48 protein-coding genes and 5 tRNA genes (1 of these 53 only partly in view) are annotated in these 57,671 nt (G+C 59.4%); 34 read left to right on the top strand and 19 right to left on the bottom strand.

Translation table 11 applies throughout. The features are described 5' to 3' along the window. The 5 genes from I6L49_RS00560 to I6L49_RS00540 form a co-directional block, all read left to right on the top strand. Positions 1-409, top strand: the 3' portion of a protein-coding gene (locus tag I6L49_RS00560) for an ABC transporter permease (RefSeq protein ID WP_019446238.1). 293 nt of this gene lie to the left of the window's left edge; the window shows 409 of its 702 coding nt (coding positions 294-702); the start codon falls outside the window, past its left edge; it ends in the stop codon at positions 407-409. A 34-nt stretch (positions 410-443) separates the two neighbouring features. After that, the gene (locus I6L49_RS00555) at positions 444-1,139 is read left to right on the top strand and encodes an energy-coupling factor ABC transporter ATP-binding protein (protein WP_005362120.1); all 696 of its coding nucleotides are present in this window, start codon (positions 444-446) and stop codon (positions 1,137-1,139) included. Next, a complete protein-coding gene (gene mobA / locus I6L49_RS00550) occupies positions 1,111-1,755 on the top strand; it encodes a molybdenum cofactor guanylyltransferase MobA (protein WP_021229854.1) in 645 nt (214 codons plus the stop codon). The genes I6L49_RS00555 and mobA overlap by 29 nt, the downstream gene beginning before the upstream one ends. Then, positions 1,752-3,497: a bifunctional molybdopterin-guanine dinucleotide biosynthesis adaptor protein MobB/molybdopterin molybdotransferase MoeA gene (locus tag I6L49_RS00545; protein WP_216950350.1), complete on the top strand. Its 1,746-nt coding sequence runs from the start codon at positions 1,752-1,754 to the stop codon at positions 3,495-3,497. Before mobA ends, I6L49_RS00545 begins: the two co-directional genes overlap by 4 nt. 62 nt (positions 3,498-3,559) lie before the next feature. Further along, positions 3,560-4,618, top strand: a complete 1,059-nt coding sequence (locus I6L49_RS00540; protein ID WP_021229852.1) for an FUSC family protein — start codon at positions 3,560-3,562, stop codon at positions 4,616-4,618. A 77-nt stretch (positions 4,619-4,695) separates the two neighbouring features. On the opposite strand, the gene I6L49_RS00535 is transcribed toward I6L49_RS00540, so the two are convergent. From I6L49_RS00535 to I6L49_RS00515, 5 genes are all read right to left on the bottom strand, one after another. Then, positions 4,696-6,069 (bottom strand): HD-GYP domain-containing protein, encoded by a 1,374-nt coding sequence (locus tag I6L49_RS00535; RefSeq protein WP_216950349.1) that lies wholly within the window; start codon positions 6,067-6,069, stop codon positions 4,696-4,698. 88 nt (positions 6,070-6,157) lie between these two features. Next, a complete protein-coding gene (locus I6L49_RS00530; protein WP_216950348.1) occupies positions 6,158-6,712 on the bottom strand; it encodes a DUF3332 domain-containing protein in 555 nt (184 codons plus the stop codon). A 180-nt stretch (positions 6,713-6,892) separates the two neighbouring features. Beyond that, positions 6,893-8,194, bottom strand: coding sequence for a PAS domain-containing methyl-accepting chemotaxis protein (locus I6L49_RS00525; RefSeq protein ID WP_216950347.1), 1,302 nt, complete (start codon positions 8,192-8,194; stop codon positions 6,893-6,895). 90 nt (positions 8,195-8,284) lie between these two features. Beyond that, positions 8,285-8,764 carry a GNAT family N-acetyltransferase gene (locus I6L49_RS00520; RefSeq protein WP_216950346.1) on the bottom strand — a complete coding sequence of 160 codons (480 nt, stop codon included), beginning with the start codon at positions 8,762-8,764 and terminating at the stop codon, positions 8,285-8,287. Positions 8,765-8,973: 209 nt separating this feature from the next. After that, the gene (locus tag I6L49_RS00515; protein WP_005334863.1) at positions 8,974-9,174 is read right to left on the bottom strand and encodes a YbfA family protein; all 201 of its coding nucleotides are present in this window, start codon (positions 9,172-9,174) and stop codon (positions 8,974-8,976) included. A 212-nt stretch (positions 9,175-9,386) separates the two neighbouring features. Here I6L49_RS00515 and I6L49_RS00510 point away from each other — a divergent pair, with 212 nt between their 5' ends. Further along, positions 9,387-9,680 carry a hypothetical protein gene (locus I6L49_RS00510; protein WP_005347702.1) on the top strand — a complete coding sequence of 98 codons (294 nt, stop codon included), beginning with the start codon at positions 9,387-9,389 and terminating at the stop codon, positions 9,678-9,680. A 48-nt stretch (positions 9,681-9,728) separates the two neighbouring features. On the opposite strand, the gene I6L49_RS00505 is transcribed toward I6L49_RS00510, so the two are convergent. Continuing rightward, positions 9,729-9,802 (bottom strand) — tRNA-Cys (locus I6L49_RS00505). 57 nt (positions 9,803-9,859) lie between these two features. After that, positions 9,860-9,935: transfer RNA gene (locus I6L49_RS00500), tRNA-Gly, on the bottom strand. A gap of 249 nt (positions 9,936-10,184) precedes the next feature. Between I6L49_RS00500 and I6L49_RS00495 the strand changes: the two genes are divergently transcribed. From I6L49_RS00495 to I6L49_RS00445, 11 genes are all read left to right on the top strand, one after another. Continuing rightward, positions 10,185-13,622, top strand: a complete 3,438-nt coding sequence (locus tag I6L49_RS00495; protein WP_216950345.1) for an ATP-binding protein — start codon at positions 10,185-10,187, stop codon at positions 13,620-13,622. Between the two features lie 415 nt (positions 13,623-14,037). Beyond that, positions 14,038-15,723, top strand: coding sequence for an ABC transporter substrate-binding protein (locus I6L49_RS00490; RefSeq protein WP_005347706.1), 1,686 nt, complete (start codon positions 14,038-14,040; stop codon positions 15,721-15,723). 118 nt (positions 15,724-15,841) lie between these two features. Next, complete coding sequence (locus I6L49_RS00485) at positions 15,842-16,825, top strand: ABC transporter permease (RefSeq protein WP_005353818.1); 984 nt, start codon at positions 15,842-15,844, stop codon at positions 16,823-16,825. A gap of 1 nt (position 16,826) precedes the next feature. Continuing rightward, a complete protein-coding gene (locus tag I6L49_RS00480; RefSeq protein ID WP_005347708.1) occupies positions 16,827-17,747 on the top strand; it encodes an ABC transporter permease in 921 nt (306 codons plus the stop codon). Then, a complete protein-coding gene (locus I6L49_RS00475) occupies positions 17,744-18,763 on the top strand; it encodes an ABC transporter ATP-binding protein (RefSeq protein ID WP_019446723.1) in 1,020 nt (339 codons plus the stop codon). Before I6L49_RS00480 ends, I6L49_RS00475 begins: the two co-directional genes overlap by 4 nt. Positions 18,764-18,774: 11 nt before the next feature. Further along, a complete protein-coding gene (locus tag I6L49_RS00470; protein WP_005353824.1) occupies positions 18,775-19,767 on the top strand; it encodes an ABC transporter ATP-binding protein in 993 nt (330 codons plus the stop codon). A 114-nt stretch (positions 19,768-19,881) separates the two neighbouring features. Further along, on the top strand, positions 19,882-21,603 hold the full coding sequence (locus I6L49_RS00465) for a glycoside hydrolase family 9 protein (RefSeq protein WP_216950344.1): 1,722 nt from the start codon (positions 19,882-19,884) through the stop codon (positions 21,601-21,603). Continuing rightward, positions 21,596-22,468, top strand: coding sequence for a BadF/BadG/BcrA/BcrD ATPase family protein (locus I6L49_RS00460; RefSeq protein WP_005362149.1), 873 nt, complete (start codon positions 21,596-21,598; stop codon positions 22,466-22,468). The genes I6L49_RS00465 and I6L49_RS00460 overlap by 8 nt, the downstream gene beginning before the upstream one ends. Further along, positions 22,453-24,318 (top strand): beta-N-acetylhexosaminidase, encoded by a 1,866-nt coding sequence (locus tag I6L49_RS00455; RefSeq protein ID WP_216950343.1) that lies wholly within the window; start codon positions 22,453-22,455, stop codon positions 24,316-24,318. The genes I6L49_RS00460 and I6L49_RS00455 overlap by 16 nt, the downstream gene beginning before the upstream one ends. Before the next feature lie 212 nt (positions 24,319-24,530). Further along, the gene (locus I6L49_RS00450) at positions 24,531-26,084 is read left to right on the top strand and encodes a PAS domain-containing methyl-accepting chemotaxis protein (RefSeq protein WP_216950342.1); all 1,554 of its coding nucleotides are present in this window, start codon (positions 24,531-24,533) and stop codon (positions 26,082-26,084) included. Positions 26,085-26,150: 66 nt separating this feature from the next. Next, positions 26,151-26,507, top strand: a complete 357-nt coding sequence (locus I6L49_RS00445) for an MGMT family protein (protein WP_128815249.1) — start codon at positions 26,151-26,153, stop codon at positions 26,505-26,507. Between the two features lie 16 nt (positions 26,508-26,523). Here the strand turns inward: I6L49_RS00445 and I6L49_RS00440 are convergent, their stop codons facing one another. After that, entirely contained in the window at positions 26,524-26,688 is a 165-nt protein-coding gene (locus tag I6L49_RS00440) for a hypothetical protein (protein WP_005362157.1), read from the bottom strand. Between the two features lie 108 nt (positions 26,689-26,796). Continuing rightward, complete coding sequence (topA, locus tag I6L49_RS00435) at positions 26,797-29,418, bottom strand: type I DNA topoisomerase (protein ID WP_216950341.1); 2,622 nt, start codon at positions 29,416-29,418, stop codon at positions 26,797-26,799. 355 nt (positions 29,419-29,773) lie between these two features. Here topA and astB point away from each other — a divergent pair, with 355 nt between their 5' ends. The 5 genes from astB (at position 29,774) to I6L49_RS00410 (ending at position 32,122) form a co-directional block, all read left to right on the top strand. Further along, positions 29,774-31,111, top strand: coding sequence for an N-succinylarginine dihydrolase (gene astB / locus I6L49_RS00430; protein WP_113740423.1), 1,338 nt, complete (start codon positions 29,774-29,776; stop codon positions 31,109-31,111). A gap of 241 nt (positions 31,112-31,352) precedes the next feature. Further along, positions 31,353-31,437: transfer RNA gene (locus I6L49_RS00425), tRNA-Tyr, on the top strand. Positions 31,438-31,475: 38 nt separating this feature from the next. Further along, positions 31,476-31,560 (top strand) — tRNA-Tyr (locus I6L49_RS00420). 44 nt (positions 31,561-31,604) lie between these two features. Then, positions 31,605-31,689, top strand: a tRNA-Tyr gene (locus I6L49_RS00415). 142 nt (positions 31,690-31,831) lie between these two features. After that, the gene (locus I6L49_RS00410; protein WP_005353834.1) at positions 31,832-32,122 is read left to right on the top strand and encodes a hypothetical protein; all 291 of its coding nucleotides are present in this window, start codon (positions 31,832-31,834) and stop codon (positions 32,120-32,122) included. Here the strand turns inward: I6L49_RS00410 and I6L49_RS00405 are convergent. Continuing rightward, positions 32,096-35,344: a transporter substrate-binding domain-containing protein gene (locus I6L49_RS00405; RefSeq protein ID WP_367947726.1), complete on the bottom strand. Its 3,249-nt coding sequence runs from the start codon at positions 35,342-35,344 to the stop codon at positions 32,096-32,098. The genes I6L49_RS00410 and I6L49_RS00405 overlap by 27 nt on opposite strands. 316 nt (positions 35,345-35,660) lie before the next feature. On the opposite strand from I6L49_RS00405, the gene I6L49_RS00400 reads away from it, so the two are divergent. Continuing rightward, on the top strand, positions 35,661-36,299 hold the full coding sequence (locus tag I6L49_RS00400) for a response regulator (RefSeq protein ID WP_216950339.1): 639 nt from the start codon (positions 35,661-35,663) through the stop codon (positions 36,297-36,299). 26 nt (positions 36,300-36,325) lie between these two features. Here the strand turns inward: I6L49_RS00400 and I6L49_RS00395 are convergent, their stop codons facing one another. The 4 genes from I6L49_RS00395 to I6L49_RS00380 all read right to left on the bottom strand — a co-directional run bounded on the left by I6L49_RS00395 (position 36,326) and on the right by I6L49_RS00380 (position 41,257). Continuing rightward, the gene (locus I6L49_RS00395) at positions 36,326-37,531 is read right to left on the bottom strand and encodes a hypothetical protein (protein ID WP_216950338.1); all 1,206 of its coding nucleotides are present in this window, start codon (positions 37,529-37,531) and stop codon (positions 36,326-36,328) included. Between the two features lie 14 nt (positions 37,532-37,545). Beyond that, complete coding sequence (locus I6L49_RS00390; RefSeq protein WP_254127513.1) at positions 37,546-39,924, bottom strand: CS1-pili formation C-terminal domain-containing protein; 2,379 nt, start codon at positions 39,922-39,924, stop codon at positions 37,546-37,548. A gap of 91 nt (positions 39,925-40,015) precedes the next feature. Continuing rightward, complete coding sequence (locus I6L49_RS00385) at positions 40,016-40,507, bottom strand: CS1 type fimbrial major subunit (protein WP_216950336.1); 492 nt, start codon at positions 40,505-40,507, stop codon at positions 40,016-40,018. Between the two features lie 45 nt (positions 40,508-40,552). Beyond that, entirely contained in the window at positions 40,553-41,257 is a 705-nt protein-coding gene (locus tag I6L49_RS00380; RefSeq protein ID WP_216950335.1) for a hypothetical protein, read from the bottom strand. Between the two features lie 274 nt (positions 41,258-41,531). Here I6L49_RS00380 and I6L49_RS00375 point away from each other — a divergent pair, with 274 nt between their 5' ends. The 3 genes from I6L49_RS00375 to I6L49_RS00365 all read left to right on the top strand — a co-directional run bounded on the left by I6L49_RS00375 (position 41,532) and on the right by I6L49_RS00365 (position 44,137). After that, positions 41,532-42,269, top strand: coding sequence for an EAL domain-containing protein (locus I6L49_RS00375; RefSeq protein ID WP_216950334.1), 738 nt, complete (start codon positions 41,532-41,534; stop codon positions 42,267-42,269). Between the two features lie 256 nt (positions 42,270-42,525). Further along, on the top strand, positions 42,526-43,887 hold the full coding sequence (gene yegQ, locus I6L49_RS00370) for a tRNA 5-hydroxyuridine modification protein YegQ (protein ID WP_021229833.1): 1,362 nt from the start codon (positions 42,526-42,528) through the stop codon (positions 43,885-43,887). A gap of 1 nt (position 43,888) precedes the next feature. Then, complete coding sequence (locus I6L49_RS00365; RefSeq protein ID WP_005334896.1) at positions 43,889-44,137, top strand: YfhL family 4Fe-4S dicluster ferredoxin; 249 nt, start codon at positions 43,889-43,891, stop codon at positions 44,135-44,137. Between the two features lie 56 nt (positions 44,138-44,193). Here I6L49_RS00365 and I6L49_RS00360 read toward each other — a convergent pair whose 3' ends face one another. After that, positions 44,194-44,586, bottom strand: a complete 393-nt coding sequence (locus I6L49_RS00360; RefSeq protein WP_216950333.1) for a DUF1090 domain-containing protein — start codon at positions 44,584-44,586, stop codon at positions 44,194-44,196. 158 nt (positions 44,587-44,744) lie between these two features. On the opposite strand from I6L49_RS00360, the gene I6L49_RS00355 reads away from it, so the two are divergent. Further along, positions 44,745-45,098, top strand: a complete 354-nt coding sequence (locus I6L49_RS00355) for a DsrE/DsrF/TusD sulfur relay family protein (protein ID WP_043822380.1) — start codon at positions 44,745-44,747, stop codon at positions 45,096-45,098. Positions 45,099-45,134: 36 nt separating this feature from the next. On the opposite strand, the gene I6L49_RS00350 is transcribed toward I6L49_RS00355, so the two are convergent. Both I6L49_RS00350 and sohB read right to left on the bottom strand, forming a co-directional pair. Next, the gene (locus I6L49_RS00350) at positions 45,135-46,358 is read right to left on the bottom strand and encodes an MFS transporter (protein WP_216950332.1); all 1,224 of its coding nucleotides are present in this window, start codon (positions 46,356-46,358) and stop codon (positions 45,135-45,137) included. Between the two features lie 187 nt (positions 46,359-46,545). Then, entirely contained in the window at positions 46,546-47,553 is a 1,008-nt protein-coding gene (sohB, locus tag I6L49_RS00345; RefSeq protein WP_216950331.1) for a protease SohB, read from the bottom strand. Positions 47,554-47,775: 222 nt separating this feature from the next. Between sohB and I6L49_RS00340 the strand changes: the two genes are divergently transcribed. Both I6L49_RS00340 and I6L49_RS00335 read left to right on the top strand, forming a co-directional pair. Continuing rightward, positions 47,776-48,531, top strand: coding sequence for a YciK family oxidoreductase (locus I6L49_RS00340; protein ID WP_005334909.1), 756 nt, complete (start codon positions 47,776-47,778; stop codon positions 48,529-48,531). Between the two features lie 132 nt (positions 48,532-48,663). Next, a complete protein-coding gene (locus I6L49_RS00335; RefSeq protein WP_179902313.1) occupies positions 48,664-49,578 on the top strand; it encodes a LysR family transcriptional regulator in 915 nt (304 codons plus the stop codon). 15 nt (positions 49,579-49,593) lie between these two features. Here the strand turns inward: I6L49_RS00335 and I6L49_RS00330 are convergent, their stop codons facing one another. Further along, a complete protein-coding gene (locus I6L49_RS00330; protein WP_216950330.1) occupies positions 49,594-50,766 on the bottom strand; it encodes an MFS transporter in 1,173 nt (390 codons plus the stop codon). Positions 50,767-50,947: 181 nt separating this feature from the next. Between I6L49_RS00330 and I6L49_RS00325 the strand changes: the two genes are divergently transcribed. Both I6L49_RS00325 and I6L49_RS00320 read left to right on the top strand, forming a co-directional pair. After that, positions 50,948-52,093, top strand: a complete 1,146-nt coding sequence (locus I6L49_RS00325; protein ID WP_216950329.1) for a MalY/PatB family protein — start codon at positions 50,948-50,950, stop codon at positions 52,091-52,093. Between the two features lie 81 nt (positions 52,094-52,174). Beyond that, on the top strand, positions 52,175-53,491 hold the full coding sequence (locus tag I6L49_RS00320) for a TAXI family TRAP transporter solute-binding subunit (protein WP_254127511.1): 1,317 nt from the start codon (positions 52,175-52,177) through the stop codon (positions 53,489-53,491). A 104-nt stretch (positions 53,492-53,595) separates the two neighbouring features. Here I6L49_RS00320 and I6L49_RS00315 read toward each other — a convergent pair whose 3' ends face one another. Further along, complete coding sequence (locus I6L49_RS00315; protein WP_005353868.1) at positions 53,596-54,510, bottom strand: LysR family transcriptional regulator; 915 nt, start codon at positions 54,508-54,510, stop codon at positions 53,596-53,598. A 170-nt stretch (positions 54,511-54,680) separates the two neighbouring features. Here I6L49_RS00315 and I6L49_RS00310 point away from each other — a divergent pair, with 170 nt between their 5' ends. The 3 genes from I6L49_RS00310 (at position 54,681) to I6L49_RS00300 (ending at position 57,482) form a co-directional block, all read left to right on the top strand. After that, positions 54,681-55,937: an adenylosuccinate synthetase gene (locus tag I6L49_RS00310; protein WP_005347796.1), complete on the top strand. Its 1,257-nt coding sequence runs from the start codon at positions 54,681-54,683 to the stop codon at positions 55,935-55,937. Between the two features lie 196 nt (positions 55,938-56,133). Next, the gene (locus I6L49_RS00305; protein WP_005347798.1) at positions 56,134-56,670 is read left to right on the top strand and encodes a YbhB/YbcL family Raf kinase inhibitor-like protein; all 537 of its coding nucleotides are present in this window, start codon (positions 56,134-56,136) and stop codon (positions 56,668-56,670) included. 11 nt (positions 56,671-56,681) lie between these two features. Next, a complete protein-coding gene (locus I6L49_RS00300) occupies positions 56,682-57,482 on the top strand; it encodes an AraC family transcriptional regulator (RefSeq protein WP_042082583.1) in 801 nt (266 codons plus the stop codon). Positions 57,483-57,671 lie beyond the last annotated feature (189 nt).

Below are 57,671 nucleotides of genomic sequence, written 5' to 3'. Positions count from 1 at the left end.
TACCCAGCAGGCGATGGTGGTGGGGCAGATGCTGATCGCCTTTCCGGTGATCGCCACCATGGCCCACGCGGCGTTTGTCCAGAGCGATCGGCGCGCCTGGGAGACCGCCCTGACCCTCGGGGTCTCCTGGCCCAAGGCGCTGATCGGCCTGATGCACGAGTGCCGCTTTGGCCTGCTGGCCGCCATCATCGGCGCCTTCAGCCGCATCGTCACCGAGGTGGGCTGCTCCATGATGGTGGGGGGCAATATCCTGCACTTTACCCGCAATATCCCCACCGCCATCGCGCTGGAGACCCAGAAAGGGGCCTTCACCCAAGGGGTGGCACTCGGCATAGTGCTGCTCACCCTCGCCCTCTTGCTCAACCTGCTGCTGACGGCCTGTCGCGGCCACAGCTATCTGAAGAACTGACCATGCCCCCACTGTGTACCAACAGGAGTACCCCATGGCCCTGACCGCCCACCAGCTAACGATGCGCTTTGGCGAGCGCCAGCTGTTCGAGATTGACCGGCTCGCCATCGCACCGGGGGATGCCATCTGGCTGCATGGAGCCAACGGGGTGGGCAAGACCACCTTGCTCAAAATCCTGGCGGGGCTTCTGGCACCCACCCGCGGCCACACCAATCTGCCGGGGCGCTGGCAACAGCGGCTCAACCGGCTGCTCAAGCGGGATCTGGGGCCGGGCCGGGTCACCTATCTGCACCAGACCCCCTATCTGTTCGATCGCACGGTGCACGACAACGTGGCCTGGGCGCTCGATAAACAGCTCGGCAGCGAGATCCGGGTGTTCGAAGCGCTGCGCCGGGTCGAGTTGGAGGGGCTGGCGCGGGAGCACATCAGCATTTTGTCCGGTGGCGAACGGCAACGGCTGGCGATGGCCCGTGCCTGGGCGCTGCAACCGGCCTTTCTGCTGATGGATGAACCCACCGCCAATCTCGACACACATTCGGTTGCCCTGATGGCCGCATTGGCGCAAGATCTGCGGGAACATGGCAGCGGCCTGGTCGTCATCAGCCACCAGAGCAACGCCCTGACCGACCTGTGCGAGCGGCAATGGACCCTCGCCCGTGGCCAGCTGCAAGAGACGACCCCTTTAAAAATCATCGAGCGACATGACTTCAAAAAGCGACAGCCACTCTGATCCCGTTGCCGTATCAGCAGTGATCCTGGCAGGAGGCCGCGCCACCCGCATGGGGGGCGAAGACAAGGGATGGGTAGCACTGGCGGGACGCCCTCTTATCGACCATGTTTTGGCGCGCCTGCGTCCCCAGGTGGATGAGGTGCTGATCAACGCCAACCGCAGTCAGGCCCGCTATCAGGCGCTGGCCCCGGTCATCAGCGATGACAACAACGACTATCTCGGCCCGCTGGCGGGCATGCAGGCAGGTCTTGCCGCCGCCCGTCATGACTGGGTGCTGTTTGTCCCCTGCGACGGCCCCGCCCTGCCGCTGGATCTGATGAGCCGCTTTCGCGCCGCCCTGACCCCACAGACCGAGCTGGTAGTGGCCCACGACGGCGACTGGTTGCAACCCGTGGTCGCCCTGCTGCACAAATCCCTGCTCCCCTCCCTCACCGCCGCACTGGCAGAGGGAGAGCGCAAAATCGATATCTGGTTTGCCCGCCACAACATGGTGGTGGTGAGCTTTGCCGATCAGCCGGATGCCTTTATCAATCTCAATAGCCCGGACGAGCTGGCCGCCTACGAGGCCCGTCTGCTTGCCCCGGCTATCGACCCCCAACAAGGAGTCACCTCATGACCCCGGCCCCCACTCTTCCCCTGCTCGGCTTCGCCGCCTGGAGCGGCACCGGCAAGACCACCTTGCTGGAGCAGTTGATCCCCCTGCTGGTGGATCGCGGCCTGCGCATCGGGGTGATCAAGCACGCCCACCACGACTTTGATATCGACCAGCCGGGCAAGGACAGCTATCGCCTGCGCAAGGCGGGTGCCCAGCAGATGATGGTGGCTTCCCGCCGCCGTCATGCTCGCATCATTGAAACCGAGCTGGCCGAAGCCGATTTTCGCCATCTGCTGGCCAGCTTCGATCAGACAGAGCTCGACCTGCTCTTGGTCGAGGGGTTCAAGCACGAGCACTTCCCGAAAATCGAGCTGCACCGCGCCGAGATTGGCAAGCCGCTGCTCTTCCCCGAAGACAGCGACATCATCGCGCTGGCCAGCGATCAGCCCGCAGAGACCACCCTGCCGCAACTCGATATCAACGATCTGGCGGCTATCGCCGACTTCGTCTGCCGCTGGCTTGACGGCTGCCAGAGCAAGGAGCCGGAGGCGGGCAAGGGCTTTCTCTCGGTCGAGGCGGCCCGCAACGCCATTCTGGCGGCCCTCACCCCGAGCACTGCCTGCAGCGACAAACCGCTGGCCCAGTGCCACGGCGCTGTGCTGGCCGCCGATCTGATAAGCCCCATCAATGTGCCTCCCCACGCCAACTCGGCGATGGACGGCATTGGCCTTCGTAGCGACGATCTCGCCACCGGTCGCTGGCAGCTGGTGGGGGAAGTGCTGGCGGGCCAACAGCGCCACGAGCCTGTACTGGCCGGTCAGGCGGTGCAGATCATGACCGGCGCCCCGCTGCCCCCCGGTGTCGATACCGTGGTGATGCGGGAAGAGACACATATTGAAGGTGAGTGGGTCACCGTCACCGCCCCGATCCGGGCTGGGCAGAATGTGCGCCTGGCCGGCGAAGATCTCGCCAAAGGTGCGGTCGCCATCCCGGCCGGAACCTGGCTTGGCGCCCCCCAGCTGGGGCTGGCGGCATCACTCGGTCAAGCCAGTCTCACAGTGCGCACCCCGCTGAAAGTGGCGCTGTTCAGTACCGGCGACGAGGTGCAGGCACCGGGCGAGCAGCTCGCCCCCGGTCATATCTTCGACAGCAACCGCTTCACCCTGATGGCCCTTATCCGTGCCGCCGGTTGCGAGGTGATGGACCTTGGCATCATTCCCGATGACAAGACCATTCTGCGCCAGCAGCTGGAGCAGGCCGCCGCCAGCGCCGATCTGGTGCTGAGCTCCGGCGGGGTCTCGGTAGGCAACGCCGACTTTATCAAGCTGGTGCTGGCAGAGCTCGGCCAGATCGATTTCTGGCGCATCCAGATGCGGCCGGGCCGCCCGCTCGCCTTTGGCAAGCTGGGGCAGACCCCCTTCTTCGGCCTGCCGGGCAATCCGGTGGCGGCGATGATCTGCGTGCTGCAGTTTGTCGAGCCCGCCATCGCCCGCTTGCAAGGCAAGCGGTGGCAGCCGCTGCGCCTCTCGGCACTGGCAGACGAGAAGATGAAGAGCCGCCCGGGGCGCACCGAGTTTCTGCGCGGCATCTTCCATCAGGACCGTAACGGACAGCTGCGGGTGCGCACCACAGGGCCACAGGGCTCGGGCATTCTCAGCTCCATGGCCGATGCCAACTGCCTGATCGAAATCGTACCGGATCAACCCGGAATCGCCGTTGGCGAGCGGGTCTGGATCCACCCCCTGCAGGGACGACTGGCCTAAATCCCGACGGGGCGTCGGCCGGATGCACGGCGCCCCGTCACCCATCTGACAGGAGGCAGACCGTGCGTCTTGATGCCCCCCTCTCCCGACTCGATCTGCTGGTCTATGGCCGCTACCGGATCGTCCATGGCCTGCGCATTGCGCTCGCCTTTATGCTCACCTTTCTGCTGACCCGCGAGCTGAAACTGCCGGAGAGCACCTGGCCGCTGATAACCTTGGTGGTGGTGATGGGCCCTATCTCGTTTTGGGGCAATGTGCTCTCCCGCGCCCTGCAGAGGGTGGTGGGCACCATCTTCGGCGCCAGTTGCGGGGTGGTGGCGCTCTATCTCGAGATCTACTCGCTACCGCTCACCCTGATCTGGTGCGGGTGCATCATGTTTCTCTGCGGCTATCTGGCCCTCGGCAAGCGCCCCTATGTGGGGCTGCTGATCGGCATCACGCTGGGAGTCACCATGGGGGCCATGCCGGGGGATATAGAGACGGCGCTGTGGCGCAGTGCCGACGTGATCCTGGGCTCCCTGCTGGCGCTGCTCTTTTGCAGCATCTACCCCCAGCGGGCCTACAGCCACTGGCGGCTGCAACTGCACCAGATCCTGCAGCAGTCGGGGCGGCTCTATCACACTCACCTCTCCCCCAATGTGCTGGAGCGCCCGCGCCTCAAGCACAATCTCTCCCAGCTGCTGGCACAGACCGGCAAACTGCGGGCCCTGCTGGCCCCTGCGGCCAAGGAGACACGCCACAGCGTCGCCCTGTTTGATGCGGTGCAGGTCACCATGCGCAACACCCTCTGCACTCTTGAGATGCTGGCCAACACCTACTGGAACGATCGGGAGAGCCACTTCCTGATGCAGAGCACGGCTGCGCTGCAAGCCTGCCATCTGGCCACCGAGGAGGCGATCAACCAGCTTGCCCTGATGATGCAAACCGGTGACGGGCGTGGCGCGGATGCCGCCATCGCCCGCCTGCACGAGGTAGCAACCCAGGTATCGCTCCCCCCCAATACCGAGGCGGCCATCAATGGCTACCTCTGGCTCAACGTGCAACTGACCGAGCAGCTCACCCACCTGCGCCGCCTGCTGGGGCTGATCCTCACCCCGCCCCATCGCAAGCAGCCCGACTAGGCCCAATGCAAAACGCCCCGCAGTTGCGGGGCGTTTTGCTATCTGACTGGCCGCTTGGACCATGAAGGCAGCAAATCTTAACTGGCATTGGCCAGCGGTTGCTCGGTGGTGAGGTAGAGGGAGAAATCCTGAATACCTGCCTGCAGGGCGGCAAAACAGTCGGGGTCTATCGCGGTGCCCAGATTCTCCGCCATCATCTCCAGCGCCTGCGGCACAGGGATGGCGCCGCGATAGGGGCGCTTGGCGGTGATGGCATCGAAGATGTCGGCTGTGGTGATGATGCGCGTCTCAAGGGTAATCTCGTCCCCTTTCAACCCCTTGGGGTAGCCTTTGCCATCGAGCCGCTCATGGTGGGCACCCGCCACTTGTGCCAGCTCCTCGAAGGCGCCGATACGGCTCAGGATCTCCTCGGTGTAGGCGGCATGCATCTGCACCGCCGCCCACTCCTGCGCATCGAGTTTGCCCGGCTTGTCGAGAATGGCGTTGCTCACCCCGAGCTTGCCCACGTCATGGAGCAGGGCACCCCGCTTGAGCCAGCGTCGACGCGGCTCGGACAACCCCATCTGGGTGGCAAGAATGTCGGTATAGAGCGCAACCCTGCCGCTGTGACCCGCGGTGTAGGGACTTTTGGAGTCCACCACCTGCCCGAAGGCCGCCGCGATTTCATCCAGATAATCCTCATCCAGTGCCACCTCCCCCTGTCCGGCCGGGTGGACCAGCACCCACTCGGTCAGTCGGGGATCGGCCAGCCCTTGCCAGAACTCCTCGTCGGCCAGCGCTTCAAATTCGCGAACCAGTGCCGGATCAAACCAGCTGTCACTGCGCTCGCGCAGCTCCTTGAGCGCCGCATCCGGGCCTGCAGCCGCGTGAAACACATCCACCACCTGACAGAGCAGGGCAATGCGCGAGAAGAGCGGGATCGCCTCGCCAGCCAGTTGCAGGGGCCGACCTTTGCCATTCCAGTGTTCATCAAGGGAGAGGATGCCATCGGCCACCTCGTTACTGAAACGGAGCTGGCGAGCGATATCCGCCCCCCGATGACAACGGGTCTGGATCAGTTCGTTGGCAATCTGGTCGCCGTTGCGAAAGATATGAAACAGGCTGCGAAAACGTCCCAGCAGATCCGCCTGCAAGCCGGTGTGGCCCAGCACAAAGTTGACTACCTCGGAGAGGGAGCCATCCACCAGTTTGAAATCGCGTTTGAAATGAAGATCGTCGGTGAGATAGAGCTCGCAGATACGGGCAGCATTGCTGCTGCACCCAAGATCCTTGAGCAGGAGCGTGTAGTAGAGATCATGGCGCAGCCGGGCGTCCAGTCCCAGCCGCTCCCCCAGACGGGAACCTATCCAGCAGCAGCGAATGCAGTGTCCTCTTGGTTGCCCCTCGGTCATATCGAGCGCATGACTGAGGGAACCAATCAACTCCGCCAATCGCAATCCATTCACCGTCATAGTCTACTCCCTTAGACATCATGGCGATTTTGCCAGCAGAATTAGGTATACCCCATCTGAAGCTGGATCGATCTGGATTCAGTTGAATTTAGGCAGCAGCCTTGCCCTGATTCGCCCGCTCTTCCAGCTCTGCGCGGCTCAGGGTAGATACAAAGCGGCCATCGAAGTAGATATCCATCAGCTCCCCACGCTTCTCGCCACGCATCATGCTGCGTCGGCCATCCAGATAGTGCACCTCCATCTGAGCGGTATGCTCGTCCGGGTAGCTGATCTCTACCTCGCGCACCCCTTGTGGCAGCATGGCCAGCGGCACCGTCTTGAGGGCCGAATCCAGGTGCTGGTTCACCTTGATCACCGGATTGGCCTTCATGTCCACCACAGCCGGAGATTTACCGGTGATGGGGTTCTTGCCAGACCAGAACTCGATGGTATTGAACACAAACAAGTCAGCGGTCGCGGCCAGACCGTAGACAGGGGAGAGCAGCATAAAGACCCCAGCACGAGCGTAGCGGTTATCCACCACGCTCAGGTTGCCCTTGGTGACCATGCCGGAAAGCCCCATCTGCCCCATACAGCCGCCCAGCCCCATGCTCGCGACCATAACCAGCAGGGCCATTGCCCGCCCCTTCTGTTGTAACGCCATCTTGTTCTGTTCCTGCTCTGAAATAAATGAGGCGGCAAGCCTAATCAAGGGGCCAGAAGAGGACAATTCACAATGGCGGGACGATACAGGAGGGGTTCAGATTGGCATATCAAGTGCGCAATAAATAAGCACCGATGGGATTATCATCCGATCGGTGCCTCGTTCAACAATCAATAACCGTCAGGAGCCGATGGCCAGATTGGAGACTGTCTCGGTCACATTGATGGCACCCTGCTCTATCTGTGCCATCACGCCACTCACCTCGCCGATCTGCTCCTTGCCACGCTGGGCACTGGTGGCCACCTCATTGATGTTGCTGGTGATCTGGGCCGTCAGTTCGCGGTTTTTCTGAACCACGCTGGCGATCTCGCCGGTCGAGAGGGAGGTGCGCGCAGCCAACTGACGTACCTCGTCGGCCACCACCGCAAAGCCGCGCCCCTGATCGCCAGCCCGGGCTGCCTCGATGGCTGCGTTAAGGGCCAGCAGATTGGTCTGCTCGGCAATACTGCTGATGGTCGAGACGATGGCTTCAATGCTTTTCGACTGCTCATTGAGTTGGCCAATCAGGCCGGAAGTGCGACTCACCTGTTCGGAAATGGCGCTGGAAATAGTGACCGATGCGGTCAACAGTTCAGAACCTGTCGCAGCAAAGCGGGTGGTCTCCTGCGAAATGGTCTGGGCTATGTTGGCCGCCTCGCTCACTGCCTGGGCTCGCTTGATCCGCTCTGTCACCTCACTGGCAAATTTGATCACCTTGACCACCTTGCCGCTCTCATCCTTGATGGGGTTGTAGGTAGCCTCCAGCCAGATCTCGTTGCCGTGGCTGTCACGGCGACTGAACAACCCCGACTTGAGCTGGCCGTGGGCCAGATCGTCCCAGAAGTGGGGTTGCTCGCGATAGAAGCTCTCATCGCAAAACAGCCTGTGATGCTGCCCCTTGAGCTGCGAAAGGGAGTAACCGACGCAGGAGAGGAAATTCTGATTGGCCGTCACAATCTCCCCCTTGGGGGTGAACTCGATAATGGCGAGCGCCCGATCGAGTGCCGAGATGATCGCTTTCTGACGACTCAACTGCTGATAACTCTCGGTGATATCGGAGGCTATCTTGACGACCCTGACCACCTTGCCCTCAACCTTGACCGGGAAGTAGGTAGCCTCCAGCCACAACTCCCTGCCATGTTTGTCAATGCGCTGGTAGATGCCACTGTGGGAATGCCCCTGACGCAACTGCTCCCAAAACTGGGCGTAGGAGGATGACTGGGCGTAGTGGGCATCACAAAAGATCCGGTGGTGTTTACCAATTACCTCCTGCTCGCTATAGCCCACCACACTCAGAAACAGCGGGTTCGCCTCGAGGATCTCGCCGCTTGGAGTGAAACTGATGGTAGCGACACCGACTTTTACTGCATCAATAAATGCCTGGGCCTGGGCCAACTGCATTTGACACGCTTGTAATTCCGCTTTGAGTTTGAAGTTGAACATCTTGCCCTGCCCCTCTGTTACCTGGTTACAACTACGTCACATCTGCATGAACTTTAGACGAGAAACCATAGAGATAACGGGGCCCATCGATTAAGGTGCCAGGTCCCACTCCAGATAGGCCGGATTGGCGACAAAGCCGATCCGCTCATAGAGAGGACGCCCCTGCTCGCTGGCATGGAGCCACACCTTGCCAAGCTGGCGCGCGCAGGCGAAAGCTGTAATGGCATCGAGCAGCGCCGTGGCGATCCCCTGCTGGCGCCATTGTGGCCGCGTATACATATTGAGCAGATACCCCTCCATCCCCGCCAGATTGCCGGGATAGGGTGGCCGTTCAAACAATGCCAGCGTCCCGGCCGCCACGATCTGTTTGCCGCCCTCCTGCGTATCGGCCTCAGCCAGCCAGGATAAAGCCCCCTCTTCACTCATCGCCCGGGTAAAGTAGTCAACCGTTGCCTGCCACAAGGCCGGGTCAGCCTGCGGCGTCGCCAGCTCACCCACCTCGCAAAACAGCTGCATGCGCAGAGCCACCAGCGCGGGAATATCCGCGGTCCTTGCCTGACGAATGATCATCGCATCTCCTTGCATCACAGAGCACGTCGAGAGAGGGGGGGGCAAAGGGAAGTGGACCTGCTCGGCAAATCTGCACGACACAGGAACTATCGATGCCGACCATGTAACCGGAATGCGGATAATAGCAGAGCACATAATTAACTATGTGTTTTTAAACATATAAAAAAAGACAGCCGAAGCTGTCTTTTTCATCGAAATCACATTGCGGATTAGTAGAAGATCCGCTCGCCACGCTCGCTCATTTTGAGCCAGACAGGTTTGGTACTGGTTTTGTTCCAGATCCGGTGCAGATAGCTGTAGAAGCGGGCGCGATCGCTGCGAAACAGCATCACGGGGAAAGCCAGAATGCCCACCAGCAATACATAAATGCGACGAAGAATAATCTGAGTCAGGGAAAAGGGATGAAACATGATGTAACTCCTTACTGGTAAGACCACTGAGCAAAGATTACCCCACTCCATGTAGGATTACTACATCACCAACGCATTTTTTTATAAAAAAATGGTGAAAAACGGGAAATACTGAAAACGGGTTACGTCATTAACCAACAGTTAACAAACTTGCGAAAATCGTGCGCTTTGCCACAGTTATCAGGGGAAAAACATGCTGTAGGGAGACACGCATGAAACTGCCGGAAGTGGCACTGCTGGTGCTGATGGTTGCCCTGACACGGGCACAACTGGAGGAGTGGCAACTGAATCGGGAAGATGCCATTGTGCTGGCCGAACGGGGCGTGCCCACCGTCAGCCTGTGGCAATGCGGCACACTGAAGCAACGGATTGCGGATCTCAACCAGCACAGTGCCGAGGTGCAGTTTCAATATCGGGGGCAAAACATGGCGGATGTGAGCCACTATCTCGAGCGCGAGTGGAAACAGGCTGGCTGCGAACAGTTACTGGTACAGCAAGGATACTGACCAAGGCTCAGACTCGAAGAGTGATGATTGAGATAAACAGAGAAAAGATGGAGGCACGTTCCGGAGTCGAACCGGACTAAACGGATTTGCAATCCGCTGCATAACCGCTTTGCTAACGCGCCATGCTGACAAGACTGATAGTCTTGAAAGTGAGTTCCATCGTTGGTGTGATGGAAAATTGGAGCGGGAAACGAGACTCGAACTCGCGACCCCGACCTTGGCAAGGTCGTGCTCTACCAACTGAGCTATTCCCGCGTTACTGCTTTCGTGCCAGTTGCCTGACAACGAGGCGCATTATACGTACCACGAGCGCCAGCACAACCCCTTTTTCGCAATTTAAGCCCTGATGCAAACTGTTTGCTCAGGGTTTAAACGCCTTGCTGCATTTTTCTCCAGCCAGCTGTGACCCACCAAGCGAATTTGGGATAAAGTCGTTGAAATGATTACGCTTTCGTTCGAGACTTGAGCGGCTTAATAACCGGATTCTCAATTGAAAATCACAAGATGAAATGGATCTTCACGCTTCGTGGGCTCAGGCCGCAGTTAATGCTGGCTTTTTTCATGTTGGGCATGGTGCCCTTTTTGGTCGTCACCCTCTTCTTCCTATACAGCCACGGCAAGGATCTCACCACCCAGACCTCCAACCATCTGGTCTCCGTTCGTAATATCAAGAAGAGTCAGCTCGAGGATTACTTCAACAACCTCAAAGAGCAGATCATCAACTTCTCCCAGCAGGATTTTGCCGGCAACAGTATCGGCCGTTTCTATGGCTTTACCGGCGCCTTCGAGAAGCTGGGTACCACGCCGCAGGAGGCCCGCAGCCGCGCCCAGGCCCGCTATCTGCCCGGCTCCTGGGATCAACTGCGCAAACCGGACAGTCAGGTGGAGATCGAACCCTCCATCACGGCGCTTATCCTCGCCGACGAGATGTATGGCCGGGTGCACCAGCGCTTTCATCGCGGCTATGCCGACATGGTGCGCAAGTCCAACTACAGCGACATCTTTCTGGTGGACCTCAACGGTGATGTGGTCTATTCGGTCACCAAGCACCCTAACTTTGCCACCAATCTGCTCTCCGGCCCCTACCAGGGTAGTGGCTTGGGCCAGACCTTCGCCAAGATCAAACGCCGCCTTGATGGCGGCCAGAAGCCGCAGCAGATCTTCGAATTCACCGATTTTGGCCGCAACGAGCTGACCGGGCAGGTGGTCGCCTACATGGCAGCGCCCGTGATGCAGTACGACTATGTGCGCGGTGTGGTGATTTTCGAGCTGCTGCCGGACAAGCTCAACCAGATCATGGCGGAGCGGGAGGGGCTGGGCGAGACCGGCGAAACCATCCTGATCGGCCCCGACAAGCGGATGCGCGCCGATGCCTGGCTGGCGCCGGAGTTCAGCGTCGAGAACAGCTTCAGCCCCAACTTCCGTCCACTGCAAACTCCCCTCATCACCAAGACGCTCTCCGGCGAGCAGGGGGTCGGGCTGTTCCACTCCTATCAGGATGACGAGGTGCTGGCCGCCTACACCCAGGTGAAGGTGTTCGATACCGAGTGGGCCTTTATCGCCGAGATCTCCACCCGGGAAGCCTATGCCCCGATCCGCCAGCTGGAAACTCTGGTAATTGTGCTGGGCGCGGGTTCGGTACTGCTGCTGATCCTCTTCTCTCGCTGGCTCTCCCACTCCATCACGGCGCCGCTGCGCTCCCTGACCGAAGCGGCCGAGCAGGTGGCCGACGGCGCGCTGGATCACCCCATCGCCATCGAGCGCACCGGCGATGATATCGACCGGCTGGCCGAGGCGTTTCGCCATATGCAGCGCTCGGTGAAGGACAAGATCGAACTGATCGAACAGCAGACCCAGGAGCTGCAACAGCAGGTCAAGCTGACCCACAAGCAGAACCTCAGCCTGCAGCAAGCGGACAAGCTCAAGGATGAACTGCTGGCCAACACCTCCCACGAGCTGCGCACCCCCATTCACGGTATCAAGGGGATGGCGGAATCGATGCTCGCCAGCCAGCAGGATCTGACCGAAGGACAACAAAAGCAGCTCGGCCTCATCATCAAGAGCGCCGACGGTCTGGCCCGTCTGGTGGACGATCTGCTGGACTACCACCAAATGCGCTACGGCCAGCTGGAGATCCACTCACAACCCGTCTCATCCAAGGGGGTTATCCGGCTGGTGCTGGACCTCTGCCAGCATCTTGTGCAGGCCAAACCCCTCACTCTGGTGGATATCAGCCCGGCCGAACTGCCGCCGGTGCTGGCCGACGAGCAGCGGCTCGAACAGGTGCTCTACAACCTGGTGGGTAACGCCATCAAGTACACGCCGCAGGGCAAGGTGGTGCTCAGTGCCATCGTCGAGAACAACTTCCTGCGCATCAAGGTCACCGACACCGGCATCGGCATCGCCCCCGACCATCTGGAACACATCTTCGAGCCGCTGGTGCAGATGAGCCCGGAGGTAAGCAAGCAGGGGGCCGGCCTTGGCCTTTCCATCACCCGCCAGCTGGTGCACCTGATGGGGGGCGAGCTGTTCGTCGAGAGTGAGCCGAGCGTTGGCTCTACCTTCGCCTTTACCCTGCCCCTTGCCACCGGCAAAGCGGCCAATCTGACTCTCGACAGCCGCCAGATCGAGCATCAGCTGGTGCGCCAGCAACCGCTGATCCTGCCGGACTGGGAGAGCGACGATCTGCCCCCTCCCCCCGAGGATGCTCCGCTCATTCTGGTGGTGGATGACGAGCCCATCAACCTGCACATCCTGCGCCATCTGCTGCAGCCCTGCGGCTACCGCATCCTGCCCAGCAGTGACGGCCACGATGCGCTGGCCAAGCTGGCCGAGGAGCAGGTGGACCTCATCCTGCTCGATGTGATGATGCCGACCCTTTCCGGTTTTGACGTCTGCCGCCGCCTGCGCCAGCAGCACCCGAAAGATATGCTGCCGGTGCTGCTGCTCACCGCCCTTAACCAACCCAAGGATATCGAGGAGGGCTTCGGGGCCGGTGCCAACGACTATCTGGTCAAACCCTTCTGCAAGGAGGAGCTGTTTGCCCGGGTCAAGGCACTGCTGGAAGCCAAGGCCGGACGCGCCTCGCTGGTAGAGAACCGGCTATTGAAGCAGGAGATCGAACATCGCCTCACCCTGCAGGAGCGGCTGCATCAGGATCAGCAGCGGCTGCTGGCCCTGCTCGGCGAAGGGGCCGACCCCATGATCTTTATCGACGAGCAGGGCACAGTGCTGTTTGCCTCGCGGGTGCTGGCGCGCCTGCTGGGACAGGAGCCGGAAGCCATGGAGGGGCAGCCCCTCAATGAGTGGCTCGCCACCCCGCTGCAACATCAGTGGCCCGACCTTGCCAGCGAACGGGAACACAATCTGGAGTTTCTGGTGGCCGGGCAGAAGGACGTGCTCAACGCCCGTGCCTTGCCCATCGCGCTCGGAGGACAGGCTGCTTTCGCCCTCACTCTGAGTACCGAGCTGCGTCAGGATGAGAACCGGGTAATGGCGCTGGAGAACGCCCTCAAGAACCTCTCGCGGCAAGCCATCATCGAAGATGAACAGCTGCTGGGCGAGCTGAGCCGCCTGGGTGGCGAGTTCCGTTCGCTGGCCGACGACCTCATTCGCCAGCAGGATGACGAGCCGCTGCGCCGGGCGCTGGTAGAGACCATGCAGCTCACCCTGGATGCCTGGCAGCAGGGGACCGGCAAGGGCAAAATTGTGCTGGCAGAGAAGAGCAAGCTGTGGCGGGTCTATATGGACAGATCCAGCCCGCAGACCCGCACCCTCGACAAATACCTGAGTCTGGACACCCTGCCCAAGTCGCCACGCTGGAAGACGGTCGTGGCCACCACCGAGTATGTGCTGGGCCACTGCCCGCTCAATGACCACCAGCGCCAGCAGTTGCAGCACAGCGCCCAGACCCTGCGTCAACTCGCCAACCGCAAGCCGTGACACGGCGCCCTAAACGGGCGCCGGATCACAATTGGCAATCTGGTTTCTTTTTGCGCAAAACAAAGCCCCGCACAACTCCGAAACCGAGAGCAGATCCAATTCACAAATTTGTCATATACGCCATTTTCACAGCCACTTTTTACGCGAGAGCAAATAACGCAAACCAATGATTCTAAACAGATAAAAAAGCATTTTGACGAGATTGACGTAACACCGTCAATTTTTACGAAAACAACGAAATCAATAGTTGTTGTTTTCCTGTTAATTCTGGTTTGCTTAGGGCGTTGGAAAACAGAACGACAAAGGTTAGACACCTGACCAACACAGAGGGCCGATTTCATCAGCATGCGAAACCGGTGCTCACACAAAACAAGGCGAACCCTCGGGAATGCCAAAAAATAAGAAAGGAAAACATATGCTTGCCAAAGTATCCAAAATCTCTACCGCTGTAATGCTGGGAACCATGATGCTTGCCGGTGCCGCCGGTAACGCCATGGCCGCAGAAAACAAAACCGTGCTGACCATGGTCGCACAGCAGGAAACCGCTTGGGTCAAGAACTTCAACCCCTTCCTGCAAGCGGGCTTGCTGCACACCACCCGTCACTTCATCTATGAACCGCTGGTGATCTTCAACGATATGCAAGGGGGCAAACCCGTCTATCGTCTGGCCACCAACTATGCGTTCAGCGATGACCTGAAATCCGTCACCTTCGATCTGCGTGACGGCGTGAAGTGGTCTGACGGCGAAGCCTTTGATGCCGATGACATCATCTTCTCCTTCAATCTGGTCAAGGCCAACAAGGCGCTGGATGAGCGCTCAATCTGGACCCAGATCAAGAGCGTCGAGAAGCTGGCCCCGAACAAGGTCAAATTCGACCTGACCGAGGTCAACACCAACGTGGTGAACGATCTGGTGCTGGTACCTATCGTGCCGGAGCACCAGTGGAAATCGGTGAAAGATCCGGTTGCCTTCACCAACGACAAGCCGGTTGGTACTGGCCCCTTCACCGAAGTGGACAACTTCTCCGCCCAGCTCTATACCCAGTGCCGCAACCCGCACTACTGGGATAACGCCAACCTCGCTATCGACTGTATCCGCATGCCGCAGATGGCCACCAACGACCAGGTGCTGGCTGCTGTCATGAAAGGTGACATCGACTGGTTCGGCTCCTTCGTGCCGGATATCGAGCGCCTCTACGTCGGCAACGATCCGAAGAACAACAAATACTGGTTCCCGGCCTCCGGTACCGTGGCGTTCAACGTCAACTTCCAGACCAAGAACCCGGGCAACCACGAAGCCTTCAACGACATCAACTTCCGCCGCGCCTTCTCCATGGCGATGGACCGCCAGTCCATGGTGGATATCGCGGGCTACGGCTACCCCACCGTCAACGAGTACCCGTCAGGTCTGGGCAAAGCCTTTGACTCCTGGAACAACCCGGAAGTGGACAAGAAGTACGGCAAGTACAACAAGTTCGATCTGGAAGGAGCCAAGGCTCTGCTGAAAGAGGCAGGCTACAAGGATTGTGACGGCGACAAGTTCCTCGACACCCCGAGCTGCAAAAAGATCGAGTTCAAGGTACTGGTGCCGAACGGCTGGACCGACTGGGTCAACACAGTACAGATCGGTGTAGAAGGGCTGCAGGCACTGGGCCTGAACGCCAAGACCGCCACCCCGGAAGCAACCGTCTGGACCGAGAACCTGATCACCGGTGACTTCGATGTCGCCCTGCAGGGTTACTTTGCCGGTGCCAACCCGCACAAGTACTTCGAGACTGCATTCCACTCCCGCAACATGGGTGAGCGCGGCAACCGCTTCGCCGCACCCCGTTACAAGGATCCCGAGCTCGACAAGCTGATCGATGACTTCACCCAGACCGCCGATGCGGCCAAGCAGAAGGAGATCATGTTCGCCATCCAGGATCGTGTTGGTGCCAACCAGACCATCATTCCGGTCTTCAACAACCCGACCTGGTATGAGTACAGCACCAAGCGCTTCAACGGCTGGTTCAGCGCTGATAACCCGGTAGCCAAACCTCAGCTCCACCCGGACACCCCTGAGCGTCTGCTGCACGTGTTGTCCCTCAAGCCAAACAGCTAAACAATCCCGGCCCCCTGCGGGGGGCCATCTTCCCCGTTAATCCCCTTCTTGCCCGGCTTTGCCGGGGTTGGGGTAGCTATAGCCGACGCGGGGCAGACTTGCAGTAAAAGGTACTATCATGGGATTCATACTGAGACGCTTTTCCTTCTATCTGGTTGCCTTTCTGGTAGCCGCCACCATCAACTTCCTGTTACCCCGTGCCATGCCAGGGGATCCTGTCTCCGTGATGTTTGCCCGCGCTGGCGCCATGATGGAACCCGCCGCCCTGGAAGCCCTCAAAGCCACCTTCGGCTTTGTCGACGGCCCCATCGGCACCCAGTTTCTCACCTATGTGAAGAGTGTCTTCACCTGGGATCTCGGCACCTCGGTGCGCTTCTACCCGCAGCAGGTCTCTGACGTGCTGGGCCGTGCCATCGGCTGGACCCTGTTTCTGGTCGGCACCTCCACCATCCTGAGCTTCTCCATCGGTTCCATCGTCGGCATCTTCGCCGCCTGGTATCGCGGAGGCCGGATGGACAGCATTCTCTCCCCGCTCACCCTGGTGATGCAGGCCATTCCGCCTGTGGTGGTCTCCCTGCTCGCCCTGTTCCTGTTCGGAGTCAGCCTCGAGTGGCTGCCCATCGGCTACGCCTACAGCCCGGAGATCAAGGCTGACTGGGGCTGGGAGCACATCAAGAGCATCATGACTCACGCCATCATGCCGGTGCTGACCCTGGCCGTGGTACAGGTGGGGGGCTTTCTCATCACCATGCGCAACAACATGATCAACCTGCTGGGCGAGGATTACATCACCATGGCCAAGGCCAAGGGGCTCTCCAGCAACCGGGTGATCTTCAACTACGGTGCACGCAACGCCATTCTGCCCAGCGTCACCGCCCTCTCCATGGCGCTCGGTTTCGTTATCGGTGGCTCCCTCATCACCGAGGTGATCTTCAACTACCCCGGCCTGGGCCTGACCCTCTATCAGGGCATTCTGGCCCGCGACTACCCGCTCATTCAGGGGCAGCTGCTCATCATGACCATCACCATGCTCAGCTTCAACTTCCTGGCCGACGTGCTCTACGTCTTCCTGGATCCCCGTCTGCGTACAGGAGGCAAATAAGATGCGTATGCCGACCATTCTCAAGATCCTGCTGGGCAACAAGAAGGCTGCCTGTGGCCTCGCCATCGTGGTTGCCTTCGTACTGATGGCCCTCTTTGCCCCCATTCTGGCCAGCAACGAGCCGACCAAACGGGTGGCTCGCCCGCACCAGCCGCCCAGTGCCGAGTTCGTGATGGGTTCCACCCGCATGGGCCACGACATCTGGGCCCAGTTCACCAACGGCGCCCGTATCTCGCTGCTGGTGGGCTTCAGCGCCGGTCTGCTGGTCTGCACCCTGGCCGTCGCCATCGGCATCACTGCCGGTTACTTCGGCGGTCTGGTGGATGAGTGCCTCACCTTCCTGATGAACGTGGTGCTGGTGATCCCCAACCTCCCCTTGCTACTGGTGCTGGCGAGCTTTATCGGGGAGGCGTCACCGGCGGTGATTGCCGTGATAATAGGGTTGACCTCGTGGGCCTATGGCGCGCGGGTCATCCGTGCCCAGACCCTGGCCCTGCGCGAGAAGGAGTTCGTCATCGCCGCCGAAGTGCTGGGCGAGCCGGCCTGGCGCATCATTCTGGTGGAGATCCTGCCCAACCTCATCTCCATCATCGGGGTGAGCTTCATCGGCTCCATCATCTACGCCATCGTCACCGAAGCTACCCTGGAGTTCCTCGGCCTCGGCGACCCGACCGTGGTGAGCTGGGGCATCATGCTCTACAACGCCCAGACCTCCAGCGCCATTCTGGTCGGCGCCTGGTGGGAGATCCTGGCCCCCTGCTTTGCCATCGCCACCCTGGGTGCCGGTCTGGCCCTGCTCAACTTCGCCATCGACGAGATTGCCAACCCGCAGCTGCGCTCCCACAAAGGGCTGAGCCGCTGGAAGAAACTCGCGGCGCCGGTCACCACACCGGTTGCCACAGCACAGGAGAAGACAGCATGAACAAGCATCCCCTGCTGTCAGTACGCAATCTTTGCGTTGACTACATTACCGAAAATGGCGACGTGCGCGCCGTCAACTCGGTGAGCTTCGATATCAGACAGGGCGAGATCTTCGGTCTCGCCGGTGAGTCGGGCTGCGGCAAATCCACCGTCGCCTTCTCGGTGGCCCGGCTGCACAAGCCGCCCGCCTACATCAGCGGTGGCGAGATCCTGTTCAAGGGGGAGAATATCCTCCACTACAACGACGAGCGGCTGCGCTCCTATCGCTGGCAGCAGGTGTCGGTGGTGTTCCAGTCCGCCATGAACGCCCTGAACCCTGTGCTGCGGATGGAGGAGCAGTTCTGCGACGTGCTGCTGGCCCACAACCCCGGCATGACCCGTTACGAGGCGATCAAGCGCGCCCAGGAGCTGCTCACCATCGTCGATATCCACCCGAGCCGGCTCAAGGACTACCCGCACCAGTTTTCCGGCGGCATGCGCCAGCGGCTGGTGATTGCCATCGCCATGGCGCTCAACCCCGAGCTCCTGATCATGGATGAGCCAACCACGGCGCTCGATGTGGTGGTACAGCGGGAGATCCTGCAGAAGGTCTATGCCCTGAAAGAGAAGTTCAACTTCTCCATTCTGTTCATCACCCACGACCTCTCCCTGATGGTGGAGTTCTGCGATCGGATCGGCATCATGTATGCCGGTGAACTGGTGGAGGTCGCCCCCTCCAAGGCGATCCTGACCGCGCCGCTACACCCCTATACCAGAGGGCTCGGCAACTCCTTCCCGCCCCTGCACGGGCCGAAGAAGGTGCTGGAGGGGATCCCGGGCACCCCACTCAACCTGCTGGAGGTGCCGGTCGGCTGCCGCTTTCAGGCCCGCTGCGGCAAGGTGCACGATCGCTGCCGTCAGGAGTACACCAAATTGGCCGAGATCCGTCCCGGGCAACAGACCGCCTGCCACCTCTATGAGGAGCAGGGACTGCAACAAGATTCCGTGATCTATCTGGACAAGGCCGCTGGCTGTTAAGGATGTCTGTCATGCAAATCGCCAAAACCGATGCACCCATCATCGAAGTCCAGCACCTCTACAAGGACTTCCCCATCAACTCCAATGCCATCAAGAGTGGCAAGATGCGGGCGCTCTCCGACATCACCTTCAACCTGCACCGGGGTCGCGCCCTGGCGGTGGTCGGGGAGTCGGGCTCCGGCAAGAGCACCATCGCCAAGATCATCGCCAAGATGTACAAGCTCAGTGCCGGGCGCATTCTCTATCGCGGCCACGATCTGGAGGAGTTCAACAAGGGCACCGCCCTGCTCGACTATCGCCAGAGCGTGCAGATGGTGTGGCAAGATCCGTTCGGTTCGCTCAACCCGACCCACACCATCTATCACCACATCGCCCGCCCCCTGCTGCTGCACAGCAAGGTGATCGACAAAAAAGAGCTGCCCGACATGGTCTACGCCCTGCTGGAGAAGGTGGGGCTCACCCCCGCCAAGGCGACGGCGGCCAAGTATCCGCACCAGCTCTCCGGCGGCCAGCGCCAGCGGGTCAACATCGCCCGCAATCTGGCGGTGGAGGCGGAAGTGGTGCTGGCGGACGAGCCCACCTCCATGCTCGACGTCTCCATTCGCATCGGCATCCTCAACCTGATGGAGCAGATGAAGAATGAGCTCGGCGTCTCCATGCTCTACATCACCCACGACATCGCCACCGCCCGCTATGTGGCGGAAGATCTGGCGGTCATGTATGTGGGTCACATGGTGGAGTGGGGCGAGGTGGACGAGATCCTGCACCACCCGCAGCACCCCTACACCCAGCTGCTCATCTCGGCGGTGCCCGACCCGGAGAAAAGCATCCACGCCGAGCTGGAGGGTGGCCGCAAGGGGGAGATCCCGCTCTGGACGCCGGAGTCCTGCGGTTGCCCCTTTGCCGGGCGCTGCAATCAGGCAATGCCGCGCTGCAAGGAGGCGCTGCCCCCCATCACCAAGCTTGCCGACAACCACTTCGTGCGTTGCTACCTCTACGAGTGAGGGTGAGCCTTAGACCGGCCGGACAACCCTGTCCGGCCATGCCTCGATACGGGGCGGCCACAGCCCCGTGATGTGCCTCACCGCCCGGCGGTGAACCACAGGAGTAATACCTTGATGGAACTCTTGATCAATCAGGTGGGCTACGAGTGCGACGGACACAAGGTCGCCCTGTTGCAAACCTCCCCCGCCCCTGATCTCGGCGGCTATGTCAGGCTGCAACGCCTCGATGATGGCCAGATCCTGTTTGAAACCCCGCTGCAACCAGCTGGCAGCGTCCCAGGCTGGCAGGGCCGCGCTTACTGGCGCGCCGACTTCTCCGCCTTCAAAGAGCCCGGCCACTATCGGCTGGAGGCGATCACTGCCCAAGGCATTGTCCGTTCAACCCGTTTTGCCATCGGCCAGGATCTGCTGGCCAGCCGCTGCCTCTCCGATGTCATCCACTACTTCAAGGGGCAACGCGCCAGCGGCACCTTCGATCGGGCCGACCGCAGCGCCCGCCTGTTTGGCACCGACCAGCACAAAGATGTGCACGGCGGTTGGTTCGATGCCAGCGGCGACATGAGCAAGTACCTGAGCCACCTCTCCTACGCCAACTACCTCAACCCCCAGCAGACCCCCATGGTGGTGTGGGCTCTGCTCAAGTGCCGCGAACTGCTGGCCCCGCGCCGCGATATCGACGGGGTGAACCTCTGCAAGCGGCTCAATGACGAGGCGCTGCACGGCGCCGATTTCCTCTGCCGGATGCAGGATGAGTCGGGCTTCTTCTACATGACCCTGTTCGACAAGTGGAGCAAGGACCCTGCCCAGCGCGAGCTGTGCGCCTATGCCACCCAGCAGGGGCTCAAGTCCGCCAACTGGCAGGCGGGTTTTCGCCAAGGGGGCGGCATGGCCATCGCCGCGCTGGCCCGCGCCGCCCGCGAGAGCGTCAGTGGCGACTTCGATGCCAGCCGCTACGCCGAGGCAGCCAAACGCGGCTACCTGCATCTGCGTGAACACAACCTCTCCTATCTGGATGACGGGGTCGAGAACATCATCGACGATTACTGCGCCCTGCTCGCGGCGGTGGAGCTGACCCGCACCTTCGGCGCCGAGTGGCTGAATGAGGCGAGAGCCCGCGCCAGCAAGCTCTGTGCCCGCCAGCGCCCTCATCCTGAGCTGGGTCACTACTGGTCGGCCAACGAGGATGGCTCGCGCCCCTACTACCACGCCGCAGAAGCTGGTCTGCCGGTGCTGGCGCTGCTGGAATATCTGGGCATAGAGCCGGATCAGGAATACAAGGCTAGGGTACAAACCGTGGTGGAGCTGGCGCTGGCCGCCGAGCTGGCGCTCTGCGCCCGCGCGGGCAACCCCTTCTCCCTCGCCCGCCAATATGTCAAAGGGGTGGATGAAGCACCGCGCGTCAGCTTCTTTATGCCCCACAACAACGAATCCGGTTACTGGTGGCAGGGGGAGAATGCCCGCCTCGCATCGTTGGCGGCCATGGCCTTTGCTGGCGCCCGCCACTTCCCCCGCCAGAGCCAGCCGCTCATCACTTACGGTCAGCGCCAACTCGACTGGATCCTCGGGCAAAACCCCTTCAACGCCTGCATGCTGGCGGGCCACGGCATCAACAACCCCGCCTATACCGCCGGGTATCCCAATGCGCTCGGGGGGATCTGCAACGGCATCACCGCCGGATTCGATGACGAAAATGAGGTGGCCTTTATTCCGGAGGAGTACAAGGATCGGCTGGATCAGAACTGGCGCTGGGGCGAGCAGTGGATCCCCCACGCCGCCTGGTTCGCCCTGGCCATCAGCTGGCAGAGTGCGCAGGGAAATGGAGGTCGCCATGATTGAGTTCTGGGTCGGCGTCGATGGCGGGGGCACCCACACCCGCGCCCGCATTCGGGATCGGGCGGGCAAACTGCTCGGAGAGGGGCGCGCGGCCGGCTCCAATCTGGAGCTGGGCATCCCCCATGCCCACGCCAATGTGCTGGCCGCCATCGCCAGCGCCCGCCTTGCCGCCGGGATCGCTATCGAGAGCGAACAACAGATGGGGGTCGGGCTGGCGCTCGCCTCCGCCGAGCTGGCCGACTGCTATCACGCCCTGCTCGAGATGCCCTTCCCCTTTGCCAGCGTCAGGCTCACCTCCGATGCCTTCGGTGCCTGCCTCGGTGCCTTTGGTGGCCGTGAGGGGGCCATTCTGATCGCAGGTACCGGCTCGGTGGGGCTTGTCTATCAGGAGGGGCAGATCCGCACCTGCTCCGGCCGCGGCTTCCCCATTTCAGACATAGGCAGCGGCGCCTGGTTGGGGCTGCGTGCCATCCAGCAATCTCTGCTCTGCCACGACGGCATTCTGCCCCCCAGCACCCTCGCCATCCGCTTGATGGATCGCTTCAAGCGGGATCAGGCCGAGGTGGTACGCTGGGCCGCCCGCGCCATTCCGGCGGACTATGGCCACTTTGCCCCCTGGGTGTTCGATGCCGCCAGCGATGGTGACGAGCTCGCCAATCAGCTGCTGGACGAAACCTGCGAGCAGCTGCAGATCCTGCTGGAGGGAATGACCCAGCTCGGAGCCAGACAGATCGCCCTGCTGGGGGGGATTGGCACCCGCCTCGCTCCCCGTCTCGGCCAGCTCAACCTGATCCCCCCCCAGGCAGATGCGCTCGATGGCGCCATCCTGTTTGCCCAATCAGAGGATTTTCCATGTCTACACCCCTGATCCACACCCAGGTCGCCCGACGTGACGGCGAGGATGTCTGGTTCACCTTCACCCTCTCCCGCATGCCTGATACCAAGTGGAAGCTGCACTTCTGTCTGGCTCGCCATATCGACCCCGACTCCTTGCACGGAGGCGAGCTGGAGCGCCAGAGCGGCAGCTACAAGGTGATTGTCCCGAACGCTGGCAGCAGCGAGCTGCGCTTTTGCTGCCGCCAGACGCCCATCAAGAAGCTCTCCGACATGCCGCAGGGCTTCTTTCTCAGCCTGCCGGAGGCGACCACGGGTGCCCAGCTGCTGCCGGTGACGCTGGCGGCGCAGGATCTCGGACTGGAGAACCCGCCGGTAGCCCGCCCAGATCTGCCGGATATCGAGCCTCTGCCCGGTATAGTACCGCAACCGGCCCATCTGGTACTGCTGGAGGGGAACTTCCGGCTGGCCGAGCGGGCTCATGTCAGCGCCCCCCGTGATGTGCCGAAGCTGCTGGCCCACTTCAACGAGCTGACGTCGCTGGCACTGGAGCAGGATCACGACGCTGAAATCCGGCTGACCGAGACCAAACTGGCACCCGAAGCCTACCAACTCACCATCACGCCGCAGGAGGTGGTAATTGCCGCCGCCGACGAAACTGGCTGGCGCCATGGGCTGGTGACGCTAGCCCAGTGGTATCTGCAACATGGGGAGAGCCTGCCCTGCGTCACGCTGGAGGATGCCCCGCGCTTTGGCTTTCGCGGCATTTTTCTCGACTGCGCCCGCCACTTCCACACTCCGGCAACTATCAAGCGCCTGCTCAAGCTGATGAGCCTCTACAAGTTCAACCGCTTCCACTGGCATCTGACCGATGACGAGGGGTGGCGACTCGAGATAAAGACCTTCCCGGAGCTGACAGACGTGGGTGCCTGGCGCGGCCACGATCTGGCAATCGGCCCCCAGCTCAGCGGCGGCGCCGAACCCTATGGCGGCTACTACACCCAGAGCGAGGTAAAGGAGCTGGTGAGCTATGCCGGTGAGCTCGGCATCACCGTCATTCCCGAGATCGACATTCCGGGCCACTGCCACGCTGCCATCAAGGCGCTGCCCGAGCTGCTGATCGAAACGGCGGATCACTCCCGCTACCGCTCGGTCCAGCATTTTGATGACAACGTGCTCAACCCTGCCCTGCCCGGCACCTACCGCTTCCTGGAGGCGGTGCTGGACGAGGTGTGCGAACTCTTCCCCGGCCCGCAGATCCACATGGGGGGTGACGAGGTGCCGACCGGGGTCTGGACCGACAGCCCCGCCTGCCAGCAACTGATGGTCGAGCAGGGCTACGCCGATTGCCGCGAGCTGCAGGGCCATCTGCTGCGCCACTGCCAACGCTATCTGGCCGCCAGAGGCAAACAGATGATCGGCTGGGAGGAGATCCTGCATGGCGACAAGGTGAGCCGCAAAGCGGCCATCTGTGCCTGGACCAGCTTTCAGGCGGGGCTGGATGCTGCCGCAGCCGGTTATCCTGTGGTGATGGCGCCCGCCCAGTTCCTCTATCTCGATCTGGCCTGGAGCGCCGATATTCATGAACCCGGCCTCTACTGGGCGGGGACCCTCAATCTGGAGCAGGTTTATGCTTGCGATCCTGCCCCAGCCGATTTCCATGCCAACGATAACATCCTCGGGGTGCTGAGCCCCTTGTGGTCAGAATTGATCACCAGCCGTGATCGTCTCGACTACATGTTGTTCCCGCGTATGCTGGCCACGGCCGAGGTGGCCTGGAGCGATCCCGCCCACAAGGGCTGGGAGCACTTCGCCGCCCGCCTGCCGGGTCAGCTGCAGATCCTCGATCAGTTGCAGGTGCGCTACCGGATGCCACAGAGGTAATGTTGTCTCTACTTTGGCGGCCAATCGGCCGCCTTTTTTACGATTAGCCAACAAAACATCAACTTCCCCCTACCATTCATCCGCCATTATTGGCAAAATCCAGCCCCCAATGAAGCTGGTCTGCCTCCTGCTGGCGCGAGCCTGCGGTCACCTCCAGATCTGCCACAATAACAACGACAACATTATCAACAAGAACATCGGAGCGTATTCCTATGGCCCGCAGAGATGTCCATACCCTGGATAGCGAAGTGGAGTTTCCTGCCGACGTACAACTGGTCTCCACCACTGACCTGCGCGGGGTGATCACCTACGCCAACCCGGCCTTTTGCGAAATCGCAGGCTACACGGTCGATGAACTGGTGGGACACAACCACAATCTGGTACGCCACCCCGACATGCCCAAGGCCGCCTTCGCCGATCTCTGGGCCCGCCTCAAGGAGGGCAAACCCTGGCGCGGTATGGTAAAAAACCGCTGCAAGGATGGCCGTTACTACTGGGTAGATGCCTATGTGACCCCCATCTATGAAGGCAACAGGATCAGCGGCTACCAGTCGGTACGCTGCAAGCCCGAGCCCCAATTCAAGCGCATCGCCGCTCAGACCTACCAGGCACTGCTCAAGGCCGAGCGCGGCAACAGCAGCAACCTTCCCTCTCTTGCCAGAGTGCGCACCCCGGCCATTACCCTGCTGCTGCTCGGCCTGATGGGCTGGGCCTTCGCCAGCCAAGGGGCCATGACCGTCCTGCTGATGCAGCTGCCCCTGTTGCTTATTGGCGGAGCCTACTGGCGCGAGCTCTTTGCCCTGCCCCACTATCTGCAGCAACTGGGCCGTGAATATGACAGTCTGACCCGGCTGGTCTACTCCGGTGACAACCCCGGCGCCATTGCCGATTTTCATATCAAGATGCTGCAGGCACGCATCCGAACCGTTTTGGGGCGGATCAACGATGCCACGGCACCTCTGCAAACCCTGGCCATCAATCTTAAGCAGGCCTCTCATCAGGCCTGTCTCGATATCAACGAGCAAGATGCCCAGACCCAGCAGATGGCTACGGCTATGACTCAGATGGCTAGCACGGCCCACGAGATCGCACGCAACATTCAGGACTCTAACGGTCAGGTCAACGAAGCTCGCAATCGTTGTGAACAAACCAACCAGCAGTTGAACCAGACCGAGCAACAGATCGAACAGCTCGCCAAACAGGCAGAGCTGGCGTTCAACTCGGCAGTAGAGCTCGCCAGCGAATCCGAACGGATTGGCAGTGTCATGGGCGAGATCCAGGGCATCGCCGAGCAGACTAACCTGCTGGCCCTCAACGCCGCTATCGAAGCCGCTCGCGCCGGGGAGCAGGGCCGTGGTTTTGCAGTGGTCGCCGACGAGGTGCGTACTCTATCGACCCGCACCCACAAGGCGACCGAGCAGATTCAGGGCAGCATCAAGCAGATCCAGCACACTCTGGGACGCTGGAAGGGTCTGATGCAGGAGAACCTGCAACAGACCCGCACATGTGCCGAGATGACCCGCCAGGGCGCCAGCAGCCTCCATACCGTGCTGGCAGAGATAGAGCTGGTCACCGAACACTCCACTCAGATCGCCACCGCTGCTGAGCAGCAACAAGCGGTCGTGGAGGAGATCAGCCGCAGCATCCACCAAATATCCGCATACTCCCACGCCAACAGTCAGAAGATGCTGGATGTCGATCACTCAAGTCAGGCTCTGCTGGAACGGGCCAAGCAACTGAAGGGGCTTAGCCAGACCTTCGGCTGAATCATTGCCAGCCCCATGACAGAAGCGCCACAATGGCGCTTCTGTTGTTTTTGACGAATCGGGTCTATGAACATTGAACCAAGTCCATCCCCATTGAACAAAACAGCCCGTATCGAAGCAATCATCGCCCTGATCCCGGCAGGCCGGGTGGTCAGCTATGGTCAGGTGGCCGATCTGGCGGGGCTGCCCGGACGGGCAAGACTGGTAGGCAAGGTGCTGCGGGAAACCGACAAGGTCCTGCCGTGGCATCGGGTGCTGGGCGCAGCGGGCACTATCTCGTTACCGAAAGGATCGCCAGGCTTTGCCGAACAGACGGGACGCCTGCAGCAGGAGGGGGTCGTGGTGATCGGGGGGAGGGTCAGAATGAAGGAGTGGCAATGGCAGCCCGATCTGGCCGAGCTGCTTTTTCTACTGCCGTTTTGAGGGGATCACAGCCGGATCACTCCAGCAGCGCCAGGATCTCGTCGCTGCGCACCTGCACCGGTATGGTCTCGTCCGCGCGCTGAAGCAGCACCAGCAGACTCTGCCGGTCAACCTCCAGCACATAGGCCGCCCCTTCCCGGGTCATACAGCTCATGCCCGGCCGGATCTCGTTAATCTCCATCTCAACCTCCTTGTCTACTTCGCGATTGACGACAGCTGCACTCCTTGCAGCTGTCTCAGTATACCGCTATCCATAAGCAAAGAGGCCCCTTGTCGGGGCCTCTTTTCATCAGGCTTTTTTAGCCTTTGGCAAACTCTCTTGCCAGGTACCGTTGTCGTAGTGAGCGGTCCAACCGGTCGCCTTGCCGTTGACCTCGCTCATCACGTACTGCTCCTTGGTCTTGCGACTGAAGCGTACGATGGCGGGGTTGCCGTCCGGATCGGTGAGCGGGGCACCGGCCAGATACTTGTGCTTGGCGGAGATGCGATCCTTGAAGCGCTTGAGCTCTTCCACCAGCGGCGCTCGGGTCTCGCGGGATTTGGGGAAGTTGCTGGCCGCCAGGAACAGACCGGCAGCCCCGTCACGCAGCACGAAGTGGGCATCGGACTGGGTGCACTTGAGCTCCGGCAGCGGCACCGGATCCTCCTTCGGCGGCGCGATGTCGCCGTTTTTCAGGATCTTGCGGGTGTTCTTGCAGGTCTCGTTGGTGCAGCCCATGTACTTGCCGAAACGGCCGTTCTTGAGCTGCATCTCGGCTCCGCAACGGTCGCACTCGATGCTCGGCCCTTCGTAGCCCTTGAGCTTGAACTGGCCCTTCTCGATCTCGTAGCCATCGCAATCCGGGTTGCGACCACAGACGTGCAGCTTGCGGCTGTCGTCGATGATGTAGGCATCCATCGCTGTACCACAGACACCGCAGCGGTGCTTGGCGCGCAGCGCTTCGGTTTCCGCCTCTTCGCCGTCAGTGGCGGAGACAAACTCGTCGGCAGAGACCAGGTTGATGGTCTTCTTGCAGCGCTCTTTCGGCGGCAGGGCATAGCCGGAGCAGCCAAGGAAAACACCGGTGGTGGCAGTACGAATGCCCATCTTGCGGCCGCAATCCGGGCAGTCGATATCGGTCATCACCATCTGGTTGGCACGCATGCCGCCCTCTTCGGGCGCCTTGTCGGCCTTCTCCAGCTCCTGGGTAAACTCGGCGTAGAAGGAGTCCAGTACCTTCTTCCACTCCAGGCTCCCTTCGGCGATGCCATCGAGCTTGTCTTCCATCTTGGCGGTGAACTCGTAGTTCATCAGCTCGACGAAGTTCTCCACCAGACGATCGGTGACGATCTCACCCATCTTCTCGGCGAAGAAACGGCGGCTCTCGACCCGCACATAACCACGATCAACGATGGTGGAGATGATGGAGGCGTAGGTAGAAGGACGGCCGATGCCGCGTTTTTCCAGCTCGCGCACCAGCGCCGCTTCAGTGAAACGGGCCGGCGGCTTGGTGAAGTGCTGGCGCGGATCCAGCTTGACCAGTTTCAGCACCTCGCCAACGGTCACCGCCGGCAGCTGACTATCTTCACCCTTGCGACCCATCGGCGGCAGGGCCTTGGTCCAACCGGCGAAGCGCAGGGTACGGCCACGGGCCTTGAGCTCGAACTCACCCGCCTTGACGGTCAGGGTGGAGGAGTCGTATTGAGCCGGGGTCATCTGGCAAGCAACGAACTGACGCCAGATGAGATCGTACAGACGCATGGCATCCGGCTCCATCCCTTCCAGCATCTCGGCAGTCACCTGTACGTTGGAGGGACGGATCGCCTCGTGCGCTTCCTGGGCATTGGCCTTGGCGCCATACAAATTCGGCTCGGCTGGCAGATAGGCAGCGCCATACTGCTCGCCGATATATTCACGCACCGCCTCAACCGCCTCTTTGCTGAGGTTGGTGGAGTCGGTACGCATATAGGTGATGTAACCCGCTTCATAGAGACGCTGGGCCATCATCATGGTCTTCTTGACCCCGAAGCTCAGACGGGTAGAGGCCGCCTGCTGCAGGGTGGAGGTGATAAACGGCGCGGACGGTTTGGAACCGGTCGGCTTGTCTTCCCGGTTAACGACCTTGTAGTCGACCCCTTCCAGGGCTGCGACAGCGGCAAAGGTCTCGGCCTGGGTCACCGGCTTGAAGTCGGCCCCGTTGCGGCTGACCACTTCCATCCGCAGATCGCTCTTGTCGGCGGTCAGCAGGTCGGCATTGAGATCCCAGAACTCGACCGGAACGAACGCCTTGATTTCGCGCTCTTTATCGACGATGAGACGCACCGCAACGGACTGCACCCGACCGGCGGAGAGACCGCGGGCCAGCTTTTTCCACAGCAGCGGGGAGACCATGTAACCCACCACGCGGTCGAGGAAACGACGGGCCTGTTGGGCATTGACGCGGTCAATATTGAGTTCGGACGGCTGGGCAAACGCCTCCTTGATGGCGCTCTTGGTGATCTCGTTGAACACCACGCGCTTGTAGCGGCTGTCATCGCCACCAATGATCTCGCGCAGGTGCCAGGCGATCGCCTCTCCTTCTCTATCCAAGTCGGTTGCGAGATAGATGGTGTCGGCTTTCTCGGCCAGACTTTGCAACTCGCTGACCACCTTCTCCTTGCCGGGCAAAATCTGGTAGTTGGCCTGCCAGCCAGCGGTCGGATTGATACCCATCCGGGCAAACAGGGCCTTGCGATCCTTGGCAGCCTTCTCGGATTCGCTCAACTTGATGCCGCGAATGACAGGTTTCTTGGGCTCGGTGCTGGCGCTGCCGCTGGTGGGCAGATCGCGAACATGACCCACGCTGGATTTCACCACGTAGTCCTTGCCCAGATATTTGTTGATAGTCTTGGCCTTGGCCGGAGACTCCACTATGACCAGTGATTTGCCCATGCTGTAACTATTATCCTCATTGCACCCGACGGGGTTGGTGTGCGGTTTTGTGGGGCTGTATAAGAGATTTGGCGCGAAAAAGCAATCTTGTGAGCAAATTTGCCTGACCAGCCCGAACCACACGGCTTCTTTTATTGCTTCTTTATTTATTAATGCGAAGGCAACAGGCCGGACGCAACCGCTTTTTCAATTTTCTGCCATACTGCCCCTCTTTTTATATCTGAAACGACATAAAAACGTCTGCTGGTTACCAGCTTGTTACAAAAACATAAAATCTCTTTATAATGGCCCAACCCCGACGCATTGTGCGCGGAAGGAACCGCTACCCATCATAAAAATCGAAAGGATGTACTCAATGAAGCACTTCGAGGTCAATTTCGACGGTCTGGTCGGCCCGACTCATAACTATGCTGGCCTCTCCTACGGCAATGTTGCCTCCCAGAGCAATGCCCAGGAGGCTTCCAATCCGAAAGAGGCCGCCAAGCAGGGGCTGCGCAAGATGAAGGCGCTGACCGAGCTTGGCATGACCCAGGGGGTACTGGCGCCACAAGAGCGTCCCGATCTCGCCACCCTGCGCCGCCTAGGCTTCACCGGCAACGATGCCCGGGTGCTGGAGCAGGCCGCCAAACAGGCTCCCGCCGTACTGGCCGCGTGCTATTCGGCTTCCAGCATGTGGACTGCCAACGCCGCTACCGTCTCCCCCAGTGCCGATACCCAGGATGGCCGCATTCACTTCACCCCCGCCAACCTGACCAACAAGTTTCACCGCTCCCTGGAGCCTGATGTCACTGGTCGCATCCTGCGCGCCGTGTTCAACAATGATCGCCACTTCAGCCACCACCTCCATCTGCCGGAGAATGACCACTTCGGCGACGAGGGGGCGGCCAACCACACCCGCCTCTGCCGCGCCTATGGCGAGGCGGGGGTCGAGCTGTTTGTCTATGGCCGCAGCGCCTTTGACTACTCCCGCCCGGCGCCGAAGCGCTACCCGGCACGCCAGACCCTGGAGGCAAGCCAGGCCATCGCCCGCCTGCATGGCCTTGGCGAGGAGAGCGTGGTGTTTATTCAGCAAAACCCGGAGGTGATCGATCAGGGGGTATTCCATAACGACGTGATCGCGGTGGGCAACCAGAACGTGCTCTTCTTCCACCAGCAAGCGTTCCTCAACACCGAAGCGGTGCTGGCCGAGATCAGCGACAAGTTTGGCGAGGGGGATTTGCACTTTATCGAAGTGCCGACCGCCGAGGTATCCGTGCTGGATGCGGTGAAATCCTACCTGTTCAACACCCAGATCCTCACCTTGCCGAGCGGTGAGATGGCCATCATCGCCCCCACCGAGTGCCGCGATAATCCGGCGGTGTCGGCCTATCTTGGCAAGCTGCTGACGCAGGAGACCCCGATCAAGGCGGTCCACTATATGGATGTGAAACAGAGCATGCGCAATGGCGGCGGCCCGGCCTGCCTGCGACTGCGGGTTGCCATGAACGATCAGGAACTCGCTGCGGTCAATCCGGCCTGCCTTATCAACGACAGCCAGTTTGCCCGCCTCGATGGCTGGGTCGATCGTCACTACCGCGACCGCCTGACCCTCGATGACCTGCGGGATCCGGCACTGGTGCAGGAGTCCCGCAGCGCACTGGACGAGCTGACCCAGATCCTGAAACTGGGTTCGGTCTACCCGTTCCAGCGCTAGATGTGATGCCCGGCAAGACCGCCGACACTGGCGGTCTTCTGCTATCTGCCTTCTCTTCAGCGCGATCGCCAAATTGCACTGATGCTGTTTTGTGCAGAAAAGCAGCGCACAACTTGCTGATAAGCTTGAATTTTGAGCTGGATGTATCAAAAAATCGACGAACAGTCATTTTTTACTGCCAGATGCCTCATCAAGGGGTTCACAAAGCCTCTGGATCTGATAGTATGCGCCTCGCACTTGGGGAGGGGTTCCCGAGCGGCCAAAGGGATCAGACTGTAAATCTGACGGCTCTGCCTTCGAAGGTTCGAATCCTTCTCCCTCCACCATTCAAGTGCAAAGTAGTGACAATCAGGAAATACCCCGTGGAGGGGTTCCCGAGCGGCCAAAGGGATCAGACTGTAAATCTGACGGCTCTGCCTTCGAAGGTTCGAATCCTTCTCCCTCCACCATTTCCCTGATTGCAATGGCTGAATACAATTTGCTTTGCCCCTGTGGAGGGGTTCCCGAGCGGCCAAAGGGATCAGACTGTAAATCTGACGGCTCTGCCTTCGAAGGTTCGAATCCTTCTCCCTCCACCATCATTCAAGAAAACCCGGCCTCGCGCCGGGTTTTCGCTTTCTGCTATCCCCCTCACACTTTTTCGGCATTGTCAGATCTGACAGTTGCAATTGCATCCCATCTTGCTCATCGTGGCATCATCGACATCAGAGTGTTCAAATCATGTTTGAAGTCTGGGACGAGCATGGTCACGCCACCGGTCTGACACTGCAGGCGCTCAAAGTCAGAATCAGCAACGACTATCAGGGCGATCTGATGGTGCGCTACAGCAACAAGCTGGGACTCCCCACGACCCTCTTTCTGACCATTCATCAGGGCGTTGCCTATCAACGCTTCAAAGCGGGCTCGCCAAAACTGGATTGGGAATGGCTGGCCAGCGCAGGCAATGGCCACAGCCCCCGTAATTTTATGAGCGAACAGTTCCCCTTACTCCAGCTCTCCTTGGATAACTGAATGCCCCTCTCTTTCGCTCAATAACGTCAATTCATCGATGATTTGCTGTAATTGGGCACGAAAGCGTGTCAGCTCATCTGTACAAGCTGGCGATCCAAACTGACGGATTTTTTCTTCCAATCGCCATGCCTGTTCAGCCAATTCCGGCGCCATCATCATGCTGATGGTCCCCGCCTGACGATGCACCCAATTGGCCAATGCATTGTCATCAAGTGGCTCCTGCGCCATCGACTGTTCAAGCTCCTGGCGAAAAAGCGGAAACATCTGCTGCAACTTGTCACCATGACCAAAAAATGCCTCCATGGCTGCAATATCAATCAAGGTTGGCGCGGGTAAGATTTGCCACTTCAGCAACATCTGGCGCAGAGTATCCAGCAGCACCGGTTTACCCAACAGATCGTCCATGCCCGCGGCAAAACAGCGCTGAGCCTGCTCTGGTAACACATTGGCCGTCATGGCGATGATCAGCTGCCGCTCGCCTTTCTCTGCAGCCCGTATCCTGCGCGTGAACTCATAACCATCCATCACCGGCATCTGACAGTCACAGAGCACCAGCTCATAGGGATGCTGCGCGACCATCTCGAGAGCCTGCTGGCCATGCTCTGCCACATCGCAGTTCATCCCAAGTTGCCTGAGCTGGCGTATTACCAGCGACTGGTTGAGGGGATTATCCTCCACCAGCAATACCCGACAGGGCTGTATGGGTGCGCTCTTTCGCATCCCTTTCGTTGCCGTCCCATCGCTCAAGCCAAGCTGGTGATAGCAAACTTCCCGCACCGCATGCCAGGTCATGGGATTGCTGTTGAGGGTGTAACCCTCCTCATCACAACGATAACCGAGGGGGGTTGCCAGCGGCAGCACCCGGATGACCCTGTTGCCCACCAACTCATGGTCTGTGAAACGCAACTGAGCATCACCAGACTCCGACGTTCGTGTTACCCCCAAGGCATCAAGATGCAACAACAGGGTGTGGCGCAGCTTCTCGTCATGGAGATCGATGTGGACTTGCACGCCATTGAGACGGAGATCCGGCTCTCGCTGTGCCAGCACTGGCAACGTGACCGTCAGGCTGATAAAAGTGCCCAGCCCAGGGGCACTCTCCAGCCGGATCTCGCCACCCATCAAGGTGGCCAGGGTCTGGCAGATACTCAGCCCCAAGCCGGTACCACCATAACTGCGGGTGGTGGAGCTCTCTGCCTGCTCAAAGGCATTGAAGATCCGGCCTAGTGCCTCTGGGCTCATACCGATGCCACTGTCGCGCACGCCGAAGCACAATTGCTGTTGCCCCTCCCCCTGCGACAGCAGTTGCACCGAGAGCTCGATAAAGCCCCGCTCGGTAAATTTGATGGCATTGCTGACAAAGTTGAAGAGGATCTGGCGCAGACGCAGCGCATCACCGCTCACCCGAGCCGCCACACCGGCATCCGCCCAGAGATAGACGCGCAACCCCTTGCGATGTACTTCGCTCACCGTCATGGTCAGCACGCCGTCAAGCAGCTCCCGAACAAGAAACGGCGCTTCTTCGAGTTGCATCTTGCCCGCTTCCAGCTTGGCGAAGTCGAGCACGTTGTCGATCAGCGCATGCAACCCCTGGGCACCGCGGTTGATAACCTCCACCATCTGGCGCTGATCCTGAGTCAATTCGGTAAAGGTGAGCTGTTCCGCCATACCGATAATGCCATTCATAGGCGTGCGAATTTCGTGGCTCATGGTGGCCAGAAACTCCCCTTTCTGGGTGGCGGCAGACTCCGCCTTGGTCTTGGCTCTGGCGAGTGCTGCCTCAACCTGATGACGACGGACTATCTCCTGACGCAGCCGCCAGTAAGCCACCGATAGCACCAGAATAAAGAGTGTGATCGCCACCCCGGCGGGCAGCAGGGTGCGCACCAGTTTCGCTCTGGGGATACCTTCGCTGTAATTGAGCGCCAGCCAGCTGTTGCGTATCTGGCGCTGCTCCTTGTCGCTCATGCTGGCAAGCACCCGGTTGACCAGGGGCAGCAAGGGAATGTAAGGCTCACGTACAGCAACGGCCAGCTCATCCTTGAAGGGGGTGGGCGCGGCAATATGAAGCTGGTCATCAAACTGCTCGGTGATAAGACGGGAGACCACCACCAGATTACCGATATAGGCATCTCCCTCACCTGCGGCAACACCGGTGAGCCCCTCGCTGGCACTCTTGGTCGTGATCAGTTTAATGTCAGGCACCAGTGCCCTCAGCTCGGGGATCAGCATGCTGTCGGTCAGCAACAGCTTTTTACCGGCCAGATCGGAGAGATCCCCGATCGGAAGGCTGCCACGGGCCGTCACCAGTACCAGAGGGAAAGATGCGAAGGGCTCGCTGGCATGCCACCCCATCAGCCGCTTGATGACCCGGGCGGGCAGTATCGCAAGATCCACATCGTGATGCAGCAGTTGCTGTTGCAGGTCAGGCCAATCCTTTACCGGTATTCGGCTGTAAGCCAACCCCAACTTATCCTGCAGCAAGCTCAGATAATCCAACATCAAGCCGACCGGGTTACCATCCTCATCGTGATAAGCGAAGGGCATCCAGCTGGGAAGCAATCCCAGTTTCAACGGTGACAATGACGAGAGCCAGGCTCGCTCATCAGGACGCAGTAAAAAATGACTGTGCCCCATAAAATTGGGCTCCAGGCTCTCCTTCAGCCAGCGTTTCTCCAGTTCACTGCGCGCCTCGACCGTTAGCGCCTGAATCGCCGTATCAAGCCGGATAGCAAGAGTGTGTTTCTGGCTGGCAATGCCAAGGTGAAGGGTCTCCATCAACAAGGGTGACTGGGCGACTACTGCTAGTGCCGGGTGACGCTCTATAAACAGATTGGCTACATGAAGGTTGCCGATATAGGCATCTGCCCGCCCTTGTTCAACTGCCTGCAGTGCGCTACGGGTATCGACAAAGAGCCGGGGCGTGACATTGGGATAATGCAGCTTCACCAGTTTCTCGGTCAGAAAGCCTTTTTCGATGGCAATGCTCGCTGACTGCAACCGACTCACATCCCGAAACAGGGGGCTGTCCTGGCGCACCACCACCACTGTCGGCGAGGTGTAGTAAGGCAGGCTATAAGTGACGCACTGGCGCACTTCAGAGTTAAAAGCATCGAGCAGGATATCGAGCTTGCCACGGCAGGCATCGGTATACATTGCCCCCCAGTCGGGGTAAACCCGCCAAGCAATCTTGTAGTCCAGCTTTTTGGCCAATTGCTCCATCAATTCGACACTGAATCCGACTGCGCCCCTGCCATCCCATGCTGAAAAGGGCCCCATCCTCCGGCCAATATTCCGACTTCAATCGTTGGGACAGAGGGACCAGATTTCGCCAATACGGCAGGCGTCAAGAAAAAAACAGAGACAATAATTATGAATCGTTTGATTAATGACATAAGCGAACAATATATAAACATAACGATTCAAATATATTTATCAAAAGATATATGCACCTGAAAAAATGGGGTGCGCACGGTAGTATAGAAATGTTAGCTTTGATAGCCTGAATATTATTCACCGTTTCATAAGAGGCTCATCCATGTCCTTCAAGATTATTCTTGCCGATGACCACCCCTTGATTCTGACCGGGATCCGCAGCCTGATTGACCAGATAACCCCCAAATGTGAAGTGATCGCCGAGGCATATCAGGTATCTGACTTGCTGAATTTATTGCAGCAACATCATTGTGATTTGCTGATCACTGATTTCAGCATGCCGGGAGATACCCGTAGTGATGGCATGGTCATGATCCAGCAGTTACGCCGGGATTATCCCAATCTACCCATTATCGTGCTGACCCAAATCCAGAACAGTGCCATCTTGCAATCCCTTATTCAGGTTGGAGTAAAGGGTCTGATACTAAAGAGATCGGTTATTAATGAATTGGCTGATGCCATTCGCCAGATATTGCTCGGCCATCGCTATATTGGCCCAGCGGTAAAAATGTTGCTGGCCAATGCCGGAGTCTCTGCTCAAGGCGAAACCCACCCGCTTACACCAAAGGAGAGTGAAGTGGTGCGCCTACTGGCCAGCGGCATGTCGGTCACTCAGGTTGCCGACTATCTTCATCGCAGCGTCAAAACCATCAGCACCCAGAAAAAAAGCGCCATGGTACGACTCGGCTTGCAAAGTGATAGCGAGCTTTTTCAATACGCCAAAGAACATGGATTTTACTAAAAAAAAATATGATGCTGTTATGTAAGTCAGATAGCAGCTTCAATTATAATAGTAATATTTCCCTTGTAACGCCCACCGGGATGTTTCATCATCTCTGATACTTGCGCACCTTTTATTTCAAATTTGAATGGCCGTTCATCACCTGATAGTATTGAGTGCCCATAATAATTTTCATCTTTATTTGGATATGTTAAATATTGATTGCCACGCATCCCTGTTGCATAGACATCAACTGGTACAGAGTGGTTTGCTCGCTCATTTTTAATCAAACAGCGATTTCCTTCAGTATTTATATATTGGCATTTCAATCGTACATTATAGGGTGCAGATGCCCATATCCTGGTAGCCAAGGTCGCAGTTAATGATGCTGGGGTCTCACGATTATTGCGATGAATCCAATTAGCCCAACCACCACCCGGCTGTAGATCCAGCTGTTGCTCTTTCAATGGAAACAAGACTTTCAATTGATGTCTAACCGATAACGTTAAATTAATGACAAGTTGATTATCAGAATATACACCATTACCCAAACTTATATCACCATCTTTACCCATTGAAAGTGTTAATGACCCACTATAAGTACCATTAGGCATATCCAGTGGTGATGGTGGTTTTATTTTAAAGCCAAACATAACCATATTGATGGTATATAACCCATCATAAGGTTTCGCTGATTTCTCTGTATAACAAGATTTTCCGGCTAGATTGCCCCATAATAGAACCCATCTGGAAATACGGTTGGGGTAATATCCATAATTTCTATTTACATATCTACACCCCCCCGATGGCTTTGTCATGCCATTATAAACATCTTCTGCCCCATCATCATACTTAATACCTGTCTCCCAATCAGCCCCTAACTGTTCTGGAATAACATCAACAGGAAACTCTTTTCCATTCCCCGATTTGATAGTCATTATTTTCTTTCCTGATAACCCAAGGAAAACAAATGCATCTTTCTTATCCTTAAAATCCTTTACGACGACTCTGTTTATGGTCGTTTTAAATGAAAACAGTAAGCTATCGAGCGATGCAATTTGTCCAGAACACTGATTTATAGTCACCCCTGGCAACTGGTTTTTGCATGCAGTGGTGCTTTTAAATATACCACGAGCATCCTCATAAACTGCTGGCTTATATTCGGCGGTCACATCCACTGTTGCTGCATTTGCTGAAAGGCAAAATATACACATTGCAACATATAGGCACCTCAAAATAAACTTGAGCAACATTGAATATCCTTAAATTATTTTCTTGCCAGTAGCTGTTCATGACAAACAAGATCACCAAGAAGCCATGTATCTTGCTTCCATTTTTTATCATCTTGGTTCAATAACATCTGACATTGTAATCTGCCATCATGCTCGACATGAAAACTTGGGTTTGTCTTACTCATTTCCATTACAAAAAAGCCATCATTCTCACTAATTGTGCGACCGATATGGTTCCGTACCAACGCACCCTTTAGCGGTTTGCCGTCCTTATTTAGTAGCCGCCCTATAACAGTAACTGTGCTCATGACATTCACCTGGCCATAACCCACCCCACCGCGGTTAAGGTGATAGGGAAGCACACTTGGTTTGATGGTGAGCGGTACCCCCTCCTGATCGGCCATCTCCAGTTGCAAGGCGCCACTTTGCAAGGCTGGCAACGAGACCAGATGGCGACCGGGTCCTAGGGTCTGTACGCTGCCAAGATCGTCGCTAACCCGGATCCGCGCCGCCTCGTCATCTGTGTCGATATCGAGGATCATCGCAGCCTCATTGCCCATACCGCCCATCTCGCGGGAACCCACTGCCAGCTCCCCTTCCTGCCCCAGCGCCAGCACACTTTCCAGGTTGACGCCGCCGGTCACCTGTTCGTTATAGGAGGAGTGCTGGGCAAACAGATCCCCCCCCAGCCAGGGCGATGCAAAACGGCCATAGCCTGACAGACCGGTGCCATAGCTGTCGTGGGTACTGCCCACGCTGACCTGACGCAGTGGCCCCCAGTCTACCTCCTGCTGATAATTGAGATAGGCACTGCGCTGGGCACCGCCCGAGCGTGAGGTATTGCTGCCCAGCCCCAGCGACAACTGGCGATCATCTCCCCCCAAGTTGATAGTGAGACTCAGCGTGCTGCCGCGATCCCGCTGCTGCGCCGTGCTCTCGCTGCCGGGACGATCGAACAGAGTCACCCCCCAGGTCACCCAGCGCCCCCACAACCTGTCACTGTAGTGCCATCCGAGATCCACGCCATTGCCGCGGCCGGACTGGTGAGAGACATAGAGACCGAGGGTTCCCCATTTTTCCAGCGATTGCTGCAGCGACAGGCTGGACACCGCACTTGCTTCCTCCTGCTTGCGCAGATTGCGCGAATGACTCGCCACCAGACTGCTGTTGCCATGCCAGTAGATCCCCTGCAGATCGTAGCCCCACCCCATGCCAGCACTCTGGTTAAGTGAGGCAAAACCGTGAAGCTGGCTGGTCGCCTCCCAGTCGAGTGAGAGGGAGTGCTGGGCGCGTCTGTCCACATACTGGCTACCCGCCCCCACCACCAGCGAGGGAAGCAGCAGGTGGTTCACCGCCATGCCGCCACTGGCCCCCTCCAGATCGCTATCGCCTTGGCGTACCAGCCAGCGGGTCTGACGCCCGGCAAACAGATTGAAACGCCACGGCTCCTCCGGCGTCTGCCAGTTGGAGGGTTTGTAGATCATCTCGCGCCAACGGCGGGTCTCCTGACCATCCTCCAGCAACCGCAGCTCTACCTCGTAGATACCGCCGGGCAGCGATCGGGTATCGAGTGCCTGCAAACCGGATACGACTGGCTGGGACTGGATCAGGTTGCCATCACGATAGATCTCCACCATGCCCGGCCGGGCCGGTGCCACCTGGATCGGCACCAGACTGGGCACCCCGCGCTCCCGGCGCAGCAGATCCGAACTGCCCCACATCACGCCAAGTACTGTGGGCGTCGCGCCACTGTAGTAGTTCGGCTGACGCACCAACCCCTGCGCCGAGGGAAAGAAGAAGCCAAGGCGATAAAAATTGGCTTCATGGAGCCGCTCGCCATAAAGCTGAGCCAGGCCCACTTCACTCGATTGTCCCTCCTGCCAGGTGGCATCCCCCTCCATAAAGGGGGTCCACTGTCCCCAGCTGCCCTCCAGCTGCAGGTTGTAGTGGCCGTTGCGCTGGCCGCTCTGCACCAGGTTCAACTGGTTCTGGATCAACAACCCCTTGCTCTCTTGGGGTAACGCAAAAAAACGCTGATCACGAGTGTCTTGTTCCACCTGACCAGTCAGCACCGAGAGCTGGGACTCCTCCAGGCTGTATTGCAATCCCACTATGCCTTCGGGACAGCCACGGCTGCACTCGCCAAGCGGCATCTGGGCTCCCAGCTTGCTCAACCAGCGTTCACGCGTACCCTCATCAAACTCGCTATCCTGCACATCCACCAGTGAAAGCAGCTGTACCGAGTTATCCCGCCCTAGCAGTACTTCCCCATCCCCCAGCAGACGACCGTCGACAGTGACTCGTACCATCAGGGGGACGCCAAAAAAGTGCTCTTCAAACCCTTCTGGCAACTGCCGCGCCTGTTGCAACAGCAGTGCGGCATCTGCAGCTACTAGCTGGGTAGAGAACAACATCACAAACCAGAAGAAAAGAAGAGAACGAACCATAGTCAACCTGTATAAAAAAGGGGCCAAACGGCCCCTTGGGTCTTAGCTTTGGCTGAATTCAGTTTCCCGGTGGGGCTGGTGGAGCTTCAGACTCAAACAACATACTGACGACGCCCTGATAATTGCCTGACTTGTAGCCCCCGGTTGGTGCCGCAGCGGGGATTATCTCCAACCCGACCTTTTTGCCGGTACTGGCTTCCGCTAGGTTCAGCAAATCTTGAGAAGTGGTAGTCAGTGGCGTACCTGCAACCTTGACCGTCAGCCCGATGCTCTCCTTACCACTGGCCATGGTGGCTGGATAGACCAGATAGCCCTTGATGGTGCCCAGGGTGCTCTTCATCTCCAGTTGCTTGGCTAAGGGCTCCAGTTTCTGGCTAAAGGGGTTAAAGGTCAGTTTCTGTGGGGTATTCATCCAATCCCCGACCGGCTGCACATAGAATTTGTCAGTCGGGATCTGCGCCGTTACTGTAACTGTATGCTCCACCTGCTCGGCCGCCGTTAGGGAACCGCTTGCCAACAACAAAATGGGGGCGAACCATAACCTCTTCATAACCGCTCCTTATTCTTTGATGATATTCATATGACATATCGATGTTCAGGCCTTGAACTCCTTGAATACCGATTGCTTTCCTTCGATCAGTTCAAAACGAACCGTGCTGGTAGCATCTTTGCTGACCCGTTTTTTAACGCCGGGCAGCAGATGCATCTTCTCCGGTTGACTGCACGACGTTTCTTTTTTGTCACACAGCTCCAGATAATCGAGAATAACGGTGGCATTGCCCCGGTTCTCCACATAGAGAGCACCGTTTTCACGCTTAATCCGGGTGTCATAACGGGTCTCTTTGGGTGCCACAAACAGGATGGTGCCAAAACCGGTCATGATGCTGACCCCGGCGCTAATTTGTTGCTGTGGTGGCAATTCGGTTATTTCATCATCCTGTGGTTTGACCGGCACAAAACGCACCCGAAAATAACGTTCTCGCTCCCGCACTCCCATATAGATAAAACGGGTAGCCTGCATACCACCTGCCGGAATAATCAACCGTGATGGACTTGTCACCAGCTGACGAACGCCCTCCTCCGGTAACTCCCGCTCCTTCGGCACGCCATCGGCACCATATATAATTTCGGCCAAGGTTATTTTGACAAAGGCCGTCTCATCGCCAAGATTTCTAACCCGCTTGAGTAGGGTAGTTTTTTCTGCCGACATATAGTCATATAAGGTGCCAACGCTAATATCCGGCGACGCCAAGACATTGCTGCTGAATATAATCAGCAACACAGCAAAAATCTTATTCATGAATAATGATCACACTGTAAAAAAGATAGAAAGTGACGCCTTCATTGCAGGCTCCGAAAATATATAACCTCCACATATGCAAATCGCCCAATGATCATATTTGGCTCAGCGATTCGTCATTGAGGCCAGTTTAGATAATCCACACAGCGGACTTAATCGGAATAATCTGATACTGCCAAAGTATTTTTTCTGCAAACAATCAGACAATTCCTACAGCCAGCTTTCAACATCCTCCCCTATTATCCGAAATCATCTCAGTCAGCAGGGAAGTGACATGTTTGCGTTTAAAGAAGAGTTTCCGGTCGGTGACGTGGCATCCCTGACGACAGCGGACATTGCCGTGCCCTTTTATCAGCCAATCGTTGACCGGGATCGCCAGATCATCGGCTTTGAGGTGCTGGCCAGACGCTGGGAACCCCACCAGCAGCGCTATCAGGGAATAGACTTTCCCTCTCTCAGCGATGAGGAGTCCCTGCATGTGGATATCGTTATGCTCAGAGCCATTTGGCGTGATCTGACCGCGCTGGCACGCCATGCTCCTTGCTCCCTCTCGATAAACCTCAACCCCGCTTTTGAGAGCACAACATATAAGAACCTGCTGTTACTCACCCTCTTACAGGCCCGCAAGCTGGATATCGCAATCTGGTTCGAGGTGGTGGAGTACGCCCCGCTAGAGCGCAAGGAGCTGGCCCTGATCGAGGTACTGCGCAGCCACGGCGCCCATATCGCCTGCGATGACTTTGGCACCCAGGAGTGCAATTTTCAGCGAGTGATGGCGCTCCCCTACGAGATCATCAAGCTGGATCGCTCCCTGCTGCTGCAAGCGACCCAGAGTAGCCATGCCTTGCGCATGCTGACCGGACTGGTGGAGTACCTGCAGCGACTCGGCATGAAGGTGGTGTGCGAAGGGGTGGAAAACCAGACCCATATCGAGATTGCCGATCAGCTCGGCTGTGACTATCAACAGGGTTACGTCTACGCCATGCCCTCCCCCCTCTCCCGTTGGGCCTGAGCGGCGGTTTCATTTCGGCATCCTATCGGCTCGCGCAGCCAATAATTTCCTGCCAAATTGCATGATGACGTGGGGGCGAGTACAATCTCGCACCCCGAATATCCGGCGCATCTTCTTTCGATAGCCCCGGATATGCCGTCATCGGGTCGCGCTGCATTGAGCCTCCTCTCGGAGGGCATCTTGCACCGCAGCTCAACCACTACGATGCCATCAGGTGGCATCGTCCTGATTTGCAATCAGATATAAAGAGTCCGCCATGTTTAAACCAGAATTGCTCTCCCCCGCAGGTTCCCTCAAGAACATGCGTTACGCCTACGCCTATGGCGCCGATGCCGTCTATGCCGGTCAGCCCCGCTACAGCCTGCGGGTGCGCAACAACGAATTCGATCACGAAAACCTGCAGTTGGGCATCAACGAAGCCCATGCACTGGGCAAGCAGTTCTATGTGGTGGCCAACATCCAGCCCCACAACTCCAAGCTCAAGACCTTTATCCGCGACATGCGCCCCGTGGTGGAGATGAAGCCCGATGCGCTGATCATGTCCGACCCCGGTCTTATCATGATGATGCGTGAAGCCTTCCCGGATATGCCCATTCACCTCTCGGTGCAGGCCAACGCGGTCAACTGGGCCACGGTGAAGTTCTGGCATCAAATGGGCCTGACCCGCGCCATCCTCTCCCGCGAGCTGTCGCTGGACGAGATCGAAGAGATCCGCATGCAGGTGCCGGAGATGGAGCTGGAAGTGTTCGTTCACGGCGCGCTGTGCATGGCCTACTCCGGCCGCTGCCTGCTTTCCGGCTACATCAACAAGCGTGACCCCAACCAGGGCACCTGCACCAACTCCTGCCGCTGGGAGTACAAGGTGCACGAGGGTAAAGAAGATGACGTGGGCCAGATCGTCCACCGTCAGGAACCGATCAAAGTGCGTCCGGACAACACCCTGGGCCTTGGCAAACCGACCGATGCGCTGGTGCTGCTGGAAGAGTCCAACCGCCCGGGCGAGTACATGAGCGCGTTCGAAGACGAACATGGCACCTACATCATGAACTCCAAGGACTTGCGTGCCGTCGAGCACGTCGAGCGACTGACCAAGATGGGCGTTCACTCCCTGAAAATCGAAGGGCGAACCAAGTCTTTCTATTACTGCGCCCGTACCGCTCAGGTTTACCGCAAGGCCATCGACGATGCAGTGGCAGGTCGTCCGTTCGATCGCAGCCTGATGGGCACCCTCGAAAATCTGGCCCACCGCGGCTATACCGAGGGCTTCCTGCGCCGTCACAACCACAGCGAATACCAGAACTACGACTACGGCTACTCCGTCTCCGACACCCAACAGTTTGTCGGCGAGATCACCGGTCGCAAAGGTGACATGGTCGAGGTCGAGGTGAAGAACAAGTTCCTGGTGGGCAACAACCTGGAACTGATGACCCCGCAGGGCAACGTCCGTTTCAATCTGGAGCAGATGGAGAACCGCAAAGGGGAGCTTATCGACACCGCGCCGGGCAACGGTCACGTGGTCTATGTGCCGGTCCCGAAAGACCTGGATGTGAACTACGGCATCCTGCTGCGCAATCTGGGCGAGCGCGAGGATACTCGTCAGCCCCACTCGGCCGCCTGAAATGGCACTGCTTATCACCGACAAGTGCATCAACTGTGACATGTGCGATCCCGAGTGCCCCAACCAGGCCATCAGCCTGGGTGAGGAGATCTACGAGATCGACCCCAGTCGCTGCACCGAGTGCGTCGGTCACTATGAGAAGCCGACCTGCATCAGTGTCTGCCCTATCGACTGCATCATCTGGGATCCCGCTCATGTGGAGACCGAAGATCAGCTGATGGAGAAGTTTGTGCGGATGCACAGGCAGTAAAACGAAAAAAGGCCGAGCAATCGGCCTTTTTTGATCCTGCGTTCAGCGGCTAGCCATCACTTGCCGACCAGCCGGATCAGTTTGTCCAGCTCACGCTGGGCCTCCAGCATCCGGGTCTGGGACTCCTCCAGCCTGGCCTGCCGCTTGGCAATCTTCTCCGGTTTGCCACTGACTCTCGCCTCCTGCAGCTCGAGCAGGCGCTCGTCCACCTCGCCGCGCAGTTTGTTAACCCGCTCTTTCTGCTCCTTGAGCAGACCTTCATCAGTACAGTTGGCCTTGATATTGCGTGCTGCCTGTTCCAGCCCGGCAATCTGCCCGGCATTGTTGTGTGCTTTGGCAAACACCTGCTGGTCATTGACGGCCTGCAGACGGGCCTTGCAACCGACAGCCTCACTGCCAGAGGCCTGACCCGCCAATAGCAGCAAGCCGGCTCCCAATACTTTCCACATCTCGATTCATCCGGTCTTGTTTGCGAGCTGACCATAAAAAACTCGATCGGCAGCAGGGTCAAGCAAGCGGGAAAAAGGTGCGACAGAAGTTGTGCAACATCACGCAATTGGCACCCTGTTGGTTCTACAATGGCGCTCTTTTCAATCGGGAGTCTGTTATGAGTCAACAAATTGTGGTCATTGCCAACGGGGCCCCCTATGGCAGCGAATCCCTGTTCAACGCCCTGCGCCTCGCTATCGCCCTCAACGAACAGGGGGGTGCCAGCCTCAAGTTGTTCCTGATGTCCGATGCGGTGAGTGCAGCGCTGGCCGGTCAGGCACCGGCCGAGGGATACAACCTGCGCCAGATGCTGGAGATCCTGCTGGCACAGGGCGTCACCATTCGCCTGTGCAAGACCTGCACCGATGCCCGTGGCATCACCGCCCTGCCGCTGATCGAGGGCATTGAGGTCGGCACCCTGCCGATGCTGGCCCAATGGACCTTGGCGGCCGACAAGGTGCTGACCTTCTGAACCATAAGGGGCTGGCCAGCGGCGAAGTCAGCCCGGTTAGCCTATCACCGACTCCTGCCGGGCACTTCGCCGACCATGATGTCGGGCGCCAGCTTCATAAAGCACAAAAATCGCCACACAAAGCAGCGCCATCAGCACATAGAGCCACTGACCGCTCCACTGCTCGAGGATCCAGCCTCCCAGCAGGGCGCCAGCGGCCCCTCCCAACCCGGCCAGTGCGCTGGCACCAAAGTAGCTCCCCTTGAGGTGGGTGGGGGCCATCTGGTCGATCAGCACGTTGAGCAGGGGGAAGAGGATGGTCTCGCCGATGCTGAGCAGCAGCACGGCGCCAAACCAGTGGCTGCGCACCATCGGATCCCCCAGCGCGAAGAGCAATTGGGCAGCCAAAAAGAGCGCCATGCCGATATGAAGCCGTACCCGCACCGGCCAGCGTGACAACAACCGCAGCAGCGGAAACTGCAGCAGCACCACGGTCAGGGCGTTGGTCGCCACCAGCAGAGCAACCAGCTCGGCCACCTGCGGCATACCGGCTCGGGTCAGGTATTGCACCAGCGGCGAGTGAAACTGGGAGTAGACCAGCACCATCAGGAGATTGGCCATCACCAGCAGCAGGAAGGCGCGATCCGCCAGCAACACCTTGATGGCATCCCGCAGTCCGGGGCCAGCAGCACCCGGCTTGCCTGTGCTGCCAGCCCGGCGAAATCCCCAGCCAAAGGCCAGCGCCAGCAGCAAATAGCTCACCACCAGAAACAGGAAGGTCTCCTGCTGGGCGTTGAACCCGAGGGTCACCCCGAGCAGAGGCCCCAACGCCGCCCCCAGGTTGAGCAGAAAATAGCGCAGGTGCAGTGCCAGCTCCCGTGCCTTGGCCGAGGCCAGACTGTCGGCCATCAGCGCCTTGCCGGGGGCATCGATGAGCCCCGACGAGAGGCCGCTGCCCATCACCCCGACCCCAAGCCAGAACACCTCATGGGAGAAGCCGAGCAGGCCGAAACAGATCATCGCCACCAGACAACCGGCCAGCAGTATGCTGCGCCGCCCGAAGCGATCAGAGAGCCAGCCGCCGTAAAAACTGACCAAGGTAGAGAGGGCCATTGAGCCACCCAGCAACAGGCCGATGAAGGTGGCCGAAAGGTCATACTCCCGATAGAGCAGAATGGAGAGGAAGGGCCACACCATGTAGTAGCTGGTGCGCACCATGAAGGTGCCCAGAATGACAATCCAGACCAGCGGGGTAAATTGCCTGAAGGTGCTCCATGACATCGCTATGCTCCATGCCCCGCAGCTCTTACCACAAGATCCTGTCATAAACGGGGAAAGCATTCAGTTGTAACAGAGGGCCTCAATAGAAACAACCCTCGCTCACCGACAAGGTGCGACCGGATGCAAAAAGGCCAGCCGATGGGCATCGGCTGGCCTTTTTATCACGGGATTTCCCTCGGGCTAGCGCTTAGCGCCAGGGGCTCTGTTGCCACAGCCGCCCCAGTCCGGCTTCCAGTGCCTGCGCGCCCTGCTGCCCCAGCTTCTGGGTCAGGCTTTTTGGCTTGCGATAGCTGATGCCGATCACCTTGTGGTGGCTGGCCTGCGCCAGCAGGTAGTCATCGCTGGTGCAGAGGGTATCCACCAACCCCAGCCCCTTGGCCTGACTTGCCAGCCAGTGTTCACCGGTCGTGACCTGATCGATATCGAGTTGCGGGCGGTGTTCGGCAACAAAGGCCTTGAAGCGCTCGTGGATCGCCGCCAGCTCCTCGCGAAACTTCTCGCGCCCCAGATCGTCGTTCTCGCCGAACATGGTGATGGTGCGCTTGTACTGACCGGCGGTGTGCATCTCGAATTCGATATCGTGCTTTTTCAACAACTTGTTGAAGTTCGGCATCTGGGCGATCACCCCGATGGAGCCGACGATGGCAAAGGGGGCAGCCAGGATCTTGTCCGCCACGCAGGCCATCATGTAGCCGCCGCTCGCCGCCACCTTGTCGATAGCCACGGTGAGCTTGATGTCACGATCGCGCAGTCGCTGCAACTGGGAAGCGGCCAAGCCATAGCCATGCACCACGCCGCCACCGGATTCGAGTCGCAGCAGCACTTCGTCGCCGGGCTGGGCGACGCCAATCACCGCGCTCACCTCCTCGCGCAGGGAGGCCACCTCTTTGGCATCCATGCTGCCGTTGAAATCGAGCACGAACAGGCGACTGCGCTCATCCCCCGCCTTGGCGCGCTTTTTCTGCTCCTCTTTTTGCTGCTTTTCCAGAACCTTGCGCTCGGTCTTGCTGGCGAGCGCGCTCTTGAGCGCAAACTGCCCCAGCTCCAGCTCGCTCGAGAGATCGGTCACCACCAGCTCCCCCTTGCGCGCTTTCGGCTGGCGAGTGCTGACGATCATCAGGATGATGGCGCCGATGGCCAGCAGGAAGGTCACTGTCTTGGCCAGAAACAGGCCATATTCGGTCAGAAATGTCACGATGGACTCCAGAATGGATCGGTTTTCGTCACATTCTAGGGAGTTTGGCGAATGCGCGCAAAAAATCGCAGCCAGTGCCCGGAAAAACCAACCCGAGCATCACAACCTCTCTATTTTCTTCACATTTTTCTTGCCGCTGGCTGGTCAAACAGGCGCGCGGATCAGTACACTTGGCGCCGATTGCCATGCACTTATGGCCGGAATTTGTTAACAGGAGTTGTCATGCTCGATTATCAGGCACCCCGCGATCTGCTCAAGGATAAAGTCATTCTGGTCACCGGTGCCGGCGACGGGATCGGCCGCGAAGCCGCCCTCACCTACGCCGCTCACGGTGCCACCGTGATCCTGCTCGGCCGCACCAGCGCCAAACTCGAAGCCGTGTATGACCAGATTGAAGCGGCCGGTTATCCGCTGCCCGCCATCGTGCCGGTGGATCTGAAAGGGGCCACCGCCGCCCACTACCGCGGCATGGCCGAAACCTTCGCCCAGCAGTTTGGCCGCCTCGATGGCGTGCTGTTCAATGCCGGTCTGCTCGGCACCCTCTCTCCGTTTGAACATATTCAGGAGAAGGAGTGGGACGAGGTGATGCAGGTCAACGTCAAATCGGAATTCCTGCTGACCCAGGCGCTGCTGCCGCTGCTGCGCCAGACTGCCAAGGCGCAGGGCGATGCCTCCATCGTCTACACCTCCTCCAGCGTGGGGCGCAAGGGGCGCGCCTACTGGGGCACCTATGCCATCTCCAAATTTGCCATCGAGGGGATGATGGAAGTGCTGGCTGACGAGCTTGAGAACACCGGTGTGCGGGTCAATACCCTCAACCCGGGCGGTACCCGTACCAAGATGCGCGCCAGCGCCTTCCCGGCGGAAGATCCCATGAACCTCAAGACTCCGGCCGACCTGATGCCGCTCTACCTCTACCTGATGGGGTCGGACAGCCGCGGCAAAACCGGTCAGACCTTTGTGGCTCAGCCAAAATAAACAAGTTGCGTGGCCCAGCCCAAATAAATCAATAAAATACCCAGAGTGTTGTGCGGCAGGGGTTAAATTGAATAGGGGGCACAGGCTCCCTGTTCGAACCACTGACCATCCTATCTCCAATCAGGTTGAACTATGTTTCGTCCCAAGAGCACGTTTGAGCAATGGCGGATCTTTCAGGCGGTGGTCGACTGCGGCGGCTACGCCCAGGCGGCCGAGGCGCTGAACAAGAGCCAGTCCTCCCTCAATCATGCGGTTGCGAAGTTGCAGCAGAGTCTGGGGGTGCCCTTGCTGGAGGTGCGCGGCCGCAAGGCGGTGCTGACGCCAGCGGGCGAGATCTTCCTCAAGCGGGCCCGTCAGCTGAGCCAGCAGGTGGAGGAGCTGGAGAATCTGGCCAACAACCTGGAGCGGCAGTGGGAGCCGCAGATCAACCTCTATGTCTCGGCGCTGCAACCAAGGGATCGCCTCTATCGGGCCTTGGCCAGCTTCTATCCCCGCAGCCGGGGTTGCCGGGTCAACCTGCACGAACGCATTCACTGCCACTTCAACGCCCTGCAACCGGGGGACCTGATGCTCTCCGAGCACCTGCCCGGCGATCGCACCGGCCTGTTGCTGGACGAGGTATGCCTGCTGCCTCTCTGCGCCGCCAGCCATCCGCTGGCGCAAGAGGAGGGGCCCATCCGCAGCGACGTGCTGACCAGCCACAACCAGATCAGCCTTCATCCCCCCATTCACCGCTCGGTGGACTGGAACGATGCGGATGACACCGGCTGGAAGGCGACCCACTACCACGAAGTGCTCGCCATGCTGCGCCTCGGCCTCGGCTATGCCTGGCTGCCGCGCCATCTGGTAGAGCGGGAGCTGGCGGAAGGTTCACTCATACAGCTGGATCTGGAGAGCGGCAACGAGCGCCACCTCTACACCTACCTGCTGACCCTCTCCCCCGAATCTCTCGGTCCTGCGACCGAGCTGCTGCTGCGCTGCCTGCGCAACGAATATCAGGGCGAATCAGCGCCGCTTCCGCACACCCAGCCCCAACACGACAAATAACAGCCAGCCCCCCCGTCAGACGTTGGGCACCCGCCAGCTGGCGGCCAGTGCCACCAGTGCCAATCCCAGCGCCACCATAAAGACCCCGTGGAAACTCCACACCTCCGCCACCACACCGGCGATGGCCCCCGCCATGATGGAGCCGGTGCGGATGCTGTTAGCAAACAGGGTAGTCGCCACCCCGGCCCGCCCCGGCATCAGATCCTGAAAGTAAGACATGCCGATCCCCGCCACGATACCGATGAAGATGGCGTTGAACAGCTGCAAGGCGATCAGGGCGTATTGGTCGGTGAGGGTCACCAGACCTGTGTAAAAGGCCGCGCCAGCCAGCACCGCCAGCAACATCATGGGGCGCTTGCCAAAGCGCGCCGTGTAGTAACCCGCCAGCAGCATGAAGGGGATCTCCAGCGCCGCTGCCGTGCCCATCAGGATACCGGCAAGCTTCTCATCCATCCCGAGCTCCCGGGTGATGTAGAGCGGCATATTGATGAGGTACATGCTGTTGCAGGTCCACATCAGGGTAGAGGCGATAAAGAGCGCCCGCACCGCCGGATCCCGCCAGCTGCTGACCCGCTCGCTCTCTTCAGCCAGCTTGGGCAGTGGCAGCGAGGGCAACCAGCGCCACACCACCAGGGCACAGAGCAGATAGGCCAGTGCCGAGGCCAGATACATCAACTCAAAACCGTAGCCGATGGCCAGCGCGAAGGCGATGGGCGGACCTATGACCCAGGCCAGCGAAAATTGGGCTCGCATCACCGAGCTGAACATGTCCGCCCGCCGGTTGCGGCTGTCGGAGTATTCCCGCGCCAGCGCAAACAGCTGGGGGCTGGCAGTGGCCGCCAGCGCCGCCAGCATCACCCCCAGACTCGCCAGCAGCCAGTAGTTGCGGTTCCAGGCAAACAGCAGGGAGAGTGCCACCCCGACAAAGCAGCAGCGCAGGATCAGTCGCTTGCGATCCCCCTTGTTATCGGAGCGGTGGCCAAGCCACTGGCTGACCAGAATGCCCACCACCGCATTGATGGTATAGAAGAGCCCAACCAGAAAGGGGCGCACCTGCACCTCCTCGGCCAGAAACAGACTTAAGGTAGGCACCTGCAATGCCACCGCAACGCCGGTCATAAAAGTCACGGCAAGAAATGAAAGAGAGACGGGATCCGGGCGTTTGACCGCCGCTATCGACAAGCTCATAGGGTTACCACTGATTGGAAGGACGATACGGGCTAACGGGCGGCAGCCGTATGAAAATTCGGCGCCTATCTTATGTCACTATCAAGAGCGGGCTCAAGGATGCATAAGCAGGTGTGCGCCTTGCGAGGGAGGCCGCGACCCCGTAGAGTGAAAGCCCATCCTGCCAGCACAAGGAGTTCGCATGTTTGATTTTGATCAGGAAGTAGACCGCAGTGGCACCATGAGCTTGAAATGGGACAAGTACAAGGGTCAGGATGTGCTGCCCATGTGGGTTGCCGATACCGACTTTGTCTCCCCCCCGTCCGTGATCGAGGCGTTGACCAAACGGGTCGCCCACGGCATTTTCGGCTATTCACGCCCCTCGCCGCGCCTGATCGAACTCATTATCGAACGGATGGCGACCCGCTATGGCTGGGCCATCGAGCCCGAATGGCTGGTGTTCCTACCCGGCGTGGTGCCGGGGCTCAACCTTGCCTGCAAGGCGTGGAGCCAGCATGGCCGCGGTATCATCACCCCCAAGCCGGTCTATTACCCCTTCCTGCAGGCGCCGGGCTTCAATGATCGTCCCCTGCTTACCGTGCCGATGATTGAAGAAGCCGGTCGCTGGGTGCTGGATCTGGCAGAGCTTGAGCGTCAGGCCCCCGCCGCAGATCTGCTGCTGCTCTGCAACCCCCACAACCCGGGCGGCACCATCTTCACCCGTGACGAGCTGCTGGCCATCGATGCCATCGCTGCGCGCCACAATCTGGTGATCTGCTCCGATGAAATCCACTGCGATCTGCTGCTGGATAAGAATGCCCGCCACATTCCCTACGGCGCCATCAGTGCACAAGCAGCCGAGCGTTGCGCGGTGATGATGGCCCCGAGCAAGACCTTCAATATCGCCGGTCTCTGCTGCTCCTTCGCCATTATCCCCAACGCCCGTCTGCGCTTCAGGCTGCAGCAGGCGATGCGCGGCATCAGCGCCGACGTCAACCTGCTGGGCTTTGTCGCCGCCGAAGCGGCCTATGAGGGTGGCGAACAGTGGCTAACCGAGCAACTCGACTATCTGGCAGCCAATCTGGCCCTGATCCAGCAGGCGGTTGCCCGCTGGCCCGGCGTCAAGCTGGCCAGTCATCAGGCGACGTATCTGGCCTGGATCGATGTGAGCGCCCTTGGCCTTGCCGATCCCATCGCCTTCTTCGAGCAGGCCGGCGTTGGCCTCTCCCCCGGCGCCCAGTTTGGCGACGGTCAGTTCGTGCGGCTCAACTTCGGCTGCACCAGGGCACGACTGACCGACGCGCTGGCACGGATGGAGCGGGCAATCCTCAAACACAGCAAGCCCTGATCAGCCAGCAACGGGATGGGCAAGCCCCATCCCTTTTACCCTGTATCATCAGCCAGCGGTCAACTCAGTCAACGGTCAATTATGTCTCTACGGATCTTGCGTCACCTTCTGCTCCCACTCTGTGCACTCTCTGCTCTGCTCCCCTTTGGCAGCCAGGCGCTGACTATCGGAACGGGCCCGCTCAATGGGGTCTACTACCCGACCGGTGGCGCCATCTGCCGGGTGCTCAATGCCGGCCATGCCCTGCATGGGGACAGCTGCACCGTGCAGAGCACCCGTGGCTCGATGGCCAACCTCAAGGCACTCGACAAGGGGGACGTACAGCTGGCGCTGGTGCAGTCCGATGTGTTGCACCACGCCCTGCACGGCACCGGCCCCTTCAGCGGGCAGGGGGCCAACAATGAGCTGCGCAGCCTGTTTCGCCTCTATCAGGAATCGTTGACCCTGCTGGCCGCCCCCAATAGCGGCATCACCACTCTGGCAGATATCGAAGGGAAGCGGGTCTATCCCGGCAACAAGGGCGCCGGTGAACAGATCACCAGCCAGGCCCTGATGGCAGCAATGGGATGGCAACCCGGGCAGTTTGCTGCCTATCAGCTCAAATCGGACAGCGAACCGCTGGAAGGGCTGTGTGACGGCTCGCTGGATGCCGCGTTTGTGGTTGCCGGTCACCCCAGTCTGGCGGTCGGCGATCTGATCAGCCGCTGCAAGGTGCGCCTCATTCCCATCGAAGGGGAGCAGATAGACACGCTGCTCAAACAACACCCCTACTACCAGCGCAGCCGTATCGCCGCCAACCTCTATCCGGGGCAGACCACAGCCATCAACAACATCGGGATGAGTGCCGAACTGGTGGCGCTGGCCAGCCTGCCGGACCCCATCGTCCGTTCCGTGCGCGATACCCTGCTGGCCCGGGTCAAACAGTTCAGTCGGCTGCATCCTGCCCTGAGCAAGGTGACCCCCGAGCAGTTGCAGGCGCAAACCGAGCTGCCCCTCCATGCGGGGATGTCGGATCAAACGCCAGCCCCCTTGCCCCTGACCCCCGAGCAGTTAACCGCGGAACAGCTGACGCCGGAGCCGTTAACACCAGCGCCATCGGCCTCGGAGGCGGTGCCCACGACAGAGCAGGTGAGTGCCGCCGACGGGACGACAACGCCCATTGAGGTGCCCTCTGACGCGAGCGCCACTAGCAGTGCCGCCGTGGCGACAGAAGCCACAGAGGTTAATCCCTTGCCCGAAGAGGCGCTCGAGATCCCCCCCGAGCTCACTGCTACGCCGACCACTGAGGGTCAGAGCGTGGCCCCTTCGGCCGCAGCGTCAACGGCCCCAGCACCATCGGCTGCCGTTTCGGCTCAGTTGCCGCAAAGCGCCTCTGCGGCCACTGCACCACAGCACTGAGTGGTCAGCTCCCACAAACGCATCAGGGCAGCTTCGGCTGCCCTGATTGTTGATATCCGTTCGATAGTGGCGAAGTCGATTGGCCTGCTCACCTTGCCGTACCGCTACGGCTCCATCACCCGGGTCAGATAGGGGTTGGGCTTCTGGATCTCCTCCTCCACCCAATGCAGCAACTGCTTGATGGCCCGAGACAACACCTGATTCTGGCGTACCACGTAACCCAGACTGGTACCAGGAAAATCGCCGAGGCTGGTGACCGGCGCGGTGAGGTTGAGGCGCGGATGCAGGGAGAAGTCCGGCACGATGGCGACACCAAAGCCCGCCTCGGCCCAATCCAGCTGGGCATCGACGCTGCCCACCTCCATGATGCGACAGGGGGGCAAGGCCAGCAGCGGCAGGGACGGGTCGATCAGCGCCCGGGTGCGGGTGTCGTGACCGAGCAGGATCAGGGTCGGCTCGTCGAGGGGATCGCTCTCTCCCGCCACCGCCCGCGCCTGCCAGCGGGCAAGGCCGTGGCCCAGCGCGCACCAGGTCACCTGTTGCAACTCGGTATAGAAGAGCGGTTCGCTGCGCTTTTGCGCCATGACAAAACCCAGATCCGCCTTGCCCGCCTTGACCAGCTCGGCCGCCTGATCCGAAGTGGTGTTGAACAGGGTGAGGTCGATGCCGGGAAACTCCCGCTTGAAGCGCTGGAACGGCTGGATCAGCAGCAGGCGTGAGATGATGTCGCTGGCGGCAATGGCCAGCGTCCCCTGACTTAGCTGGTTGAGGGCATTGAGATCGGACTGGCAGAGCTGCAGCTCGGCGATGGTGCGCTCGGCACTTTGCAGCAGCCGCTCCCCCGCCTGCGTCAGGCGAAACGGACTGCGCTCGATCAACCGCACCCGGGTCGCCTGTTCCAGCCGCTTGATATGCAGGCTGACATTGGGCTGGGTCATGTGCAGCTCGGTGGCGGTCTGGCCAAAATGTTGCAATCGGGCCAGAGTGACAAAGGTTTGCAACCAGTGAATATCCAGCATAAGAGTCCCTCAACCCGCAATGTGCGGGGCTTACCAGGCAAAATCGAGCAGTTTGCCGCTTAATTGGCCATAATTATATGGTTCTCTTATCGGAATTATAAAGATAATTAATTTTTCTAATCCGCATCAGGCTCCTAGGATGGACGCCTAACGTCTTAGGAGAAAGAGTCATGTCGTCTATCGTAGTCGTAGGTGCTAACTGGGGTGATGAAGGCAAAGGCCGCATCGTGGATTATCTGGCAGGTCAAGCTGGCGCCAGCATTCGCTTCCAGGGCGGCAACAACGCTGGCCACACCGTGGTCAACGACCTTGGCACCTTCAAGCTGCACCAGGTTCCGAGTGGCGTATTCAACCCGGATTGCCTGGTTGTCCTCGGCCCGGGCATGGTGATCAGCCCCGAGAAACTGACCGTCGAGCTCGAGGAAGTCAAAGCCTCCGGCGTGACTCCGAAGCTGGCCATCTCTGACCGCGCAACCCTCTGCCTGCCGCTGCACGCACTGGAAGATACCCTTGAAGAGCAACGTCTGGGTGACGGCGCCTATGGCTCCACCCGTCAGGGCATCGCCCCTGCCTACGGTGATCGCGTGATGAAGAAAGCGATCCTGGTTGGCTGGCTGAAACAGCCGGACGTGCTGGTCGAGCGCATCCAGTTCATGCTGGACTGGAAACTGCCGCAGATGAAGGCTATCTACCCCTCCTTCGAATTCACCCAGACTGCCCAGGAGATGGCCGACTGGCTGCTGGAAGTCTCTGCCCCCTGGATCGACGCCGTGTGCAACGTCAGCATGCCGCTCAAAGCGCTGCAGGCAGAAGGCAAGACCCTGCTGTTCGAAGCGCAGCTGGGCGCTGGCCGTGACCTGATCTACGGCGAATACCCCTGGGTCACCTCCTCCCACGTATCTGGCGCCTACGCCGGTATCGGTGGCGGTCTGCCGGGTCTGCGCCCGGAGCGCGTCATCGCTGTGGCCAAGGCATTCAGCTCCTCTGTCGGTACCGGCACCCTGCTGACCGCCATGGAGAACCAGGACGAGTTCCGCAAGATCACCAATGAGTTCGGCGCTACCACCGGCCGTCCCCGTGATGTCGGTTACTTCGACGCTGTCGCCACCAAGAACGGTGTCGAGCTGCAAGCCGCCACCGAAGTGGCCCTGACCAAGCTGGACTGCCTGACCGGTCTGCCGGATCTGAAGATCTGCGTGGCCTACGAAGGTGCCCACACCGAGAACCCAATTTGGCCGCAAACTGCAGCCCTGAAGCCGGTTTACGAGCAGATGGAAAGCTGGAGCGAAGACATCACCGGCTGCCGCACCTTTGAAGAGCTGCCGCGCGCTGCCCAGCAGTACGTGCTGCGTATCGAAGAGCTGCTCGGCGTACCGGTTCCGATGGTTTCCGTCGGCCCGGGCCGTGACGAGATGATCCTGCGCTAAGCCGCACCTCTCATCGTCAAACAAAAAACCGGCATCCCTGATGCCGGTTTTTTTATGGCTGCCGTTTACCTTCTTGCCATAAAACCACCCAAAGGCTCAATTAACTCACCAATTGACCTCACATTGAGCCGTTCTGCAATAACATTCTACCCTGCCCTCGTTAAAGTGAACCCGTTACCACACGAGGAGTCACCCGATGAAATTGCTCAAACAGAGTGCCCTGTTGCCACTGCTCTGCCTGACGGCCATGCCAGCCTTTGCCATGACCCTGAAGAGCACGGACATTCACGAAGGCCAGTTGATGGACAAACAGTTCAGCTTCAACGGCTTTGGCTGCAGCGGCGACAACCACTCGCCCCAACTTAGCTGGCAGGATCTGCCGGCAGGCACCAAGAGTGTTGCCATCACCGCCTATGACCCCGATGCCCCTACCGGCAGCGGTTGGTGGCACTGGCTGGTGGTTAACCTGCCTGCCACCCAGAGCGAGCTTGCCAGCAATGCCTCCGGCAAGCTCAAGCAGGGATTGGAGATCCGCACCGACTTTGGCAACCAGGGTTACGGCGGCCCCTGCCCGCCCGCTGGTCACGGCATGCACCGCTATCAGTTCACCGCCTGGGCCCTGCCCCATGATCTCGAGGTGAAGGCTGATACCCCGCCCGCTATGGTAGGCTACATGCTCAACAGCATGGCGCTCGGCAAAGCCACCCTGACCGCCACCTTCGTCACCCCCTAGGAGCCAACCGGATGAGCACTCCCCTGCTGCAACAGAGCCACTATCTCGGGATCCGCCAACAGCCCCTGCATCGGGTGCTCATCTATGCCCCGACCCTTATCTGGGTCACCCAGGGGAGCAAGCAACTATGGTGGCGCGAGCGACGTCTGTCGTTTGACAGGGAGCGGTGGCTGCTGATCCCGGCAGGCCACCAGCTCACCTTCGTCAATCAGCCGGAGCAGGGCAAGTTTCGCTCCCACGCCATCACGCTGCTCACTCCGCCGCCACCAGAATGGCTGGCAGAGTCAGCCCCTTCCCACGCCGATCTGGAGGAACCCGCCGTCAAGGTCACCCCCGGGCTCGCCTTCTGCTTCGAGCTCATCAGCACCATGGCCGAACGGGGACTGAGCGAGGCGACCCAGGCCGAACTGCTGCGCGGTTTCTATGCCGAGCTGCGGGCCGCCAACGCCCTTGGGTTACTCTTTCCCGCCAGCACCATGACCCTCGCAGAACGGTTGGCACGCTACCTGGCGGTGGAACCCGGCATCGACCACACCCTGGAGGCGGTGGCCCCCCACTTCTCCATGAGCCGCGCCTCCATGGTGCGCAAGCTGGCCGCCGAAGGTCGCAGCTTTCGCCAGTTGCTGGCTCAGGTACGCATGAGCCACGCCCTCAACCTGTTGCAACAGGGCCTGACCCCGCTGGAGGTCGCCCTCGCCTGCGGTTATGACTCCCCCAGTCGCTTTGCCGCCCGCTTCAAACAGGAGTTCGGCCTGACGCCCCACCAATACCTGCACACCTGCCCTGCCAGATTGGCGAGCAATGGCAAGTAAAATATTACTTAAAGCCAATCTTATGTAACCTGATGTAACCCGGTGATCCCGCTCACATTGCCGCCTCTTCAGAGTGTGATCTCGCGCCAACGCTCCCTTTTCTCTTGCCATACAATGGCTACCGAACACCTTTTCACTAAAAATAAGCGTAAAAAATCTTCCTTTTAACCTACATAAACGGAATTGGAG

Source organism: Aeromonas sp. FDAARGOS 1419, assembly GCF_019047045.1.
Classification (GTDB): Bacteria; Pseudomonadota; Gammaproteobacteria; order Enterobacterales; family Aeromonadaceae; genus Aeromonas; species Aeromonas veronii.
This window is presented reverse-complemented; position numbering and strand designations above follow the sequence as displayed.

What these genes read in the sequence shown, in the direction of transcription:
- I6L49_RS00300 (WP_042082583.1), top strand. Translation starts at nt 56,682, where the DNA reads ATGAGCACTCCCCTGCTGCAACAGAGCCACTATCTCGGGATCCGCCAA.
- I6L49_RS00460 (WP_005362149.1), top strand. Translation starts at nt 21,596, where the DNA reads ATGATTGAGTTCTGGGTCGGCGTCGATGGCGGGGGCACCCACACCCGC.
- I6L49_RS00465 (WP_216950344.1), top strand. Translation starts at nt 19,882, where the DNA reads ATGGAACTCTTGATCAATCAGGTGGGCTACGAGTGCGACGGACACAAG.
- I6L49_RS00530 (WP_216950348.1), bottom strand. Translation starts at nt 6,712, where the DNA reads ATGGCGTTACAACAGAAGGGGCGGGCAATGGCCCTGCTGGTTATGGTC.
- I6L49_RS00520 (WP_216950346.1), bottom strand. Translation starts at nt 8,764, where the DNA reads ATGATCATTCGTCAGGCAAGGACCGCGGATATTCCCGCGCTGGTGGCT.
- I6L49_RS00395 (WP_216950338.1), bottom strand. Translation starts at nt 37,531, where the DNA reads ATGTTGCTCAAGTTTATTTTGAGGTGCCTATATGTTGCAATGTGTATA.
- I6L49_RS00495 (WP_216950345.1), top strand. Translation starts at nt 10,185, where the DNA reads ATGAAATGGATCTTCACGCTTCGTGGGCTCAGGCCGCAGTTAATGCTG.
- I6L49_RS00475 (WP_019446723.1), top strand. Translation starts at nt 17,744, where the DNA reads ATGAACAAGCATCCCCTGCTGTCAGTACGCAATCTTTGCGTTGACTAC.
- I6L49_RS00535 (WP_216950349.1), bottom strand. Translation starts at nt 6,069, where the DNA reads ATGACGGTGAATGGATTGCGATTGGCGGAGTTGATTGGTTCCCTCAGT.
- I6L49_RS00365 (WP_005334896.1), top strand. Translation starts at nt 43,889, where the DNA reads ATGGCACTGCTTATCACCGACAAGTGCATCAACTGTGACATGTGCGAT.
- I6L49_RS00330 (WP_216950330.1), bottom strand. Translation starts at nt 50,766, where the DNA reads ATGAGCTTGTCGATAGCGGCGGTCAAACGCCCGGATCCCGTCTCTCTT.
- I6L49_RS00450 (WP_216950342.1), top strand. Translation starts at nt 24,531, where the DNA reads ATGGCCCGCAGAGATGTCCATACCCTGGATAGCGAAGTGGAGTTTCCT.
- I6L49_RS00545 (WP_216950350.1), top strand. Translation starts at nt 1,752, where the DNA reads ATGACCCCGGCCCCCACTCTTCCCCTGCTCGGCTTCGCCGCCTGGAGC.
- I6L49_RS00510 (WP_005347702.1), top strand. Translation starts at nt 9,387, where the DNA reads ATGAAACTGCCGGAAGTGGCACTGCTGGTGCTGATGGTTGCCCTGACA.
- I6L49_RS00360 (WP_216950333.1), bottom strand. Translation starts at nt 44,586, where the DNA reads ATGTGGAAAGTATTGGGAGCCGGCTTGCTGCTATTGGCGGGTCAGGCC.
- I6L49_RS00375 (WP_216950334.1), top strand. Translation starts at nt 41,532, where the DNA reads ATGTTTGCGTTTAAAGAAGAGTTTCCGGTCGGTGACGTGGCATCCCTG.
- I6L49_RS00480 (WP_005347708.1), top strand. Translation starts at nt 16,827, where the DNA reads ATGCGTATGCCGACCATTCTCAAGATCCTGCTGGGCAACAAGAAGGCT.
- I6L49_RS00515 (WP_005334863.1), bottom strand. Translation starts at nt 9,174, where the DNA reads ATGTTTCATCCCTTTTCCCTGACTCAGATTATTCTTCGTCGCATTTAT.
- I6L49_RS00485 (WP_005353818.1), top strand. Translation starts at nt 15,842, where the DNA reads ATGGGATTCATACTGAGACGCTTTTCCTTCTATCTGGTTGCCTTTCTG.
- astB (WP_113740423.1), top strand. Translation starts at nt 29,774, where the DNA reads ATGAAGCACTTCGAGGTCAATTTCGACGGTCTGGTCGGCCCGACTCAT.
- I6L49_RS00555 (WP_005362120.1), top strand. Translation starts at nt 444, where the DNA reads ATGGCCCTGACCGCCCACCAGCTAACGATGCGCTTTGGCGAGCGCCAG.
- I6L49_RS00325 (WP_216950329.1), top strand. Translation starts at nt 50,948, where the DNA reads ATGTTTGATTTTGATCAGGAAGTAGACCGCAGTGGCACCATGAGCTTG.
- I6L49_RS00445 (WP_128815249.1), top strand. Translation starts at nt 26,151, where the DNA reads ATGAACATTGAACCAAGTCCATCCCCATTGAACAAAACAGCCCGTATC.
- I6L49_RS00350 (WP_216950332.1), bottom strand. Translation starts at nt 46,358, where the DNA reads ATGTCATGGAGCACCTTCAGGCAATTTACCCCGCTGGTCTGGATTGTC.
- I6L49_RS00405 (WP_367947726.1), bottom strand. Translation starts at nt 35,344, where the DNA reads ATGGAGCAATTGGCCAAAAAGCTGGACTACAAGATTGCTTGGCGGGTT.
- I6L49_RS00400 (WP_216950339.1), top strand. Translation starts at nt 35,661, where the DNA reads ATGTCCTTCAAGATTATTCTTGCCGATGACCACCCCTTGATTCTGACC.
- mobA (WP_021229854.1), top strand. Translation starts at nt 1,111, where the DNA reads ATGACTTCAAAAAGCGACAGCCACTCTGATCCCGTTGCCGTATCAGCA.
- I6L49_RS00305 (WP_005347798.1), top strand. Translation starts at nt 56,134, where the DNA reads ATGAAATTGCTCAAACAGAGTGCCCTGTTGCCACTGCTCTGCCTGACG.
- I6L49_RS00380 (WP_216950335.1), bottom strand. Translation starts at nt 41,257, where the DNA reads ATGAATAAGATTTTTGCTGTGTTGCTGATTATATTCAGCAGCAATGTC.
- I6L49_RS00355 (WP_043822380.1), top strand. Translation starts at nt 44,745, where the DNA reads ATGAGTCAACAAATTGTGGTCATTGCCAACGGGGCCCCCTATGGCAGC.
- I6L49_RS00440 (WP_005362157.1), bottom strand. Translation starts at nt 26,688, where the DNA reads ATGGAGATTAACGAGATCCGGCCGGGCATGAGCTGTATGACCCGGGAA.
- I6L49_RS00320 (WP_254127511.1), top strand. Translation starts at nt 52,175, where the DNA reads ATGTCTCTACGGATCTTGCGTCACCTTCTGCTCCCACTCTGTGCACTC.
- I6L49_RS00410 (WP_005353834.1), top strand. Translation starts at nt 31,832, where the DNA reads ATGTTTGAAGTCTGGGACGAGCATGGTCACGCCACCGGTCTGACACTG.
- I6L49_RS00490 (WP_005347706.1), top strand. Translation starts at nt 14,038, where the DNA reads ATGCTTGCCAAAGTATCCAAAATCTCTACCGCTGTAATGCTGGGAACC.
- I6L49_RS00455 (WP_216950343.1), top strand. Translation starts at nt 22,453, where the DNA reads ATGTCTACACCCCTGATCCACACCCAGGTCGCCCGACGTGACGGCGAG.
- I6L49_RS00310 (WP_005347796.1), top strand. Translation starts at nt 54,681, where the DNA reads ATGTCGTCTATCGTAGTCGTAGGTGCTAACTGGGGTGATGAAGGCAAA.
- I6L49_RS00525 (WP_216950347.1), bottom strand. Translation starts at nt 8,194, where the DNA reads ATGTTCAACTTCAAACTCAAAGCGGAATTACAAGCGTGTCAAATGCAG.
- I6L49_RS00335 (WP_179902313.1), top strand. Translation starts at nt 48,664, where the DNA reads ATGTTTCGTCCCAAGAGCACGTTTGAGCAATGGCGGATCTTTCAGGCG.
- I6L49_RS00385 (WP_216950336.1), bottom strand. Translation starts at nt 40,507, where the DNA reads ATGAAGAGGTTATGGTTCGCCCCCATTTTGTTGTTGGCAAGCGGTTCC.
- I6L49_RS00470 (WP_005353824.1), top strand. Translation starts at nt 18,775, where the DNA reads ATGCAAATCGCCAAAACCGATGCACCCATCATCGAAGTCCAGCACCTC.
- topA (WP_216950341.1), bottom strand. Translation starts at nt 29,418, where the DNA reads ATGGGCAAATCACTGGTCATAGTGGAGTCTCCGGCCAAGGCCAAGACT.
- I6L49_RS00340 (WP_005334909.1), top strand. Translation starts at nt 47,776, where the DNA reads ATGCTCGATTATCAGGCACCCCGCGATCTGCTCAAGGATAAAGTCATT.
- I6L49_RS00390 (WP_254127513.1), bottom strand. Translation starts at nt 39,924, where the DNA reads ATGTTGTTCTCTACCCAGCTAGTAGCTGCAGATGCCGCACTGCTGTTG.
- yegQ (WP_021229833.1), top strand. Translation starts at nt 42,526, where the DNA reads ATGTTTAAACCAGAATTGCTCTCCCCCGCAGGTTCCCTCAAGAACATG.
- I6L49_RS00315 (WP_005353868.1), bottom strand. Translation starts at nt 54,510, where the DNA reads ATGCTGGATATTCACTGGTTGCAAACCTTTGTCACTCTGGCCCGATTG.